Source organism: Streptomyces sp. NPDC032745, from assembly GCF_055579465.1.
On sequence record NZ_JBVING010000018.1, the window covers coordinates 1 to 56,025 of the forward strand.

Below are 56,025 nucleotides of genomic sequence, written 5' to 3' on the forward strand. Positions count from 1 at the left end.
ACCCAAGAATCTCCTTCCGAATTCATCCCGACTGGGTCGGGGATACGACAAGGCGCCTCATGGCGCACTGGAACCGGTCGGCGACCTGCAGAGCATCGGGGGCACCACGCCGGGCACCCTCGGCGTAGGCACCGGCCCGGTCCCGGCAGATGATCTCCACGCCGGGGTGACGGACCAGCCACACGGCCAGCAGACCGGCTTCACGGGTCGGGAGCACATCGACCACTCGATGGTCTTCGACACTGGTCAAAACGGTGGAGTACCTCTGGCCACGACGGATTGCGAAGTCGTCCACGCCCAGCACCCGCGGCGTGCTGAAACGTGGATCAGGCAATGCAATGACCCTGCGCAACAAGGTCATCCGTCCCGCACCGAAGCCCAGCTGGGCAGCCAGCCGAGCGCCAGCCCGCCCGGCCAGCGCGAGCCCCACTCGTTCCAGGGCGTGGTTGAGCCGCGTGGTGAACCGTGCGTGCGGGGCGGCCAGCCGGGAGAACTGCTCAGCGAACGTCCGACGCGGGCAGTCCGCCGCCCCGCAGATGAAGCGCCGGACCGTCAGCCGGATCACAAAGCCCTGCTCAGCGAGCGGTAGATCCTTCAGCCTGCGCTGGTAACGGTCGTGGACTCGGTCCGAGAACCGGCCGCAGTCCGGACACGCGGCCCCGGCCGCGCGGCCTCTCGCCACCACCTCGACTGCACCGAAAGCGGCCGTAACCGCCTCGACATCCACATCGTCGATCCCGTCGAACACCAGTAAGTCCCAGAACGGTGCATCGGTCTGCATGACCAGCACCATCACCGTCCACGACCGATCTCAGCAGCGGCCGGCCAGCACTTGAGGGAGCGTCAGTTCTGATCGTCGGACGACAATGCGTACGCGGGCTCACGTGATCCCGTCTCCTCGCAATCGAACATCGAGGTAACGCTCGGCGACGACTCCCCAAGATCTGTGCCAGAACCGAGAAGTGACAGCGGCCGTCAGGCGGCTGGCCCAGCAGTCGCCTCCACCGGTCGAGGACTGAGCCACGATCACGGCCTGGTGGCCAACCAGACGGTCACAGCCGCTGTGGCGGTGAGTCCGACATTGAGTGTGATCCGGCGGTCTTCGCCGGTCAGGTGAACGGCGATCGCACCGGTCTGCAGGAGTACGAAGCCGACGGCTGCGGCCGGCGCCAGCCAGGGAGCGGTGCCGGTCAGCGGTGGCAGGATCAGACCGGCCGCGCCGAGTATTTCGACCGCCCCCAGCGCCCTGAGGGCAGGCAAGGTGATGCGGTCGACCCAAGCCATCATCGGTCGGAGTTGATCGCGGCTGCGGATCACCTTCAGCGTGCCTGCGTAGAAGTAGAAGAGCGCGAGCAGTCCCGCGACGATCCAATAGGCGATGTTCATGGTTCCCGTTCATGGGGCCCCGGTTCGCGGGGGCCTGTCGATTGCGTCGAGTGTCAGGGAAGCCCCCTGGAGAAGGCCGGTCCGTCGTCCGAGGGGTTCGGATGCGAAAGGCGGGAGCGCCACGCCCCATAGCTCGAAGGAGGACGGCCGAGCCGTTTCGTCCCGTCGGCCTCAGGCGAGGTCAGTGGCGGGTTGTGTCGCGTAGCGGCTCATCGCGTCGATGTTGGCCTGTGGCGTCAGCGGCCGGCCGCCGGCGAGCACCTCCTGAAGGTCTCGGAAGTACTGCACGTACAGGTCGGGTGTGAATGTGCTGAGCATGACGGCGGGTTGGTCGGTCAGGTTGGCGAAGGTGTGCGGGGTGCCCGGCGGAACCATGACGAGCGTCCCCGCGGTGGCGTCGTAGTCCTCGACCCCGACGGTGAACCGCACGTTGCCGGAGAGGACGTAGAAGCCCTCGTCGTGTTGGCCATGGCGGTGCTGCGGCGGACCCTGCGTGTGCGGGGCGAGGACGGACTCGGTGATCGCGAGGCGGTGCCCGGTGTGGCTGCCGTCCTCGAGAACGCGCATGCGCGTGGTGCCCAGAACGATCGTCTCGCCGTCGCGGGGACCCACCACCGATACGGCGGGGTCGGCCTGCGGCTCGCTGGTCTTGGGTTCTTCGGTCATGTTCACGAGTGCACCGCCTGGACCTCGCCGGTGTCCAAGACCTATTCAGCAGCGCCGATACCTCGTTGGTATCGTTGCAGCGTGGAGCTACGGACCTTGCGCTACTTCGTGGCGGTCGCCGAGGAACTCCACTTCGGCCGGGCCGCCACCCGACTGCATATGAGTCAGCCGCCGCTGAGCCGGGCGATCAAGCAGTTGGAAGCCGAGGTCGGGGCGCTGCTCTTCGCCCGCTCGAGCACCGGCGTCACGCTCACTCCGGTGGGCACGGTGCTGCTCGACGAGGCGCGAGCCCTACTCGACCACGCCGACCGCGTCCGGGTACGCGTGAGCGCAGCAGCCGGCGTCGCGACCATCACCGTCGGCATCTTGGGCGACGGCACCGACCCGGGAGTGGCCAGGCTGGCCGCCGCCTACCGCCGAAACCACCCCGGCATCGACATCCATATCCGCGACACCGATCTGACCGACCCGACGTGCGGACTGCGCGCTGGACTGGTCGACGTCGCCCTCACACGGGCGCCGTTCGACGAGACTGCCCTGACGGTGCGTGTGCTGCGGACCGATCCGGTCGGCGTGGTCCTGCGCGCCGACGACCCGCTGGCCCGTAGCGGCCGGCTGCGGCTGGCCGAGCTCCGCGACCGCCGCTGGTTCCAGTTTCCGCAGGGCACTGACCCCATCTGGCAGTCGTACTGGAACGGTGGCAGGCCGCGCGAGGGACCAGTGGTGCGCGCCGTCCAGGAATGCCTGCAGGCTGTGCTGTGGAACGGCACGGTCGGCCTGGCGCCGCTCGGACACGACCTGCCCGCGGAGTTCACCGTGGTACCGCTGATCGACATGGCGCCGAGCCCAGTGGTGGCGGTGTGTAACGAAGGAGACACCAACCCGTTGATCCGATCATTCATCGAGATCGCGGCAGCCGCGTACCGCCACTGAGCATCGGCGACGGCGCTGCCGCAGCTCATGAACAATTCGAACGCTGCAGCCCTCGTGACCGCCTCCGGAAATGGTGATATCTGCCGGCGTTTCTCGGTTCTGGCACACGACGCTGGCCCTCTACAGCAAGACCATCTGCCCCGCCATCCGAGGCCAGTCCTCACCCGCCATCAGGTCGGCCAGCACCCCGCGGTCGAGCAGCGGGCGGCGCAGCGCCTCGGCAACCCAGCCCGGGGCGAGCTTCTCCTCCCCCTCCGAGTTCGTCCTCCTTGCCCTGGCGCCTCTTCTGGGCGGCGCGGCGCACGGCGTCGGAGATCGTCAGCATCAGCCGGAAGGCCGCCGCAGCGGTCTGGGCGGCCTCGGCCATCGACTTAGTTTCGTGAGGGCCGTCAGTTGCTGACGGCCCTCTTCGGCTCCTGTCGCGGTGGATCACCGAGCATGGCTTCCCCTGCGACATCACGACCTCCTCCCGCGCCGGCCACGGTTACCCGTCGAACTTCTGCTCGTAGGCCACACGCGCGCGCAGCGCGGCCGGGCCGGCCCACCGGCTCCGCAACCTGCGCAGCCTGCGCAGCCTGCGCAGCCTGCGCAGCCTGCGCCAGCATCGGCTCCCACCGGCGGACGCAACACCATCCCGGGCAGGGTCGCCCCCTCGTCCAGAGTCGGCCAGGCCAGACAGAGTCGGCCCGGCAGGAACGGCCGAAAGGTGCCGTAGCCGCTCCTGAGCGCGTCAGTGCCTGTTTCTGAACCCTGTCTACGCAGGCCAGGGTTCAGACAGGTACTCAGACTGGCCTCATCTCAGCCCGAAAGGTGCCGTCGTTCGGCAGCATGAGCACCACTTGTCCTGACTGCCAGTCGCGGGGGACTAGGTAGAAGTGGGTCGGCGTTTTTGCAAGGGTGACAAAGCCGGTGTAGCGGAAGCGGTAGGGCCCGCTTCCGCTGCCCTTGTCCGTGTAAGTGATCCCCGGAACCTCATGGGCGATCTTGACCCGCGAGTAAATCACAACACCTGGGTAGCCCCTGAACCCTTTGCCCGCGTCGATGGCGGCATCACTCCAGCCCGCGGTCGTCGCGTAGCGGGCCACGTACACAAACAGGGCTGCCGCCACAGTCCCAGCGAGCACCACCTCAGCGACGAGCCACACCCTCCTGCCCGTCGGTGCCCGTTTGTTCGGGGAACCCCAATCTCCGGGACTCAGTCGGAGACCGAACAGGTACAGCGCGGCTGCCAGCGCTACGACGAGTGGTGGCCACAACTCACGCGCTTCTCCCACCGAGGCCGGGCCCCGTGCTCGCACCATGAGCCACTCTGAGAACACCCAGGGGATCAGCAGCAGGATGACCACGCTGGGGTACATGAACCACCGGGCCACCACACGGCGCCGGGCAACGTTCCGGGGACCTGCCAGCACATGTTCGATCGTGAACAGCAGCATCAGCAGGACCACGCCAACGCTAAACAGGAACCACACCGGGATGAAAATCGCCTGCGGGCTGTTGACCAAGTAACCCTGTACGGAGAACTGGAGGTCGCCCGGCGGCACCCCGAAGAAGGAGTAGTACGTATCCGTGTAAGTGCTGCCGTAGAAGTAGAGCAAGCCGATGACGACGGTCCCTGGCGCGATGATGTACGCAGCCTTTTCGAGGAAGGACATCCACCGTGGAGGCCCCGGCCGCGACTGCTGGTCCACCCGGGGTACACGCACGCGCGGCCCCCGGCGCCCCGGCGGGCGCCGCCGTCCGCCGCCGTCGGAATCGGGCATGATCACACTGTGACCAGCCACACCCCCAGCCGCACGCCGAGCCGCACCATCCGGCTGACGGCGCCGGCAGGGCCGCCTGCCTGAACCCCGGCCAGCAGACTCTCGCTACCCTCGATCTAGGGTCGCTCTCGGAGCGATTCGCGGCCGTCAACCGGGCCCCTGGGTCGCGGTGACTGCGGTAAATGCTGCACCTGCCACAGGCGCACCAGGACTTCCGTTCGCTCTTCCGTCACGGTGACTGTTCTGCGAACGGGAGCGGTTCACCGGACTTCCGGCTCAAAGCCGCTGGTCTGCGTAGACAGGGTTCAGAAACAGGCACTCAGCTTGAGCTTTAACCTCCGGCCGTGCCGTGACGGCTGAGGTTGATCTCCAGCTCAGACCCGGTGCGAGGCCTTGTTGACGGTCGGCGCATGATGGCCGTCATGGAGAACGTGGTCGAGAAGGTCAAGGTCTGGTTCCGGTTCATCCCTCGCGAGGGATGGTTCCCCCAGGACACCGAGGGCCTGTGGGCGACGCCGCTCGGCGATGACACGGCGTGTGTGCAGAACATCCCGTTTCTCCAGAACGGGGTCGCCGAGGGCGATGTAGTGCGATACCAGACCGATGCCGACGGGCTCCACTGGGCTGTCGGGCGGGTTAGTTCGTCCGGCAACTGCACGATCCGTGTGGTGCCTGTGCCCAACGGTCCCCTGGGACGCAGTCCGCAGGCGGTGCATCAGCGCCTTTCAGTGTTCGAGCTCGGAGGCGAGGTCTTCAGCGAGGACTTTCCCATGGTGGCCTTCACCGCACCGGCAGGCGCGGACTTCGCCGGGATCAAGACTCTCCTGGCACAGGGGCAGACAGAGGGATGGTGGCACTACGAGGTCGGATGTGGCACCGACGAGTGGTGGAACGCCTGAGCCTGCCGGCTCTCCGATTCGTCGAGGTTTGGTGCCGACCTTGTGATGTGCGGGTCGGGCGTATGACTCGCCTGTGGCGAGGACGCGTCCGACGTCGTATCGGGTGGCGGGTCTCCGGTTCTTCGAGCCGGGTGGGCGGCCGGGGCCCGATCGAGTGGGTTTCGGTGCACGGGCTGGAGTGCCCGTCTTCGCGCGGAGGTTCCTGAACCCCCGGCGGACTCGGGCGGGGGTGAGTCTGTTCGGTTCCGCTGGCCGTTCCCACGGCCGGCGGAGGTCGCGCGCGAGTGGCCGGGCGAGCCGGAGTTGGGCGTGGGCGGCCAGGACGAGCCAGGTCCAGCGGTCGGCCGCGGCGGAGTCCCGGAGCTTGGGTCGGGTCCAGCCGAGCGTCTGCTTGAGCAGGCGGAAGGTGTGCTCCACGTCGAACCTTCGCAGGAAGGCCTGCCAGCATCGGTCAACGTCGTCCGTGGTGGCGCCGGTACCCGACCACCAGAGCCAGACGGGCTTGTTGACCCCGCCGCTGGGCGGTTTCTCGACCGTCAACCTGATCACGGTGCCCTCGATGATGGGCAAGGGGCCGTCGTGATCACCCCATGCCGCCCGGCGGGTCAGCCGGGGGTGTAGCCGGTCCCAGGCCTGCGCGGTCGCTGTCCCGTACCGCTCGGTGTCGGTCACGGTCACTACCGCCACCTCTCCCCAGGTCTCGGGGCTGCCGAAGACGAACTCACCTCCGTGCTTGGGCGGGCGCCCGCCCTGCGGCGGGCAGATCCACGGCACCGGGACCGGCTTGCGCATCACGCGGTCGGACCGGAGCCGGCTCAGCACCTCGATCGGCAGGTCAGCCAGGAGGTGGGCGATACGAGGCGCGTCGTATCCGGCGTCCAGCACGACCAGGACGTCTCGGTCATCGTCCCGCCACTGGCCGGCCTCGATGAGGCGTTCGATGACCTCGCGGACCTGGCCGGCGGTGACGGCGGCCAGGTCCGTGCCGGGCTCCAGCCGAATCGCGTCGAGCAACGCGGTCCACGAGGTCCGGCCCGTCTCCAGCGCGGCGACGATCGAGTACGGCCAGCCGGGCACCATCTGGTGCTTGCCCAAACCGCGGCCGAAGGTGTGACAGAACGAGCGGTCCGAAGACGTGTCGGCGTCCGGGCGCAGCCACGGGGAGACGTCCACCGCCAACACAAGGCGTCCATCGGCAGCCCGGGGCAGCGGCACACCGGCCAGGGCCCGCCTCAGCCGAGCTACGTCGATCCGGCCCCGGTTCAGCCCGGAGTACAGGGCACCGTGGCCGCGTCGGTGCTCGGGAACGAGAGCCAGGTCCACGAGGGTGCGGACGGGACCGTCAATGCACAGCAAGGCGTCGCACAGCTCGAACAGCGCGTCGCTCCGGGAGACCAGGCACGAGTACAACTCGGTACGGAATTCGGTCACCGCCGCCAGCGCGCCTCGTTGAACCTCGTGTCCGACCAGTTCCGCGATCCCGGCCTCCGTGCCGCAGCGACCCTGGTCACAGGATCAAGCCCCGGCCCCTGGCGCGTCCGGTGAACTGGAGAAAGCCGAAGCAAGTTCGATCCGCGTTCGACAGCGGACGATAAACGACAAGCTCAGCTCCGTCAGCGTTGATGGGTCGCGCTCGGCGAGTGCCGGGCCGCGTCGACACCGGGGGGCGTACCACTCCAGGGAGCGGACGGAGGCGTGGCGGGAGCGGGCCAGCAGCATCGGGGTGGAAGTGAGGGCCGCACCCGCCTGACCGGGCGCGGGCGGGTCGGGGGCGGTGGTGGCGCGGGAACGGGCGGCGGTGCCCACGATGCCGTCGCTGACCACATGGGAGAGCACCCGGCCGAGGCCGAGGCCGGGTCGCACACACACGAGGCGACCGTACGACCTTCACCAGAGATGAGAGTTGCGTCGGCCGCGGAGGTGACGCGAGAGGTCACGGCTCGTTGTGCAGTCATGATCAAAAATATGCTCGGAGCGGCTGTCCTGGTAAGCGCGGCCGTGGTGAGCGGCACCCAGGCTGTTCAGGCTCAGCCGGCTGAGGTCCACAGCGTGCAGCACACCAAGCGGTGGGAGCAGCCAGGACAGTGGGATTGGGTAGTCCCGCAGGGAGTCGAAGAGATCACTGTGTATGCCTGGGGCGCCGGGGGCGGTGGTGGCGGCGGCGGTGGGACCGGCGGGGGCGGCGGGGGCGGCGGTGGCGGTAACGGAGGAGGGTCCAACGCCGTGGGGACAGCCGGCGGTGGTGGCGGTGGCGGCGGAGGCAGTGCGGGAGGCGGCGGAGGCGCGGGCGCGAGCAGCGGCTCCTTCGTTCAGTGCCGGCTTTCTGTGTCGCCGGGGTGGAAGCTGCGGATCACCGTCGGGGGCGGCGCGTCGGGCGGCGCGGGCGGCCCCGGCGGTTCGCAGGGGGCTCGGGGGAAGGGCGGTGGCAGCACATTCGGTGGTGGAACCGACGGGACTGGCGGTGCGGCCGGCGGCGACGGACACGCCGGCGGCCGCGCCTCGGGCTCGGGCATCGACATCCGGAACGCAAGCAACAAGTTCCTGGAGTCGGTCGCGGGCGCGCCGGGGGGAATCGGCGGTGAGGCGGGGCGGTCCGGCAGTGCCGGCTCGGGAGGTGGGGGCGGCTACAACGGCACCATCGCCGGTGGGGCCGGTGGCAGCGGCGGAGCCAGCGGCACGGACGGTGGCGCGGGCGGAACCGGCGTCGGGGGCAACTCCCCCGCAGTAGAGCCCTGCGGCAGGCATGGTAAGAGCGTCGCAGTGGTGGAGGGCCAGCCCGGTCAGCCCGGAGGCGCCGGCCTGCCCGGCACCAACGGAGCCGACGGCACCCACAACGAACAGGGAGGCGTCAGCCGGCCCGGAAAGGGCGGGCACGCGGGTAGCCCCGGCGCCTTCGGCCCCGGCGGCACACCGGCCGGAGCAGGCGGCATGTCCTACGGCGCCGGCGGAAACGGCGGACCAGGAGCGCACGGCAACGGCGGCGGCGACGGCGGCCAGGGAGGCGAATGGGACCCCAACGTCGGCAACGCCAAGGGCGAGAAGTGGATCGGCCTGGACGGATGGGCCGGACTCTCCAACCACCACGGAGCCCGAGGCGCCAACGGCGGTGACGGGGCAGTGGTCATCACCTGGTGACACCCCCCCCCCGTGCCCGGGCTGGTCATCACCAGCCCGGGCACGGCCACCGCACTCACAAAGACGGCGCACGGAGAGCGCACCGCAGGAAATCCGAGCCGAAGCCGGAGAACAGTGCGCCGTCCTCGCCCGAGGCCTCCGCCGGAAGATCACGGCTGTCGGCCAACTCATGGATCTGCCCGAGCACCCCACGCGGCCCTTCACCAGCAGCGACCGCGTACGACAGCAGGCCCCATACCGCGACCAGCACCCGGTTGATCCGCCGCTCACCCCGCACCGGCTCCGACCCGCACCCCGACCGCGTATCGGCGGGCGCTCACCGTTGGCCCGACCGCGCGCAGCGCTTCATGAGCGCCTGGGCCACTGGGCCCCTTGGGTGCGGGGCGGTAGCGGCATGCGCCGCTGGCCCTTGCCCCTGTTCCTCGCCGCGCTGCTCGCGGCCCGCGGGGGCGTCACCGTCCACCCCGTTCCCGCCCCGCACCGGCACCGGCACCGGCACCGGCACCGGCACCGGCACCAAGCCACCGACCGCGCCCCGGCCGGGAAGGCCTGCACCGGGCGAGGGCGGCACCGGCCTGGGGCGGGGGGTGAGGATGCCGTGCTCGGTGACCAGAGCCCGCAGTGTGCGGGCGCCCTCGCGTTCGGCGGCGGTGCGGACGCGGACTGCGGGCAGGGGACGGCCCAGGCCGTCCAGGCGTTCGGGATCGGTCGGTGGCGCAGGGGTGCGCCTGGTCAGTCGCAGGGCCCGGCCGTCCGTCAGCGCCCAGGCTCCGGCGGGCAGTGCCGTACCGTCCGGAGCCCCGTCGACCAGGACCAGACTGCAGCCCTCGCCGAGATCGACCGCGGCCACCGTTCCGGTCACCCACTCGCCCTCGCCGGTGAACGCCACGTCCACCGGCGCCGAGGACGCGGTGATCGTGGCCTGTCCACCGACCGAGAGGGCCTGCAGATCACACACCGCGCCGTCGATCCGCACGGTGCCGCCCGGGAAGACGAGTGCCGCGGCGTCAGGGTCGGCGAACACGGACACCGGGATCTCGACCACCCCCCCGAGGTCCGCTTGGTTGAGAAGCTTTCGCGGGCATCGTCCGCCGCTTCGGCGCGGCGGCCAGGATCTATCCGAGCCAGTCCAGGACCACCGCCTTCTCATCGTCCTTTATGCCGGCAGTCTGCCCGACTCGACGTGGCCGCGCGGCCACCGTCCCCCACGGGACGGGTCACTGCAGCGGACCCCACTGCCGGGGTGCCATTCCAACACCGGCCTCACTGTGTCGCCGTGCTCGGCGCACCATGGACCAGCCGGGCACGAACTGGCCCGAGAACCGGCCGTTGCGACCGCGGCCGGTTGGTTCAGCCAGGCGCAGGTACGCCGCGTCGTTTCAAAGGAGATGCAAGGAGCAGACGACTTGAGCCCTGCGCCGCTATAGCCGGATTCATCCTTTCGGGGCCTGCCGGTGCGGGAGCGGGCCGGGGCCTGTGGTGATCAGTAGCGTGCGGAATGCCGTCACTCGCACGGCATGTCCGCGTCGCCCGGCGCGTCCCCCTGCTCTGGAGATGTCCCCATGAATATTGATGGTCAGCTGCCCCCGATCGGGGTGGAGATCCCGTGCTCCGGCTACGCCGTGGACGTGCCGCTGAAGATCGACGCGATCGGCATGGTCCAGCTCGACTTCAAGGGCGGCATCAGGGTCCGCGTCGAGGCGCCCATCACCGGCGGTCTCGGCGGAAGACGGCTGAAGATCATCGGTGAGGAGTACAGCGCCGCCCACCCCGAGCTCGGCAGGGTCACGCTCTCGCAGGCCGACATCGACGTCACACCGCTCAGCCTGCTGGAAGTCATCTCGAACACGCCGCCGAGGTACAAGAACACCCTGTTCCACGACTTCACCCTCACCATCGACAAGTTCCCCGGCTCCAACGGGCCGATGACGCTGTCCAACACCAGGACGCTGGCCACCTTGAACTCCAGCCTCACGGTGTTCCCCCCGCAGGGCGATGTCTACCAGCTGGAGCAGCCGATCGAATTCGCCCGCGTCGGTGACCCTGGCAAGGTCGTCGCGCAGCTCACGGCCCTTCCGATGACCATGTCCCACAACCCCTGATGCCCAGGCGTGAGCCGTCGCCGCGAGGCTGACGAGGCATCGTCATCCCTGGACGTGGTTGACGGCGACCAGGCGGTTGCCCCTGAACAGCCAGAGCTGGTCAGGACCGATCGTCATCGCGTCGTCGATGTCCTCGGCGGCGTCCGGCGGGAACTGAACGTGAGTGCCGTGCCCGTGGGGAGGGCCGGCGCTCGATGCCCGCGGTCGGGTCACCGATGAGCCGGCCACGGGCGAGCCACCAGCCGACCGCCGTGCGGACGATGGACAGCTCGCGGCTGACGGTGTCGGCGTTCAGCGCTTCGGCCCGCGCGGCGGGGAGCTCAGCGAGCGGGACGGCAGCCCCCGGGCGCCGCACGCCTCCAGGGAGAGCGGGGGCCGGGACGGCGTCACGGCGGGCCGGTCCGACCAGCGCCGGCTCGCCGGTTGGGAGGACACCGGGGCGCGGCGGACGCGGTCAGCCGCAGCCCCCGCCGCACTGGCACGCGCCGCCGTTCTGGCAGCCGCAGCTGCAGCCGGGACCGCACTGGCAGTCACTCATCTGAGGGTTCTCGACCTGGGCAGGGGACTGGCCGTTCACGGGCCCAGCGTCTCCGTATCCGCTCGGCTCCTTACGAGACGCGATTACCCAGCACTTTCCATGGTGCGGCAGCCCACCCTCCTCCGCGTGATGTGCCCGGTGGACAGGGGCGACCTTGCGGCGGGCCCCGCTGCACCGCTCCCCCGACAGCTCCGGCGCACGCGGCCTCTGCAACGGCGCGCTCCCGGCGCGAGAGGCGGACCTCGGTCGACCGGGGTTCGGCTGTCAACCGGCAGACCGCGTGGCGGGCGGCGGCCGGCCGGCTTCAACCGGGGGCTGTACGCGCTCCGTGGCCGCGCTCCGCCTCTGGCTCCGGTCATGGCCCGCCGGACGACGCCTAGAACAAGTGCGGACCCTCTGCAGTGCCGGCGTCCTCGAGTGTCGGCGGCGCTTGAATCGTGGTTCTGGATCACTTTCAGAGCGGTCTTCCAGCGCATGGTCCAGCGGGCCTGCCCCTTGCCCGTGGGGTCCAGGGACACGATCGCCATGTAGACGCACTTCGGAGCGGCGGTCTCGTTCGGGAAGTGCCCACGGGCCTTGACCGCCCGCCGGATCCTGGCGTTCACGAACTCGATCGCGTTGGTCGTGCAGACGATGCGGCGGATCTCGGTGTCGAACCGCAGGAACGGGGTGAACTCTTCCCAGGCGGTCTCCCAGAGCCTGACCGGACAGCCTTGGGTACCGTCATGCGAAGGCAGTGCGCCGTCTTGATCGAGTCCGGGGACCGCGTCGTCGGTGTCAACTTCGCCTGGCCTCGCTCTGGATCGCGACGAACAGTCCGCGCAGGCGGACATCTCCTCGACCGAGGCCACCATCTGAAGTCCAGCAAACACCGGTCGGCGACTGCACTTCGGCTGCAGGGGCCGGTACTCAGGAGACGCTTTCATGATCCAGCCGCGATACCGCTGATGCCTGAAGGCACTACGCCGCCAGCCCGCCGTTTGCCCGCCCTCCCCCGCCCCGAACGAGGCCTATGCAGCGATCCGTACGGCGTGCCGGCGTCGTAGCGGCGCCGCTCCGTTTGTGGTGGCCACCGCATCGACCCGGGCACAGCCACGATCCCGTGCGGAAGCCCGTCGCCGCAAAGGAGGACCACCATGCTCGAAGGCCGCCCAGAAGACCCGCGGTGCGAGAACGGGCTGCGCGCTCCTGATTCCGGCCGGTGCGGGTTGGCTGGGGATTCAGGTGCCGGGGCCGGCTCCCAGGGTTCGCCGTCCCCGCGATGGCTCGGCGACTGTGCGCGAGGGCGGCCGGGGCGGATTCTGGGCAGCCTGATCGGCGATGGTGCGGCCGCGTACGGCACGCTCCCCCATGCCGTCGGCGGTTGGGGCGGGTCCCTGCCCGAGCGGGCGGCGCGGAATGCTCACCCCCGCAGTCTCGCAGCCACCCCACCGGCCCACGTCCGGGGGTCCCTCCCGCAGCCCGTTCATCACATCGATGACTCCGACGGAGGCACCTCGTTGAAGGCGGCAAGCGATCAAGGAGGCTTCTGACCGCCCCAGCCGCCTCTCGTGACGGACCACCATCCACGCCATCTCCAGGTCGCGTGCGCGAGCCCTCGCTCCCGCCGATCAAGCGCGGCAGCAAGCCCGAAGGCCGTCGCCAGCCCTCGTGGGCCCACAACCAGGCCCAGGGCCGTGAGTTGACCCTGCACCGGGACATCGAGGCAGTCACCGGCTTCCGGATCTACGTCTGCCCCCCGCACTGACCCTGGCCGCGCGGGACGAACGAGAACACGAACGGGCCGCCGCGGAGGTACTTCCCCAAGGGCAGCGGTCTGTCCGTCCACTCCGCCCGTGACCTCCGTGACGTCGCCGCCCAACTGAACCGCAGGCCCCGTCTCGTCCTCGGCGAACAAAACACCCGCAGTGTCTGCACTTCAGGTTGCGGGCCAGGGTGAGTTCCCCGACAGCGTGGACGAGCTGGTGGTCGCGGCCACTGGCAAGTGCACAGCAAAATCGCACCGCTTCCGGGCCGCGAAACAGCGATGGCATCCGAACGGAGCGGGGGAAGGCGGCAAATCGGGGCCGCATAACTCCGACGATCCGACCGTGACCCCGCAGACCTCGCAGACCCCGAAGGATGTGACGTATGCATTCAAGGACGGCGGCGATAGGTTGGGGTCGTGATCGACTTCCTCCTCGACGCCCCGGTCCCCGGCAGCTTGGACGCCGTGTGGCACGCGGGCTGGCCGTCCCCCAAGCACGATCCCGCCCCCGAGATCCAGGTCCACGCTTACACCCAGAACACGGTGATCCTGCGCCAGAACAAGTCGGTGCACTACGAGGCGCCGTTCCTCTTCCTCCTCTTCGGGAACGAGCGGGCGCTCCTGATCGACACGGGTGCCACCGCCGACCCCGGCTACTTCCCCCTGCGCGCGACCGTCGACGCCCTGATCGAGGACTGGCTGATGCGCAATCCCCGCGCACGGTACGGGCTGACGGTCGCTCACACCCATGGGCACGGCGACCACATCGCGGGCGATGGACAGTTCGCCGACAGACCGGAAACCACGATCGTCGGCCCGGGGCTGGACGAGGTCACGGCCCACTTCGGACTCGACGACTGGCCGCACCGCACCACCGAGCTCGACCTGGGCGGACGTGTCCTCGACCTCGTCCCCGGGCCCGGCCACCAGGCCGCCGCTCTGGTCTTCCACGACCGGCACACGGGTCTGCTGCTGACCGGCGACTCGCTCTACCCCGGGCGGCTCTACGTGGAGGACCGGGCGGCCTACGCTGACACGGTAGACCGGCTCGTGGACTTCTGCGCGACCCGCCCGATCACCCACCTCCTCGGCTGCCACATCGAGATGACCACGCAACCAAACACCGACTACCCGCGGGGTACCACCCACCAGCCGGACGAGCCTCCGCTCCAACTCGCAACCACCCACCTGCACGCCCTGCGCCGCGCCCTCGCGGAGACGGCGGGACAGTCGGGCACCCATCCCCGCGGCGCCTTCATCGTCGTGTACCGGGACTGACCTGCGGGCCGGCCGCACCGTCCTACCGCGCGCCCGGACGGCCGGACGGACGGCCCGGCTTACCGTGCGCGAGCCGTGCGTGCAGGGCGGGGCCGCCGGCCGTGACCACGGCCTTCCTCCTTCCTCGGGTGCGGCCGCCGGCTCACCGTCGGGGACGGGGAACGGATTGGTGTCGTCAGTCGGGTGGAAGGTCGTCCGGGCGAACGGCCTGTCCGGTCCTGGCCGTAACTCCCCTGCAAGGTCAATGAGTCGCGCAGAAGGACAGCTGCCGGAGGTCGGCCACGGGCCTGCCTCAGGCGCCGGTCCGCAGGCGTTGTCAGGGCATGGACGGGACCCTGACCTGCTGAACGTGCTCCTCGCCCACCCCGAGCATGCGGTGCACGACGCCAGGGTCCGGTTGGCGGCGCCAAGTCGATCCCACGACCACGTGGTCCGGCCGGGCCGGAGGGGTTCGCAGGCGCGCTGCCCTGGACAGGATCGACGCATGTACTCCGTGAAGACCGTCCTGACGGCCACCGCCGCAATGCTCCTCGCCCTCGCCGCTCCGGCCGCCGCAATCCCCGCGGCTCCCACCACCCCGGCCCGCCCCGCCGTGTCCGCCGCGCCACGTCCCTGCGACGGCGCCGCGACCTGCTACGTCAACGTGACGGTCGCTCAGGTCTGGGTGAGCCCCGGACAGGTCCGGCCCGTGGACGCTCCGGCGACCACCAATCCCGCAGACATCCGCGGCTGGTTGACGACCATGTCCCTGGACGAGCGGCGTGAGGTCGCCGGGGAGACGCAGGCTCTCCACGGCGTTCCGGTGACCGTCGACCACACCGAGTGGCACGGCGGTCTGCTCTGGGACCACGTATGGGTGCACGGCCAGCCCACCCCCAGGGACCAGGCAGGACGGGGCGCCTACCCCGGCTGGATTCCCGACCGGCAACTGACCTCGGAGCACCGGCGCCCGCCCGGCGGTACGCACGAGGAACGCGTTGCCCGCCCAACGGCCCGGGGCTTCGCCACCGCCCAGGCCGCGCTTGACCGCCGCCAATCCGGGCAGGCGGGCGAGTACTCGTACAACACCTCCTTCCCGGTGAAGGCCGGTCCGCTGCCCGGAGTCGTCACCGCCTACTCCACCGGCGGTGGCCGGCTGTTCTTCCGAGCTGACGACCTGGCGAGGGTGCCGGCCTCAGCGAGCGGCGCGGACGTGGTCGCCGCCGCACGCGCCTTCCTGGGTCTGCCCTACCTGTGGTCGGGCACCTCCGGATTCGGCTACGACTGCTCCGGTCTCACCGGCCAGGTCTACTCCGCCCTCGGCGTGACGATCCCCCGGGACGCCCAACCGCAGTTCGAGGCGGGCGGCGGGCAGGTACCCGCCGGCTCGGCCGCGGGGGTGCGGATCACCGGTACGGAGGACCTCAGGCCCGGCGACATCGTCGCCTTCCGCCCCGCCACCGGCACCGAGGTCACCCACGTCGGCATCTATTCGGGGACGCGGAACGGCGAACCCATGATGATCAACTCGCCTCGGACCGGTGACCCGGTCAAGGAGGAGCCCATCGGTTCCACCGGCCGCGTCTACGTGGGCGCCACCCGCTTCCTGACCCGCTGACGCGCGTACGGCCTGCCGTACGGCGAACCCTGGTTCGTCGTGCCACTCCACGATCTGCGGCCAGTCGGTCTCCCCGGCGGTGGGGGCGTCGGCGTGCAGGGCGGCGACGGCGGCCTGGGCCTGGTACTTGCCGTGCCGGTCACGGGCCGGCGCGCCCCGCAGGATCCCGATGCCCCGGCGATGGCGGCCGTGTCCCAGCGGCTCCGGTCTCCGGTCGGCGAGCGGAATCAGGAGGCCGCTGAACTCCTGGAGGTCGTCCCGGCCGCCGTCGCCGCGCTAGGTGAACGCGTGGAGCGGGCACCCGCGGAGACCAAGGCGACCGGACGGTCAGACCTCCGGGACCGTCGGGTCGATGCCGAGCGTGGGGGCGATGGTCCGCCAGATCGTCGACCGGGCCGTTACCAGGTCCACGCGCGGGTCGTCGAGCATCAGGCGGATGCCGAGGCCGTCGCACAGGGCCAAGACCAGGGTGCTGAGCGCGGTGACGTCGCAGTCGGCGAACTCCCCGCTCGCGACGCCCCGTTCCACGGCCCCGCCGACCCACGCGTGCAGCTGGTCGTACAGGTCGACGGCCAGATTCCGGGCCGTCGCATCGCGCTGGGCGCGCACCCACAGCTCCTGCCACAGCTTCCAGTCCTGGCGCAGCTCCGCGTCCGTCGGCAGCATGCTGCGCAGGATGCGGGCGAGGACGACGGCGGAGGGGACCGAGTCGGCCTCGGCTTCGGTGTCCTTGCCGGTCTGGGCGAAGGAATGCGTCATCGCCTCGGCGAAGAGGTTCTCCCGCGTGTCGAAGTGGTAGTGCAGCAGGGCCTTCGACACACCGGCGTGTTCGGCGACCTTGCGCATGCTGACGTTCTCGAAACCGATGTCGGCGATGACTTCGCACGCTGCCGTCAGGATGCGCTCACGCGTCTCGAGCGCGCGATCGGCCTTGGTCACGTTGGCTGCTCCCCGTGTCGGCGCCCGTGGACCGGGCGGGCGGGCCCGGTTGCCGTGGCCGCCACCCCGCCATTCTCCCGCATGGGGCCGCCGGGACCGGCGTAGGTGTGGAAGCCCCTGCCCGTCTTGCGGCCGAGCAGACCCGCGTCGACCATCCGGGCCAGCAGCGGCGGCGGGGCGTAAAGGGGCTCCCGGTACTCCGTGTACATCGACCGCGCGATGGCCTGCACCGTGTCCAGGCCGATGAGGTCGGCCAGGGCCAGCGGTCCCAGCGGGTGGGCGCAGCCCAGGGTCATGCCGCGGTCGATGTCCCCGGGTGACGCGGTGCCGCACTCGGCCATGCGTACCGCGGCCAGCAGGTACGGCACGAGGAGGGCGTTGACGACGAACCCGGCCCGGTCCTGGGCGCGGATGACCTGCTTGCCCAGAACTTCGGAGGCGAACCCGTGCACCCGTCGGACGGTCTCGTCGCCGGTGAGCAGGGACGGCACCAGCTCGACCAGGGGAAGTACCGGTACGGGGTTGAAGAAGTGGAGGCCGATGACCTGCTGCGGCCGCGAGGTGGCGGCGGCCAGCCGGATCACGGGGAGGGAGGAGGTGTTCGTCGCAAGCACGGCGTCGCGCCGCCGCACCGTCCGGTCGAGCACGGCGAAGACTGCCAGCTTGGTCCGCTCGTCCTCGGCCACCGCCTCGACGACGAGGTCCCGGTCCCCCATCCGGTCCATGTCCGTGATCACCGCGATCCGGCCGACGGCCATGTCCCGTTCGTCGGCGGTCAGCTTTCCGGACGCCGCTGCCCGTGCGAGGGAGCGGGTGATCCGCTCCCAGCCAGCGGCCGCGGCCGTGCGGGACGTCTCCACCACCACGACGTCCCGTCCGGCGCGAGCGCAGACCTCGGCGATCCCTGCGCCCATCAGCCCGCAGCCCACGATCCCGACCCGTTCCACATCGGTCATCGGCTCGCCCTTCCTTCCTCGGATGTGCGTACGGGGACGGCGGTGGTCCGGGCGGCTCCGCCCGGACCACCGGGCGGGGTCAGCCCGCGGACGGCATCCGCAGGACGCCCGTGCCGCGCTTGACCAATTCGCCCGCGATGATCAGGCGCTGGATCTCGGAGGTGCCCTCCCAGATCCGGTCGACGCGCAGCTCGCGGTAGAGCCGCTCGACCGGGTACGAGCGGTCGTAGCCGCGACCGCCGAAGATCTGCACGCACCGGTCGATGACCCGGCCCGCGGCCTCGCTCGCGGACAGCTTGGCGATGGCCGCCTTGGCGTGCAGCGTCTTGCGATCGACCAGGCCCTCGTCGACCTCCCAGGCGACCTGGTGCGTGTAGGCGCGGTTGACGGCGATGTCCACGACGCAGTCGGCGAGCATGCCCTGGATGAGCTGGAAGTCGGCGATGCGCGAGCCGAACTGACGGCGTTCGACGGCCCAGTCCCGGGCGAGCTCCAAGGCCCGCTCCGCCGCGCCGATCGTCCGGGCGGCGATCATCAGGCGCTCCTCGGTGAACCAGGAGCGGGTGATGTCGTAGCCCTGGCCCACCTCGCCGAGCACCGCGTCGTCGGGGACGTACACCTCGGTGAAGGTGAACTCGGGGTGCTCGTAGACGAAGGTGTGCATCCAGCGGGGCACGCGGGTCATCTCGATGCCCGGCGTGTCCTTGTCGACGAGGAACAGGGTCGGCGCGCGCTCCTCCCCGGCGGCGGCCAGCACGATCATGAAGTCGGCGTGGTCTCCGACGGTGACGAACCACTTCTCGCCGTTCAGCACCCAGCCGTCGGCGGTCCGGGTCGCCGTGGTCTTCAGGCTCTGCGGGTCCGATCCGGCCCCGGGCTCGGTCACCGCGTAGCAGTCCCGGCGCTGTCCCCGGATCACCGGGACGAGGTAGCGCTCGCGCTGCGCGGGGGTGCAGAAGGACAGGGCGTTGGCGGGACGCCACACCATGTCCCACAGCGCTCCGGTGAGCCGCCCGAGCTCGGCCTGGACCGTGACCTGCTCCAGGACGGTGAGGCCGGCGCCGCCCCACTCCGCCGGCATGTTGACGGCCTGCAGCCCGCTGTCCAGGACGGCGTCGCGGATCTCGGCGTGGGCCTGCGGGAGCAGGCCGTTGTTCTCCTCGCAGTCGAGCTCGTACTTCGTGATGAACTCGGTGAGTGCGCGCGCCGCGCTCCGGAGCTCTTCCTGACGGGCGGTGAGACGGAAGTCCATGTGGGTCTGTCCTCTGTCCTCTGGTCGTGGTGGGGAGCGGTGGGAGCGGTGTCAGGAGGTGGGCAGGGCGAGAGCCCGGGTGCCGCGCTTGATCAGCTCGTTGGCGATGATCAGGCGCTGGATCTCGGAGGTGCCCTCCCAGATCCGGTCGACGCGCAGCTCGCGGTACATGCGCTCGACCGGGTACGAGCGGTCGTAGCCGCGGCCGCCGAAGACCTGCACGCACCGGTCGATGACCCGCCCGGCGGCCTCGCTCGCCGCGAGCTTCGCCGTCGACGCCTTCGCGTGCAGCGTCTTGCGGTCGGTCTCCGGCCGGTCGGCCTCCCAGGCGACCTGGTGGGTGTAGGCGCGGTTGACGGCGATGTCCACGGCGCAGTCGGCGAGCATGCCCTGGATGAGCTGGAAGTCGGCGATGGGAGAGCCGAACTGACGGCGTTCGACGGCCCAGTCCCGGGCGAGCTCCAAGGCCCGCTCCGCCGCGCCGACCGTACGGGCGGCGATCATCAGCCGTTCGTCGGTGAACCATTCCTTGGTCAGCTCGTAGCCGTTGCCGACGCCGCCGAGCACGTCCTCGTCGGGGACGAAGACATCGGTGAAGGTGAACTCGGGGTGCCCGTTGACCGCGGAGTGCATGAACCGCGGGACCCGGGTCATCTCGACGCCCGGGGCCTGCTTGTCCACGAAGAACAGCGTCGCCGCCCGCTCGGGCCCGGCGTCGGCCTGTACCAGCAGGAAGTCCGCGATGTCCCCGCAGGTCACGAACCACTTCTCGCCGTTGAGCAGCCAGCCGCCGGCCGTGCGGGTCGCCGTACTGGTGCCCGAGCCGGGGTCGGAGCCCGCACCGGGCTCGGTCACGGCGAACGCGTCGAACCGCTCGCCCCGGATGACCGGCAGCAGGTACTTCTCGCGCTGCGCCGCGGTGCCGTGGGCGAGGACGTTCGCGGGCCGCCAGGGGATGTCCCAGAGGCAGTTGGTGACCTTGCCGAACTCCTCCTCGACGATGACCTGGTCCAGCAGGGACAGGCCCGCCCCGCCCCACTCGGTGGGCATGTTGATCGCGTAGACGCCGGCGTCCATGGCGGCGCGGGTCAGTTCGCGGACCGTGTCGGCGGGCAGTGGGCCGCCCGCCTCCTCGGACTGGTCCTCGTACCTCATCAGGAGCCGCGCGTAGGCGCCGGCACGGGCCTTGAGGTCGGCCTGCTCGCGTGTGTAGCGGAAGTCCATGTGTCCTCCGGGGCACAGATGGTGCGGACGGTTCGGGGTGGGCAGGGCGTTCAGGCCAGGACGGCGCGTGCATCCAGGGCGAGGGCGCCGTCCGGGCGGACCAGCAGCGGGTTGACCTCCAGCTCGGCGATCTCCGGGTGCGCGGCGGCGACGGCTGTGATGCGCTCGACGGCGGCGGCCGCGGCGGTCACGTCGACGGGCGGGCGGCCGCGTACGCCGTCCAGCAGCGCGGCGCTGCGCAGGCCGCGCAGCAGGGTCTCGGCCCGCCGGGCGGGTACGGGCGCGAGCGAGAAGGCGACGTCGCGGAGGGTTTCGGTGAGGATGCCGCCGAGTCCGACCATGGCCACCGGCCCGAACCGCGGGTCGCGGTGCACGCCCACGATCAGCTCGATGCCGTCCGTGAGGTCGGCCATCGCCTCGACCGAGTAGGCGGGAGCGCCGAGCCGGGCGCGCATCTCCCGGTACGCGGCGAGCAGCGCGGCCCGGTCGGCCAGGCGCAGCGCCACGCCACCGGCGTCGGACTTGTGCAGGACGTGCAGGGCCTTGAGCACGTACGGGCCGTCGAACCCGGCGGCCGCTGCGAGGAGCCCGGCCTCGTCGGTGATCTCCCTCGCCGCCGGGAACGGTACGCCGGCGGCGCCGAGCAGCGCCCGGACCCCGTGGTACCCCGGGTCCCGCAGCGGTGCGGCGGCGGGCGGCAGCGGCGGGACGGCGCCGCCGTGCGCCGCTGCCCGGCCCGTCATCGCCGCCAGTGCCCGGGCGGCGTCCTCGGTGGCGGCGAACACCGGGACCCCGGCTTCGGCGAGCACCCGGCAGCTCGGGGAGTGCGGGTACATCGACTGCACGACCAGCGGCTTCGGTACGGCTGCGAGGTGCGCGACGATCTCCTTGGCGGCCCGGGTCTCGCCTTCCGCAAGGACGGAGCCGCCTGCCGTGCCGCCGCCCAGGCCGCCTCCGGCGGCCGCGTAACCGCCGAAGTACCCGGTCATCAGGACGGAGTCGATCCCCTCGCCGGCCAGGAGTTCCCTGACCGTGTCGGCGTAGGAGAGGGGGCGCTGCTCCCCCATGCCCGCCAGGTCGACGGGGTTGCCGACCGAGGACTGCTCCCACAGTGCGCTCCGCAGTCTGTCCTGTAGCGGCGCTCCGAGTTCCGGTACCTCGAGCCCGGCGTCCTCGGCCGCGTCCGCCGCGACCGCGCCGTGGCCGCCGCCGTCGGTGAACACCGCGGTACGCCGGCCGGCCGTACGGGGCCCCGCGCTCAGGGCGGCCAGTACGACGGTCATCTCCCGCGGCGTGCGGACGAGTTCGACGCCCGCGTCGCGGCAGGCGGCGGCGACCACGTCGGCCGAGGTGGTGAGGGCGCCGGTGTGCGACTGGGCGCTGCGCGCGGAGGCGGTGCCCCGGCCGGCGGTGAGCAGCACCACCGGTTTGCCCGCCGCGGCGGCAGCCGTGGCGAAGGCCCGGCCGTCGCCGAAGTCCTCGGCATACACGGCGATGGCCGAGGTGGCTTCGTGGCGGGCGCAGTCCTCGACGAGGTCGACGAGGGTGACGTCGGCCTGGTTGCCGAGGGAGACGAAGCGGGAGAAGCCCATGCCGTGCGGCTCGAAGCGGAGCTGGAGTTCGAGGGCGAGGTTGCCGCTCTGGCTGAGCAGGGCGACATGGCCGGGGGCGAAGCGGTCCGAGGCGAGGTACAGCTCGGTGGTGTTGTCCGCGATGCCCAGGCAGTTGGGTCCTACGAGGACCGCTCCGGCGGCCCGTACCCGTTCGGCGACGGCCCGCTGCCGGGCCAGTCCTGCGGGGCCGGCCTCCGCGAAGCCCGCGGTGATGCCCACGATCGCCTTCGCGCCGCAGGCCAGGGCGTCGTCGACGGCGGCTTCGAAGCCGGCGCCGGGCACGGAGACCACCACCAGGTCGACGGATTCGCCGATCTCGGAGAGGGAGGTGGCGGCCGTCCGGCCGAGGACGGTGCCGCCGCGCCGGTTGACCAGGTGTACGGGCCGCCGGTCGGGGGCGCGCAATGCCTGGGAGGCCACCGCGTGGCCGTACTTCGCCGGGTCGTCGCTGGCGCCGACGACGGCGACGGAGCGGGGGTCGAAGAGGGCGCTCAGATCGCGGCGCATGTCAGCCCTCCAGCCGGAGGGCCGAGTTGGGGCAGCTGTCTGCGCAGGCTCGGGCGGTGTCCTCGGCGCCCTCGGGGACGTCGAGGGCGATGGGCTTCGCGTAGCCCCATTCGTCGAGTTCGACCAGGTCGGGTGCGTGTTCCTGGCACAGGCCGTAGCCCTGGCAGCGGGTGGAGTCCAGCAGGAGTTTCACGGCGTTCCTTTCAGCACGGGCTGCGCGAGTCGCGCGGGGGAAGTGGGCGTGGCCGCTGCCTGCGTGGGCACCCCGGTCCGGCCGGGAGGTCCGGCGACCTCCGGCACGGCCACCGTGAGTCGGCGGCGGCCGTCGGCGGGGGCGGCGGCCGAGCACAGGGGGCACGGCGCGGCGAGATGGGAACGGACCAGCCGGGGGAAGGAGCGGAGCAGGCTGCCCGCGATGGTTGCGGCGGCGTCGAGCAGTCCGCAGGCCCCGCGCCCGGGCAGGCCCTGTGACCAGCGGTGCAGGCTGTCGGCGGTGTCCGGGCCGGCGGTTCCGCCGGCGAGGGAGTGGAGGGCGTTGCCGACGGCTGCGGTGCCGGAGACGCAGACCCCGCACTGGCGTGCGCTCTCGGCCGCGAGGTGACCTGCCGCGTCGGCGGCGGTGGTCACCGGGCAGCAGCCGGCGGCGAGGAAGCGGATCGCCCCGCAGCCCAGCGAGGTGCCCGCGGCGGTGAGCGCGTCGGGTTCGAGGGGCAGGTCCAGGGCCGGGGCGTCGACGAGGCCGCCGAACAGCCCGCCCATCAAGGCTCCGGCCGCGTCGGGGGTACCGTGGCGCGCTGCCAGGGCGCGCAGCGGGATGCCGTACGGCACTTCCGTGAGCACTGGCGCGGCCGGGCCGCCGGACAGCGTCACCAGCGTGCGGCGGGCGATACCGCGCCGCAGGTCGGGCCGGGCGGCGGTGAGCGCGATCCGGGCCAGGGTCTCGACGTTGGAGACCAGGGTGGGGGCGCCGCCGACCCCCCGTTCGTACGGGCGGGGCGGCTTGGCGGTGGGCAGTGCCGGTCCGCCGTCGATCCTGCGGACCACCGCCGTCTCCTCGCCGGCGACGTAGGTGTGGCCGGTCTCGACGACCTCGACGGGCAGCGGCGGCGGGTGTTCGGCGAGCGCCCGGCGTACGCTCTCGCCCGCGGCCGGATCCGAGAGGTAGACGAAGCCGCGTACGGCGCCGGTGACCGCGGCGGCGCGGGCGAGGCCGTCGAGGACGAGGTGGGGGCGGGCCCGCAGCAGCCAGCGGTCCTTGGCCGAGCCGGGTTCGCCCTCCTCGCCGTTGGCGACGACGACGGGGGCGCCGCCGCGGTCGCGTACGGAGCGGAGTTTGACGGCGGCCGGGAATCCGGCCCCGCCGCGGCCGCGCAGCCCCGAGGCGGCGAGGTGGGCCAGCAGTTCGTCCGGGCCGGTTCTCCCGTCGTAGCCGCCGGTGGCACGGTAGGCGTCGGCGCTCTCCGAGGTGTCGGGCGCCGCCCCGAGGACGGTGCCGGGCTGCGCTGCCGGGAGTCGGATCGCGGTCATCGGCTGCCTCCTTTGCGGGTGGGGGTGCGCAGGGCGCGCAAGGTGTGTACGGCGCTTTCCAGCGCGGTGCGGTCGCCTGCGGTGTGGCTGTATCCCGGTCCCGGGAGGCCGATGAGCATGCGGTGGTGGTCGAGGACGACCTCGGCTGCGAGGAGCGCGGCGTCCGGGTCGCCCGGCCGGGTTCCGGCGGCGACGCCGGTCACCAGTTCGGTGACTTCGGAGAGGTAGCGGAGCCAGCTGTGCCGGCTGCCGCGCAGGATCAGGTACTCCACGCGGCGCTGCTCGGCGGCTGCCAGATCCTGTGGTCGGCCCGTGGTTCTGCCGTGCGAGGAGGCGCGCAGGGCGGCGACGGCAGCGGGGAGCTCCCGCTCGGGCTCGGGGGTGAGTCCGAGCCAGTCCAGACCGAGCCAGTCCAGACCGAGCCAGTACGGACGCCGACGACCGCTCATGCGTGCCTCCGGGAGGTGGGATGCCGCCGTTCTTCCCAGCGCCCGGCGGGAGCCGTGGGCGCGACGGGTGGTCCTGCGGCTCGCTGCGGCGGTCGCCGGGCGGCGGGGACGGGGAGTGCGGGCCCGACGGGGCGGGCGGGACCGCCCGGGCTGCGGCCGCGTCGTGAGCAGGACGGAAGCGGGAGCAGTGCCGGGACGGAGACAGGAAGCACGTTTGCTGACCGGTCGGTCAGGCAAGAATCACGCTAGCTGACCGATCGGTCAGTGAACAAGTCTTGACCCGGTGGAAATCAGCCAGCAATCTGACTGTCCAATCGGTCAGCCTGGTTCCGGCTTCCCGCCCCGCCCGCCTGTCCACCCCTGGGTCGCCTCGTCACCGAAGTCATCGAACGCCGACACCGATCGCCGCACGAGCGGCACGGAGGAGTCACCGATGCAGTCCAGAGCTCCCGAAACACCGGTCGGCCGTACGGGCCGATCCGACCCATCCGACCTCTCCGACCAGTCCGGCGGATCCGACCTCTCCGGCGGGTCCAGCCGGTCCGACCCCTCCGAGCGTTCCGGCCCGCCGGGCCGCACCGCCGGCCCGGAACGGTCGGCCCGCGATGCCGCCCGCGCGCAGACCGCCGACGCCCCGGGGCCCGCCCTCCCCGCGCGCTACTACACCGATCCCGCCACCGCCGCCGCCGAGACCCGGCACGTCTTCGCCAGGTCGTGGCAGCTCGTCTGCCACGAGTCCGACCTGCCGGGCCCGGGCGCCCGGCTCGCCGCCACCGTCGCGGACCGCGAGGTCCTGGTGGTCCGCACCGAGGACGGCGGCCTCGCCGCCCACCTCAACGTCTGCCGCCACCGCGGCACACGCCTGGTCACCACCCCCGAACCGGCCGGGAAGGCGATCCGCTGCCCCTACCACGGCTGGACGTACCGCCTGGACGGAACCCTTGTCGGCGCCCCCGAGGCGCGGCAGATCCCCTGCCTCGACAAGCCGAAGCTCGGGCTGTTCCCGGCCCGCGTCGAGTCCTTCCTCGGCTTCGTCTTCGTCAACCTCGACCTGGACGCCGTACCGCTGGCGAAGAGCTGCGCGGGCCTCACGGCGGCGGTCGGCCACTACGCCGACGCCGACCTGGTGCCCGTCGGCCGCGCCCGCATCCACGACCTGGCCGGCGCCGAAGTACAGGAAGCCAACTGGAAGGTGGCGGTCGACAACTACCTGGAGGGCTACCACGTCCCGGTGGCCCACCCCGGCCTGATGCGGCTGCTCGACTACCAGGGCTACACCTGCGACATCCAGGATTCCTACGCGCTGTTCGCCTCGCCGCTGCGCGAGAAGCCGTCCTCGAACTGGACCGAACGCCTCTACCAACGCATCGCCGCGCCCATGCCCGGGCTCGCCGAAGCGGACCGCCGGGTCTGGCGGTACGCGGTCGTCTACCCGAACACCCTCATCGACTTCTACCCCGATCACGTGCTGGCCTGGACCGCCATCCCGACGGCGGTCGACCGCGTGGCGGTGCCGGGCGCGTTCTACACCCGCCGCGGCACCGGGCTGCGCACCCGCCTGGCCCGGCGCCTGAACATCCACATCGGCTGGATCACCAACGACGAGGACGCCGAGCTGGTCGCCCGCGTGCAGAAGGGGCTCTCCACCCCTGGGTTCGAGCCCGGACCGCTGTCCCGCCGGGAGTCGGCGGTCGGCTGGTTCGCCGGCCGCATCCGGGCCGACATCGACGGCGCCGAAGCCGAAGCGTAGGCCGCTGCCGGCCGTACGCCACCGCACGAAGCCGTCCGCGCACGCGGCCGACCGTACGCCCCGCCACCCGCGCCCCCACGTCCACGCACGACCGGGCCCCGACGCACCGCTCGTTCCCGCCGTCCCCCCGCGGCCCTACGGAGAGGACCCCCATGTCCCCCGAGGCACTCCCCCCGACCAGACGCGCGTTCCTCCGCGCCGGAACCACCGCCGCCCTCGCCCTCACCGCCGCAGGCTGCGGATTCGCCTCCGCAGGCGACCCGGGCGGCAAGGCCACCGCCGGAGAACCCATCGACGTCGAGGTCGACGGCGACCTCGTCTACTTCAACTGGGCCGACTTCGTCGACCCCGCCGTCTTCGAAGGCTTCCAGAAGGAGTACGGCGTCAAGGTCGTACAGTCGAACTACGACTCCATGGAGGGCATGGCCGCCAAACTCAACGCCGGTAACCACTACGACATCATCTTCCCCACCGCGAAATGGGCGCAGCGCCTCGCCACCGCCGGCCGGCTGCGCACGATCGACCACTCCCGGCTGCGCAACGCCGATGCCGTGTACGGCGGTTACGACTACTTCAGCGACCCCTGGTACGACCCGCGCTCCGCGCACACCGTGCCCTTCACCATGTACAAGACGGGCATCGGCTGGCGCAGGGACCGGCTCGGCGATCTGACCGGCTCCTGGAACGACCTGTGGAACGACCAGGCCAAGGGCAAGGTCTTCGTCCTCGACGACCGCGACGAGGTCCTCGGCATGGGCGCACTCAAGCTCGGCCTCGGCCTCACGACGGGCGACCGGGGTGACCTCGCCCGCGTCACCGACACCCTGCGCTCGCTCCGCCCCCGGCTGCGCGGCTTCTCCAGCGACAGTTACAACAACCTGCTCAACGGCAATGCAGACATGACCCAGGCGTGGAGCGGTGACATGGCCGCCATGCTCGCCCAGGCCGAGGACCCGTCCGTCTTCGGCTTCGAAGTCGCCCGCGAGGGCGCGCCCGTCAACTCCGACTGCTACGCCATACCCGCCAACGCCCAGCACCCCGGCACCGCGATGCTCTTCATCGACTACATGCTCCGCCCGGAGAACGTGAAGAAGAACATCGAGTACATCGGCTATCCGATGCCGGTGCGCGGTTCCGAGGACACGTACGCCGCCCTCGTCGAGCCGTTCCCACAGTGCCTTGTGACCGCCGACGATCTCAAGGCCGACCTCTTCTTCCGCAACGGCGACGCGCGGGGCGAACAGGCCCGCGACGCCGCCTGGACCGACGTGAAGGCGGGCTGACGTGGCACAGGACAGCCCGCCCCGGGCCCCGCACCGAACTCCGCGCCGCACCCCGCCCCAGAACCCGGCCCCGGCCCGGCCCCACAGGCAGCCGCGGCTGTGGACCTGGCTCCTGCTCCCCGGCACCCTCTGGATGAGCGGCTTCCTCGTGGCCTCGCTCCTGCTGGTGGCCACCCTCGCGCTCGGCACCACCGATCCGCTCGGCAACCCGCGCTTCGGATTCAACTTCGACAACCTCGCCGCCCTGGCCGACTCGGCCTACAGCACGGTCCTGCTGCGCTCCCTCGGCTACGCGCTGATCACGTGCCTCGTCTGCCTGGCCGTCGCGTACCCGGTCGCCTACGTCATCGCACTGCACGGCGGACGCTTCAAGAACCTGCTGATCGCCGCGATCGTCGTCCCGTTCTTCGCCAACTACCTGGTGCGCATGTACGGCTGGTCCGTCGTCCTCTCCGACGACGGACCGCTGCTCAAGGCCCTGCGGGCGATCGGGATCGCCGACGGCGACACCAAGATCCTCCAGACCGGCGCCGGCGTCATCGCCGGACTCGTCTACGGCTTCGTCGTCTTCATGATCATCCCGTTGTACGCGGCGATGGAGCGCATGGACACCTCGCTCATCGAGGCCGGCCGCGACCTCTACGGCAGCCCACTTCGCACCTTCCTCTTCGTCACCGTCCCCGCCACCCGGCAGGGAGCGGCCGCCGGCTGCGTCCTGGTCTTCCTGCCCGCCATGGGCGACTTCGTCAGCGCCCAGCTCATGGGAGGACCCGACCAGATCATGATCGGCAACCTGATCCAGGACAAGTTCTTCCAGGGCCAGAACTGGCCGCTCGGATCGGCTCTGACCATGCTGCTGATGGCGGTCCTGTTCGTCGGGATGCTCGGCTACCTGCGGCGCACCCGCAAGGACGAGGCGGAGGCCGCCCGATGAGCACCGTGCAGCGCCGCCGGCGCGGCGCCGAGCGCAAGCCCCGCTTCGCCATCGCGGTCACCGCCGTCTTCTTCGCCCTCCTCTACCTCCCCGTCGGCGTCGTCGTCCTGTTCTCCTTCAACTCGCAGAAGTCCCTCACCGTCTTCCACGACTTCAGCCTCCGCTGGTACACGGAGTTCTTCCACGACCACGTGCTCCTCGACTCGCTCGGCATGAGCCTGCGGGTCTCCCTGGTCGCCATGGCCGGCTCGCTCGTCCTCGGCGTGGCCCTGGCCCTCGGCCTCGTACGGAGCCGCAGCCGCCTCGGCTCCTTCGCCGGCCTGATCATGCTCGTCCCGCTGATCACGCCGGAGATCGTCACGGGCGTCGCCGCGATGCTCCTCTTCAAGGGCCTCGGCATCACCCTGTCCACCACCACCGTGATGCTCGCCGAGATCACCTTCTCCATCTCCTACGTGACGGTCATCCTCCGCTCCCGGATCGCCGCCCTCAACTCCGAGGTCGAAGAGGCCGCGATGGACCTCGGCGCCACCCGCCGGCAGGCGCTGCGGCTGGTCACCCTGCCCGCGCTGCTCCCCAGCATCCTCGCCTCGGCGGTGCTGATCTTCGCCCTCGTCTTCGACGACTTCGTCCTCGCCTACTTCACCACCGGCGTCGACCCGCAGCCGCTGTCCGTACGCATCTACTCGGCGATCAGGTTCGGCGTGCAGCCCACCATCAACGCCGTCGGCACCCTGATGCTGGCCGGATCCATCGGCCTCATCGTCCTCGCACTCGCCATCCCCCGCCTGTTCGGGCGGCGCGGCGGCCTCGACCTGCTCTCCGGGAAGTGACAGTCATGCACCCCACCCCCGTGTTCCCGAGCCCCGCCGTCCGGCTCGACCACGTCACCAAGCAGTACCCCGCCACCGACACGTACGCCGTACACGACGTCGTACTCGACATCGCCCAGGGCGAGTTCTTCTCCCTCCTCGGCCCTTCCGGCTGCGGCAAGACCACCCTGCTGCGCATGATCGGCGGCTTCGCCGACCCCAGCGCGGGCAGCGTCCTGCTCGACGGCCAGGACGTGACCGGCCTGCCGCCCCACAAGCGCAACGTCAACACCGTCTTCCAGAGCTACGCCCTCTTCGATCACCTCTCGCTCGCGGACAACGTGGCCTTCGGCCTCAAACGCAAGGGCGTCGGCCGCGCCGAGATCCGCACACGGGTCACCGACATGCTCGACCTCGTACAGCTCGGACACCTGGCGGCGCGCAAGCCGGCCACGCTCTCCGGCGGCCAGAAACAACGCGTCGCGCTCGCCCGAGCCCTGGTCAACCGGCCCCAAGTGCTGCTGCTGGACGAGCCGCTGGCCGCACTCGACCTCAAACTCCGCCGCCGCATGCAGGTCGAGCTCAAGCAGATCCAGCGCGAGGTCGACATCACCTTCGTCTTCGTCACGCACGACCAGGACGAGGCGCTGACCATGTCGGACCGCCTCGCCGTCATGAACGACGGCCGCGTCGAGCAGTGCGGAACGCCGGAGGACGTCTACGAGCGCCCCACGAGCCGCTTCACCGCCTCCTTCATGGGCACCTCCAACCTCGTCCCCGGCACCTACCGCTCCGGCCGGGTCGTCCTCGACGACGGGCCCGAACTGCCCGTCGGCCTCCGGCCGGGCGTGGCGGAGGGCAGCAGGGTCAACGTGTCGATCCGCCCCGAGAAGATCTGGCTGTCCGACCTGGAACCGGACATGGCCCGCGTCAGCGGGGTCGTCCGGGAGACCGTCTACTGCGGCCCCACCACCACCTACCTCATCGAGCTGGCCCCCGGCGTCACGGTGTCCGTACTCGAACAGAACACCGTCCGCTCCCGCATGGAGGACCGCTGGAGCGGCGGCGAGAGCGTCGAGGTCGGCTGGAAGCCCGAACACTGCCTGGTCCTGGACTGACGGAGCTCCGACCGAAGGAACACCCCATGAACCACGATGTCATCGTGCTCGGCGCCGGCCTGGCCGGCCTCGCCGCAGCACGCGACCTCGCCGCCGGCGGAGCCGACGTCCTCGTCGTCGAGGCCCGGGACCGGGTCGGCGGCCGCGTCGAACAGACCCGGCTCCCCGACGGCCGCCTCGTCCAGCTCGGCGGAGAGGTCGTCGGCCGCGCCCACACCGCCTACACCGCGCTCGTCGCGGAGCTCGGCCTCACCCTCACCCCCAGCTACGTCGCCGAGCCGGGCGCCCTCACCCGCGCCACCCCGGAAGGGGTCCACGCCGGCGACCCGCCCCACTGGTTCGGCTCCGGCGACGACGCCTGCCACCAGAAGGTCACCGCCGCCTTCTGCGCACTCGCCGGGTCCGTCGACCCGCGCGACCCCTGGGCCCACCCCGACGCCACGGCCCTCGACCGGCTCTCCGTCGGCGACTGGCTGCGCGCCCAGGGGGCGACCCCGCCCGTCGTACGCCTGTGGGAGATCGGCCAACTCGCCCTCGCCGACGGCTCCTGGGAACGTACCTCCCTGCTCGCCGCACTGCGCAAACACGCCGCCGTACCCGGCTCCGGCCAGTACGACTACGAGGCGTGGGAGGGCCTGCGGGTGGCCGAGGGCTCCGCGACGGTGGCCCTGCGCATGGCCGCCGGCCTCGGCGGCCGCATACGTACCGGCGCGCCGGTGGAGGCCGTCGCGGTACGCCGGCCCGGCCGCTGCACCGTACTGCTCGCCGGGGGCGAGACCCTCACGGCCGGCGCCGTCGTCAGCGCCCTGCCCGTCGGCCCGCTCCGCTCGGTCGCCGTCACCGGTGTCTCCGAGGAGCGGCTCGCCTCCCTGCACCGCCAGCGCCAGGCGCTCGCCGCGAAGTTCGTCGCCGCCTACGACCGGCCGTTCTGGCGGGACCGCGGCCGCAGCGGGCTCTCCGAATGCGAGGGGCTCCTCGGCAGCACCTGGCCGCAGAGCGACGGCATCCTCTCCGCCCTCGTACCGCCCGAGAGGCTCGCCGTCCTGCTCGGCGCCCCCGCCCAGCTGCGGACCCGTGAACTGCTGGACGACATCGCCCGCCTCTACGGCGACGAGGCGTACCTGCCGATCGCCTCCTACGTGCGGATGTGGGGCACCGACCCGTGGACCCAGGGGTACGTCACCCAGTGGACCCCCGGCGACGTCACGGCCGTCGGCCCCCTCCACGGCACCCACGAACCGCCCTTCTACGTCTGCGGCTCCGACCAGTGGGTCGCCGGCTACATGGAGGGCGCCGTACGCACCGGGCGCGACGCGGCCGAGGAGGCGCTGCGCCGTGGCTGACACCGACACCGTGCTCAACCACATCGCGGGCGCGGACCGGCCCGCCGCCTCGGGCGAGACGATGGAGCTGGTCGACCCGGCCACCGGGCGGGTCCACCGCCACGCCCCGCGCTCCGGCCGGGCCGACACGGACGCCGCCTGCGAGGCCGCCGCCGCGGCGTACGGGCACTGGTCCACGACCACTCCGGCCGCCCGGCAGCGCGCCCTGCTCGCCGTCGCCGACGCCATCGAGGAGCACGCGGAGGCCCTGGTGGCGGCCGAGACCGGCGACACCGGCAAACCGGCCCGCCTGTTCAGGGACGACGAACTGCCCGCGATCGTCGACTCCGTACGCTTCTTCGCCGGCGCCGCGCGTAACCTGCCGGGCTCGGCTGCCGCCGAGTACACCGAAGGCCGCACCTCCCTGCTGCGCCGTGAACCGGTCGGAGTCTGCGCCCAGATCACCCCGTGGAACTACCCGCTGATGATGGCCGTGTGGAAGATCGCCCCGGCGATCGCCGCAGGCAACACGACCGTGCTCAAGCCCGCCGACACCACCCCCTCCTCGGCCGCGCTCCTGGCCCGGATCGCGGCGGTGCACCTGCCGCCCGGCGTGCTCAACGTGGTCTGCGGCGACCGCGACACCGGCCGCGCGCTCACCGCCCAACGCGACGTCGCCCTCGTCGCGGTCACCGGCAGCGTGCGGGCCGGCCGGGAGATCGCGGCCGCCGCGGCCGCCGGCCTCAAACGCGTTCACCTGGAACTCGGCGGCAACGCCCCGGTCCTCGTGCACGACGACGTGGACGTAGAGGAGACCGCCGCCGCCCTCGCCGCGGTCGCCTTTTACAACGCGGGCCAGGACTGCACCGCCCCCACCCGGCTCCTGGTCCACCACCGGGTCCACGACGCGTTCCTCAGCGCCTTCGCGGCCGAGGCGGGCAGGCTGCGCACCGGCGGCCCGGAGACGCCGGACGCCGACTTCGGACCCCTCAACAACGCCGCCCAGCTCGCGTCGGTGCAGGGCCTGCTCGGCAGGCTGCCGGACCGCGCCCGGATCGTCGCCGGTGGCCGCCGATTGCCACGGGCCGGCTTCTTCCACGAGCCGACCGTCGTCGCGGGGGTGCGACAGGACGACGAGATGGTGCAGGAGGAGATCTTCGGGCCCGTCGTGACCGTGCAGTCCTTCGCGGACGAGGCGGAGGCGCTGCACCTGGCGAACGACGTCCGCTACGGTCTCGCCGCCAGTGTGTGGACCGCGGACCACGACCGCGCGATGCGCGCGACCCGCGCCCTGCACACAGGCATCGTCTGGGTGAACACGCACGGCACGACGGTCTCCGAGATGCCCCACGGCGGCGTCAAGCACTCGGGCTACGGCAGCGACCTCTCACTGGCGGGCCTCTTGGACTACACCCAGGTCAAACACGTCATGCTGTGACCCGTTGGCCGCCGTCCCCGGCCGTCCACCGCGTGCGCGAGCGGTACCACGCCGGTTCAGGCCCCGGCGAACAGCGGGGTGGGCAAACCTCGCGGATGAAGTCGAGGACCCCTTGGTCAGCACGGTGCCCGCCTCGGAGGGTCGCTGCAGGCGCCGCAGGTCGGTCTCCACCCCAGCGTTGCCGTCGTCGAAGGAAGAGGGGTTGACCTGCTCGTTCACGCCCATGATGTGGCCGATGACCCGCCAGATGTGAAAGAAGGCGTCCCGGTCCTTGGCAGGGATTTCAACGCCGATCTTCGCCAGCCCGTGGGGATGATGACGGAGAAGCTCATCAAGGTCGCGGCCAGGTCTTCCTGGTTGACGGGGACTCCCATGAGGTCCCACTCCTCTTTGCGGGCAAGTTGGTAGCGCACCGTGGCGCGCAAGAGCCGGATCTTCTGCGCGGAGCGCACCCCGCGCGCTCCCGGCCTCAGGCTGGCGGGCCCAGGACGTCAACCACGAACTGCGCGGTCTCCATCAGCAGGCGGAAGACGCCCTGGGCCAGGCGAGTGGAGCGGTGAACAGGAGGCCCTCCAGTACACCGACGCCTGAGGCCACGCTCGCAATTGCCCGACGCCTGCTCCTCCACCCGCGCAACGCTGCCGGGCAGGCGGCGTCTGCCCATGGGAGGCGCAGCCTCTGGCCGGGGGTTGGTCAGTCGCGGCTGCCCAGGTCCAGGCGGTCTGCGAGGCCGGCTGCGGTGAAGGCCGCGATCAGCTGGTCACGGCCTTCGGTGAAGTGGGCCCAGCTGTCGTAGTGGACGGGGACGACCCGCCGGACGCCCAGGATCTCGGCGGCTTCGGCGGCCTGGGCGCTGTCCAGGACGACCGGTTCGCCGTTGAAGAGGACGGGGAAGCGGGGAGCGCCGGCGAAGAGGATGGCGGTGTCTATGGGGGCGAAGCGTGCGGCGATCTCCTTGACCAGCTCGAGGGAGGCGTTGTCGCCGCTGACGTAGACGGTGGGCAGTCCTTCGCCGGTCAGGACGAAGCCGACGACCTGCCCGGCGATCGGCTCGATCTCCTCGCGCGGTCCGGGGCCGTGGATGGCGGGCACGCCGGTGACGGTGACGGTGCCGCCACCGGGGCGGTCCAGCTCGATGGACTCCCAGTCGGCCAGGCCCCTTGCGTTGGCTCCCAGGCGCTGTCCGCCGCCGGGGGTGGTGAGGGTGAGGGGGACGTCGGCGAGCAGGGCCCGGCCGGAGGTGTCGAGGTTGTCGGCGTGCTCGTCGTGGGAGAGCAGGACCGCGTCGATGCGGCCCAGGTCATCGGGGGTGCCGGCGGAGGGTGCGGTCTTGACCAGGAGCGGGGCTCCCGGCCTCCGGTAGTCACCGGGAGCGTCGAAGGTCGGGTCGGTCAGGAACCGCAGACCGCCGTACTCGAAGAGGGCGGTAGGGCCTCCGAAGACTCGGACGGAGAACTGTTCGGGCGTGGCGCTGGTGGCAGTCACGAAACATGCACCTCACGGATAGATGATGGATTATCCGTGAGCCACCGTAGGCGGTTCTCACGGATGAATGCAAGCCTTAACGTGAGCATCATGGAAAAGGCGGGGTTGTACCATGAGGTCATGGACGAGATCGCGACCGCCGAACCGCCCCCCGCGCCGGGAGCCGAGCAGTACCCCGCCCTCGACCTCGCCAACAGCGCCGTCACCCTGCCCGGCGGGCACTGCATCGATTTCCTCGCCACCCCCGGCGCCGCCGAACAGTGGCTCGTCGACCGGGGCCTCGCCCCCGCCGACACCGGCCTGATCGAGACGTGCGCCAGCCGGCTGCGCTCCCTGCGCGAACAGATCCGCGCCCTGCTTGCCGCCCATGCCACCGGGCTGCCCGCCCCTGCCGCCGCGCTGACCGCCGTCAACGACGCGCTCACCCGAGCCCCCGCTGCCTCCCTGCTCCACTGGGACCCGGACCGCGGCCTGTACCGCGAGGCAGCCCACCCGGTCACCCAGATCGTCGAGCACGCCCTCGCCGTCCTCGCGGCCAACGCGGCCGACCTGCTCACCGGACCCGACGCCGAGCGCCTCACCGCGTGCCGCTCCACCCCCTGCAGCCGCTACCTCCTGCGCCACGGCCGCCGCCACTGGTGCTCCACCCGCTGCGGCGACCGCGCCCGCGCGGCCCGCGCCTACGCCCGCCGCACCCAGACCACAACGGACTGAGCCGCGCCCGCGACCACACCCGCGGCATCTGGGCCGTTGTAGTGGTGTGAGCGATCTGGTGGGGGCCGCGCGGCGTCTGTCGCCGTTGGCGCAGGAAGCGTTGCGGCTGCGGGCGGTGGCCGCGCTGGTGGAGGGCCGGGACCGGCAGGAGGTCGCGGCGGTGTTCAAGGCCTCGCCGAAGGCGGTGGCCGGCTGGTGGGCGAAGTGGCAGGCCGGGGGACGTGAGGCAGCCCTGACCGCTCGCCCGCGGGGCAAACGGGTGGGTGATCACGCACACCATGGGTGGCGAGGTGTTCGTGGAAGGCAGTCCGACTGCGCGCCGGTGGCGACGCTGGCAGGATCCGGGGTACTCCGGGCGGCGGTGGCCCGGTCCATGGCAGCGGCGAAGCCTGCATCCCGGCAGCGGCGCTGATAGACCTTCACGGAAGTGATGCCGACCTCCGCCGCGGCCTTCGCTCGAGGAACGCACGGCGGCGCTCTGGTGTGAAGCGGGAGGGGCGGCGCTCCGCGTGCCGGGCGGTCACGGCGGCCACCGCGGCGTACGCCGACTGCTCGCTGCGCCAGGTGTTGGCCTGTCCGGAGCCGTCGAAGAGCATCTGGGAGGCCAGGCTGGGCGAGGCGCCCAGGGCCAGCAGTCGCACGTAGTCCGCGCGGCCGACGATGCCCACCGCCTCGGCCTCGCCTGCCGCCACGGCTACCCGTACCGCCACTCGGGTGGTGCGGCATCCTGGGGGCTGTGGCCGGGATGCGAGGTGGGCCACCTCCGGTGGATGGTGGAGTCATGAACCGTCACCACCACCAGTCCCACCGGAAGATCGAGATCGACACCCGGCTCATCACGACGGGTGCCGTGCTCACCGCGACCGGTGCCGCAGTGGCGTGCACCGGCATGGCCCTCGCGGCCTTCGCCGTGTTCGCGGCAGGCCGTCGCATGATCCGCGAGATGGACGTGCCACCCGCCCATCAGGCGGCCATGAAATGGCGGCAGGCCAAGGAGGCGTCCAGAGCGGGTATGCAGGCGTGGCAGTCGGCCTCCGACGCCCAGAACGGTTCGCTCGCCCGCCAGTAGCCGAGGACAAGGACTTCCAATCGTTGCTGGGCTGGGTGCGTGAGACCGACGGCTTCTGGATCTTCGATGAGTCCCCGGTCCTCGTCCAGCACTTCGCCGGGAACGGGACGATCAACACAAGCCGCGCTAACCGCTTCCACGCGGTCAGGGCTGCGCCCTTCGGCCCGGGCCGAGCCCAACAGGCTGCGATGCGGTACCGCCGACGGAGCGAACCCGGTCGGTGAGGTCCGGCGGACTCACCGCTCGGACACGGATCACGTCCAAATCCTGGCCCTCCACCTCTGACCGGATCCCGGCCAGCCGGCCAGCCGGCTGCAGGCCTCCGATAGATCGCCCATACGGACCGTTCAACCACGGCACCGCCGCGCGCCGGGTGCCCGCCATTCGGCGAGCACCCCCCGGAGACCCGGGCGGTGGGTCGGCCGTGCCCGCCTCGACGGGCTTTTCCGGTAGTGCTGACCGATAGTCAACCCAAAGGAAGCGGGGGGCGACTCGACCGCGAGACGGCGCTCCGACCGCATCGGATCAGGCTCAGTACCCGGGACAGGAACGCAGAGCTGTTGCCGTCCACGTGGTCTCGCGCGCCCGCATCACGCAGGGCGCCAAGTGGCTCCGACCCGGGCCCCGGTGGCTCTCACGCCGCACAGCCTTCTCCCCGACGTCGAAGGTCCGTCGAGTTCTGACGCTTCGGCAGGCATCCGCGTGCGGAGCGTGTCGGTCATGCCGCCGCATTCACATCGGTCTACGGTGGGATCCAAGATCCCAGCCTCGCGTCCGAGCGAGCAGGGAACGGCCGTCGAGGCAGCCGCCGCCACACGCCTTCACCTTCCAGGAGCCGCATATGAGCGCGACATCACGGGCGACCGTCGCCACCCGCCGTGCCGTTGCCGCGGCCCCGGAGCGTCTCCCGCTGCACGGCACCCGGGACTCCACCGGCGCGGACCGAGCACTCGTCGCCCGCAGCCCCCGGCGTCGGGTGACCGCGGCGGACAGCGCGAACTGACCCCCCACCGAGCCCGGGCAGCAGTCGGTCGTGACAAGACACAACCACTCCGATACGAACCGTACGAGCAATCCGCACGAGCCGGAGCCAGAGCCGCAACCCGCGGTGCACGCCGAGACCCGCTGGCCCATGGCCGGAGCCGTCATCGCTTCCGCGGTGCTGACCCTGCTCCTGCCCGACGACTTGCGCCTGGGGCCCCGATGGGCGCTTCCCCTTGCCGAAGGACTGCTCCTGGTGGCGCTGATCTCGGGCGACCCCCTTCGGATCAGCCGCCGCTCGACTGCCTTGCGCGCCGTGTCGATCGCCCTGGTCACCGTGCTGGCATGCGGCGCCATCTGGTCAACCGTCCGGCTGATCGACGATCTCGTCCACGGCGGGACGGAGACCAACTCCGCCAGTGCCCTCCTGCTGGCCGGCGGTAGCGTCTGGGCCTCCACCGTTCTCGCGTTCTCCCTGCTGTACTTCGAACTCGACAGCGGCGGGCCGGCCGCCCGGGCCCACCACATGCCCCCCACTCCCGCACTCGCCTTTCCCCAACATCTCAGCCCCGAACTGAACGCCGCGCACTGGCGTCCCCGCTACATCGACTACCTCTACCTCGGATTCACCAATTCCACCGCATTGAGCCCTACCGACGTCATGCCGCTCGCCCCCTGGGCCAAGAGCATCATGACCCTCCAGTCCATCGTCTCCCTGGTCATCCTGGGACTCGTCATCGCCCGCGCCGTCAACGTCCTCGCCTGACAAACCGCCGAACCACTGCACCCGTGCCCCCCACCCGACCACTACGCCCACCCGCACGGGCGGAGCCGTATCCGGGAACTTCCCGGCCACACCGAAGCGGTCATGGGCGTGGCCTTCAGCCCCGACACGCTGGCCAGTACGCGCCTGGACCGCAAAGCGGCGGCGGACAGGCTGGCTCCTACGGCGCGGGCACGGCCCGCCGGCTCCGGCTGGTCGCGGTGCTTCGTCTATCGCGTGGAGGAGGCCGGGGTGCCCGGCGTGCGGGCGAGGATGGAGGAGTGGCGGCTGGCCCCCTCGCCGTACGACGGCACGATGCTGTACTGGACCACCGCGCTGGATGTGTCGCAGCCGGTACGGCCGGTGCGGAGGGCCGCCAACCCGTTGCTGGTCCGGGCCTTCCGGTGGGCGACCCGCCGAGTGAACGTGTGGACCGCCCCGCGGCGGCAAACGGCTGAGCCACCGGACCCGGCCGAGGGGGACGTGCGAACCTGCTTCGGAATGAGCCACGAGTACGAGTACGAGTACGCCGACGGCCGGATCGTACGGACCGACCGGATGCTCGACGGACTCGACTTGGGCGCCGGTAGGCCCGAGCACATCTACGCCCAGACCGGACGCCTCCCGCTGTTCGCCAGCGGCAACGCCGATGTGGACATCGAAATGCTCACCGCCGCCTCGTCGACGGGGAACGCCTGGATCACGGTGTTCTAGCCGTGGGAGGCGGTCAGCCGACGCCCGGCGCTGGTGTTCGAGGCAGGGCTCGGGCGTCCTCCAGACCGCGGACGGCCGCGCCTCGTTCGAGAGACACCCCGCAGCCGTGCCACGAACGTGATCTCCGGCTCGCGCCGGGCCCGCATCCAACCGGGCCAGCCATGCAGCAGGACCCCCGCAGTGCAGGTTCGCCCCGCATGCGGACGGCGTCAGCGCCACCGTCCTCTGCGACACCCACTCGCCCGGCCGCCGCGCACGCAGCCACCCCAGACCATCGGGAGAGCGCGGACCACCCCTCACGGGGACACCGGGTCCGGCGCGGGCGCGGGCGCGGGGACAGGGGTGAGCCGGAGCGAGAGGACGTACGAGACCACGACCGCGACGATCACGAGCGGCATCACGGTGATCCCCTGCGTTCCCAGCAGCAGGGTGGCCAGCAGCACCGCGGTCATCGGCAGTTTCAGCATCGCCACACACATCGCTCCGACGCCCATCGCGAAGCCGGACGTCACGTCCAGCCCGGGGAGATGGGCGAGGGCCAGCCCGCCCGCGGCTCCGACGAACATCGACGGAAAGACCGGGCCGCCGCGGAAGCTGCTGAGTGAAAGGCTGTAGGCGACGGCCTTGCAGAGCACAAGCACAGCCAGGGTGCCCGCCGTGTATCCGGCCTGACCGGCCAGCAGTGGGCCGAGCGCGCTCTGCCCCGAGTACAGAACGTCGGACGCCTCCCTGCCCGTCCACTCGGCGTACACCAGGGCGGCCACTCCCACGAGCCCACCGGTCAGTACGGTGAGAAGCAGCCGCCGGCGCTCGACCCGGGCCTGCAGGAGAAGGGCCGTCCGACGGACCGCCGCCCCGAGGAGGGCCGCGGCCACGCCGATGGCGAGTGCCCAGCCGAAGCCGGCGAGGTCGGGGCGGGCGGCGGGCGGCACCTGGCCGATGACCAGCGAGAACGTTCCCAGGCCGGTCCATGACCCCAGGCCGGTGAACATCAGTGCGCCGATGCCGGCCGCGAGTAGGCCCGGCACCAGGACGATCCCCATCATCGCGCCGCCGAGGCCGGCCGCCTCCATCAGGAGGAACGCCCCGAGCAACGGCGAACCGAGCAGCGTGCTGACCGCCGCGAAACTCCCTGCGGCCCCCACCACGGCGCTCGCCTCCGGCTGGAGGTCACGCTTCACGGCACGGACGGCGAACACCGCAAGGCCGCCACCGAGCGCGATGAGTGGCGCCTCGGGTCCCAGCACCACGCCTGCGCCCAGCGACGCGACCGCCGCGAGCGCGATGCCGGGCAGCTCCGCCGCCGACGGCGCCCCCTTGGTGACCAGGCCCTCGGCCGGCTTGTGCCCGCCCTCTCCCGGCAGGTGGCGGATGCTCAGCGCCACCAGCAGTCCGGTCACGACGAGGAGCGGAATCGGCCACCACGAGGGCGTTCCGTCGAAGCCCAGGGCCCTGGGCAGGTCGGTGTAGGTCAGCGACTGGAGCTTGGCCACGAGCGCGAGGAACCCGAAGGCCACCGCGGAGACCGGGATGCCGAGAAGCGCCGTTATGACCAGCAGCGCCGTGTACCCGCGGGTGCGGACCAGCGCGAACGCGTCCAGCGGTGTCGTGGCGGGTCCCCCGACGGGTTCGGCCGACATGCTCATCGTCTCCTCAGATCAGGAATCCATCCGGACACGTCGGTCGACAAGCCTCGAAGTGGTCGTATCACGGCACCGCGGCATGCCGAGCGCGCCCGGCCCGCGACTTTCCGGCGATTCGCCGAACGTCATTCCGACGGCGCAATACGTGACCTTGGAGCGCCCCCGACTGTCGGGCTGCGCGTGCGCGCCGTGCACCGGCCCCGCGCCGGATCTCCCGCTGACAGCGGAGCGTGAGCCACGGGCCTCGCTCCGGCTGGCGAAGGCGGCGGAGACCGCGATGTAGATCGCCTTGTGGCCGCGCGTGGAGGTGATGGGGATCGTGAACGACCCGTGCTCGTCACGTCCGGAGTCAGTGCCATGCAGCATCTGGCCGGCGATCCGCAGATGCGCGGCCGCATCATGAGTCGGTACGTCCTCGTCCTGAGCGGCAGCAAAGCGATCGGAGGCCCGTTGCTCTGTGCCCGGCCAACCGGTTCGTCTGCGGGGTCGCCGCAAGCGACTTCGGGCCCAGTCGTGGAACTCCGGTCAGAGCCACGGCCGTCGTCAGCGGGCGCAGCGCCGCCTCCGCCCCGGGCACGAAGGCGTACACGGTGCCGGCCGGCGGACAGCATCACCGCGTCCTCGCCGACGTCCAGCACCGCGCGGGCGGCGGTCAGCCGGACCCGCAGAGCACCGTCGGCGAGGACGCGGTCGATCTGCTCGTCCTCCTCGATCTGTTCACCGGAGGATCTGGCTGCCGCCGCTCACACGCGATCAGGTTCGTGAGTGGTCACGATTTGTCACGGGGCGTAGATCTTCTCGATACTCACGTTGGATATGGCCTGCGGAGCCCAGTAGTCCCAGTTCCTCTGTACGTTCTTCGGGCATGCCCACGAGCTGTCGTCGGGCCGGCTCCCGTTCTGGTAGTGCGCTCGCAGGAAGACGCAGTAGCCGTCCGCCTTCGTGTCCTTGAACCAGCCCATGACGTGGCGATCGTCGCAGACCTGCCCGCCGTACGTGCCGAAACTGGTCGTGTTTCCGAAGGTCCAGCATCCCGCAGCTGCGCTGGAGCTGGCTTCGGCCGGGATGATGCTCAGACCCGCGGTGGCTGCGATAGCTGCGCCAACCATCAGGAGCTTCTTGGCAAGTGTCATGATCTATTCCTCTCTGGTCCGAGTGTGAGCTGCCGAGATTCCTCCGCTTTCGGCAACCCCTGTTCCCTTTCGGATGGCGCTGACGCCCCCGCGTTCCTCCCCCTGTGCCCTCACATCGTGGCGCGGGCCGTGGGCCGGGAGTTGGCGATGCCTGCGGAGTTACTCGTCACTCAGCGCAGCCCGTCGCGTATCCGACGGACTGCGCGGCACGGAGACGTGGTGGTGTGCCGCGATGCTTACCGGTCCGAGGTCCGGATCACCGTGGTTGTGGTCGATGAAGGCGTTGACACGGGCCAGCATGGCCTGCCGGCGGGTCTCGGCCGGAAGGTCGTCGTAGGCTCCGCGGTGCGTTGCCAGGCAGGCGCCCGCCAAGTCAAGGGGCGTCGCCCCCGATCGACTCAGATCGCCGCGTCACAGTCGGGGGCCGTAGACGTCCAGTGTGGGCATGAACCGGGCGGGAATCGCTCCCGTGCCGGTGCGGGCAGACAACGGCTGGGCGAGGAGCCGGTGGATCTCGTCCGAAGGCAGCGGCAGCTCCTCGCGCGGCAACTGCATGATGACCATCTGGGTGTGGTGGCCTCTGTCGGGTACGGCGCCCTCGAACGGGTGCGGTACGTCGAAAAGCACCGTGTCGTCGAGCACCAGCCGGGAACCCTGGGGGCTCTGGCTGATCCACAAGGGGCTGCCGGAGACGAAGGTCAGCTGGTACGCGCCCGGGTCGGCCCGCCGGATGTCCGCCCAGGTGCGCCTCAGGTGCGCCGGCGGGCTGTGGAACACGGCCATCCGTACGGAGTCGAGGTTCAGCACGGACGCCCACGCGCGGAAGCCCGCCGCGGCGTTCGGGCCGCTGAGGGCCAGCGGTGCCAGCTCCCGGGAGACCGGATCGGCCCAGTAGGGCAGCTGTTCCTGCGCGGGCAGTTCCTCGTTCGACACCTCGCGCTACATCCGCACACCCCCGGAGTCGCCACTACGGCGACCCCGTCGTGGCCCTGAGCCAAGGAGAAAGGTCGCGGAAAATCCCCGGAACGCGTTCACGTCGAGGGCATTCCGTAAGCCGGAAAATATCCCGGCCGCGCTTTTCTCTTTAGGTAGCGGAACGCCCGCCGAGGACCGATCAGCCGTCGTACCACCCGTACTTCGTAATCGTTCCGTGACCGCTACAGCTACCGCCGAAGTCCCAGAATCCCGGCCCCTGCAGCGGGCCGTGGATGTCCGTGCCATCGCTGCAGTGGGTCCACGCTCCGGTACGGCCGTAGTCGACGGTGACGGTCGCGCGCCACGAAACGCCGTTGAAGGAGTACGTGTTGAAACCGTGGTTCGGGACGTGCATCGGGGTGATCTTCCCAGGTACGGGAGCCTCCCAGACGACATGCTCCGTCACTTGGGTACCGGTCGGCTCGAGCGTCGCGGCCTGAGCCGTGCCGCCGATCACGACGGTGGCGGCCAAGGCTGCGGCGCCACCGAGCACGAGGGCGATCGTCTTCTTGCTGCGCATGGACAGGTTCCCCCCTGGTTGGGTCTGTTGTCGGAACGCTATTTCAGGTTCTCCAGTAGGGTCAATGGCGCCTGACGGACCTGAATTAGCCAAAAAGAACAGCCACGCAAATGGAATCCGTTCCACCAATGCCCGCAGATCAGCATTTCCCTGATGGGTGATGCGCCACGGCTATCGGGACCCTCGGATCGGAACCCGGCGCCCTGGTCGCCGTGATGACGGCGTGCCTCCCGGCGTCTTGTCCGGGACACTGTCCGGGCTCGCGGGGCACGACATGCCGGCCCACGCGCGCCTCGTGGGCACCGACCTGCCCGTGCACCGCTCGCTGCCCGACGACAGCGAGCTCGCCCCGCGCCATCGCCGCCCGCGTCGGCAGGACGCGATCTGCCCAGCCTCCGTCGGCCGTAAAGGGGCGGTCCGGCGGCCAGCCTGCCTGACGACGGGACCGGCGTCCCGGCGCGCGTGACCGGGTCGGCCGGCTGCGCCGGGACAGGTCCGCCGGCGGAACGGGATGGGGAATCCGGCGGTGGTAGGTCGCACAGGAGCCGGCGCGTACCGAGTCGTCGGGATCCGTCAGCAGGAGCCGGCGCACAGGTTCCGGGGCCTGCGTCCACCATTGGGCAAGCGCCGCCCGGACCTTCGGGTCCGGGTCGGCCGCCAGCAGGGCCCGCAGATCTGGCGGTACGTGATCGCTCTCCGCCGGCTGTTCGCGTACCTGCGGGTCGGCATCATCGAGCAGCCGCTCGAACAGCTCGCGCGGTGCGTCGTCCGCGGCAATCGCCACAGCCGCTCGTATCGCGGGATCCGGGTGCTCTGCGAGCCTCATCCGGCAGGCGTGCGGAAGCTGCGGTTGAGGGCGAGAGAGTGGGTGAGCCTGTGATCATCGGCGGCAAATGATCCCGGCGACCATGTCGTCGCTCAAGTCCGGCCGCTTGGCCACCCTGCCAAGGCTCTTGCGATAGGCGAAGAGGCGGCGCACGAGCTCGGACGGCAGGGCGGGGTTCCCCGCGAGCGCACCAAGGCCACCGGCGTGCGCTGATGCGCGATGATGTTGACTACCATCGTGGGTAGTTGACGTGCGGACCGGCCTGGGGGGCCTCCTGTGAATGATGCGGTCGAGTTGGCGGACATGATTGCGCAGCTGCGCCGGGAGCTGAGCCGCGCGATGTCCGCCGGCGAGGAATCCGACCTGAAGTTCAAGGCGGAGCGCGTGGAGTTGGAACTGACCGTGGGTGTGGAGCGGACCAGCGAACCGGGCGTGAAGGTGCGGTTCTGGGTCTTCGACGCCGGCGCCTCGGCGAAGCGCTCGGCCACCGTCACCCAGAAGCTGACCCTCACGCTCCAGCCCGTACGGGCGGACGCGCCCGAGCAGATGGCCCTGATCTCCGGGGACGAGCTGGTCGGTGAGCGCTGAGGCGGCCGCCGGGCGCGGCGGACTCGACCCGCATCGCATCGCCGAGGTCATCGTCGCCACCGCCGCCGGAGGCGGGCGGCGGGGCTCGGGGTACCGGGTCGGCGAAACGGCGGTACTGACCGCCTTCCACGTGGTGGCGGGGGCGGCAGAGGTGCTGGTGCGCTTCGACGCCGACCGGCCGGGTCAGTGGGCCGCGACGGCGGAGCTCGCCTGGTCGGATCCCGGGACAGACGTCGCGGTGCTGACCTTCACGGCCCCGCCGGGCGCGGCGCCTGTCCCGTCCGCGCTGTTCGGCCGTATCGGCGACGACCGCCACGCCGTCATCGACGTCCACGCGGCGGGCTTCCCCCTGTGGAAGCGCCGGCGCGGCGCCGACGGCAGGCAGTTCCGGGAACTGCACCAGGCCGACGGAACCGTGGCCGCCCTGTCCAACCTGCGCACCGGAACCCTGGAGATCACGGTCCCGGCGGCGGCCGCCGACCCCGACCCCGCGGTATCACCCTGGTCGGGGATGTCCGGGGCGGCCGTGTGGGCCGGGCCGTACCTCGTCGGGGTCGTCGCCGAACACCACCGCGGAGAAGGCCTCGGCCGGCTCACGGCGGTCCGCATCGACCACACCCTGCAGCGGGTCGCCGACGGCCCCCGGGCCGAGCTGGCCGCGCTGCTGACCCTCCCCGATCACGCGGCGCTGCCGGACGTCGGCGCCGAGGCGGACGGCCCGAACGCCCCGGGCCCGCCGGTCTCTTCGAAGGTCATCGGGCTGCCGGTCGCGCACGGCCTCGAGCTGTTCAAGGACCGGGCCGAGGCCCGGGACCTGATCGGCCGTCACCTCGCGGACCCGGGCATCCGGATGGTCACGGTCACCGGACGACGGGGCATCGGCAAGAGCGCGGTCGCCGCCAAGGTCATGGAGCTGCTGGAACGCGGCGAGTGGCCGGGCCACGCCCAGGCGCCGCTCCCGGCGGGGCTGGTCAACTTGAGCACCCGCACCTCCGGGGTCTCCCTCGAACGCCTCTACTTCGACTGCGCCCGCGCCCTGGGTCCCGCGCACGAAGCACGGCTGCTGGAGGTCTGGGCTGCCGACCGCCCCGTGCCGGACAAGATCGATGAACTGTTCGCCGCGATGGGGGACGGACTCTTCGTCATCCTGGTCGACAACCTGGAGGACCGGCTCTCGGACGACGGCCGGCTCGACGACGAGGAACTCGACACCTTCTTCGACTGCCTCTTCCGGGCCCGGGGCACACCGAGGCTGCTGGTCACCTCGCAGCTGCCGCTGCGCCTGCCGCCCGAGCTGCGCCGGTTCGCCGCCGAGGTCGAGCTGTCCGACGGTCTGCCGCCCGCCGAATCCGTCGCGCTGCTGCGCGAACTCGACCAGGACGGCACCCTCGGTGTGGCGCAGCTGTCGGACGAGGAGCTGCTCCGGGCGGCGGTCCGCGTCCACGGGGTGCCGCGCGCACTGGAACTGCTGGTGGGCGCCCTGGCCGACGACACTCTGATGCTGCCGACGCTGGAGGACGTTCTCGAGGACTTCACCCTGCGCGGTGACGTGGTCGCCGGTCTGGCCCAGGAGCGCTACCACCGCCTGGGTGCGGACAGCCGCAGCGTGCTCAACGTCCTGGCGGTGCTGCGCACCCCCGCGCCGCGTGAGGCGGTCGAGTGGATCGTCGGCGGCCTCGATCACGCCCTCGATGTCACTGCTGCCCTGTCCGGCCTGCTGCGGATGCGCATGCTGTCGGTGGACCGGGGAACCCGCACCTATGCCCTGCACCCGATGGACGCCGACCTCGCGTACGGGGCCCTGCCGGCCGAAGGCCTCCTGGGGCGGCCTGCGTTGGAGCGGCGGGCGGCCGAGTGGTACGCGCGGATCGCCCCGCCCCGCCGGGACTGGCGCACGCTGGACGACGTACAGGCCCACCGGCGCGCATTCGACCACCGGGTGCGGGCCGGGGACATGGACGAGGCGGCGCTGATCCTGGGCTCCATCGGGCAATGGATGGTGTGGCACGGATCCGTGCTCTCCGCGATCTCGATGCACTTGACACTGGAGGAACGAGTGAACGACGACCGGGCACGACTCGCCCACCTCATCGGCTTCGGGCACGCCCGGTTGAGCGGCGGCCCGCTGCCGCACGCGCTCGAACTCTTCACCGAGGCCGCGGAGGTGGCTGAGCGCATCGAGGACCGTCGCGCGCTCCAAGAGGCGATGTTCGGCCTCGGCGACGCGTACCGGCAGCTGGGCCGCCTGGAGGACGCGACGGGGCCGCTGGCCCGGGCCGGCGCGCTGGCCCGGGACAACGGCGATGCCGAAGCGGAGGCCCACGCCGCCCTCAGTCTCAGCCTCGCCCACAGCACTCTGGGTGACGGGGAGGCCGCCCTGGCGGGCGCCGACCGGCTGGGCGAACTCGCCGCGGCCTCAAGGGACCAGCTCACCGAAGCCCGCTCCTGGAACGCCCGCTTCACGGCCCTGCTGACCCTGGGCCGCTGGGAGGAGACCATCGCGGCGGGCGACCGGGCCGTACGCGCCTACGCGGCCGCGGGCGTCCAGGAGGCGACGGACTACGCGCTGAACGCCAAGGGCGTGGCCCTGCTCGCCCTGGACCGCCCCGAGGAGGCCCTGGCCTGCCTGGAGGAGGCGCTGCGCGCGGCGTCGGCCATGGAGAATCCGCGGACCGAGGGCGTCTGCCTCTACAACACCGCCTGGGCGCAGTGGACCCTGGGCCGGTACGGGCAGGCAGTCGAGGCGGCCGAGCGCTCGACCGCCTCCCTGCACCGCGCCGGGGCAGCCGAGGCGGCGGCGGCGCAGGCACTCGGCGAAGCGGCCCGCGCCAGGATGGTGCCCGCTGCGCGTACGGCGGCCGATGCCCTGGACCGGGCGGCGCAGGGCGCCGGCAGCAACGTGGAGATGGTCCGCCCGGCCTGGCTGACCGCTCAGGCCGAGTACTTGCGCGACCACGCCTGACGGCGCTCCGCCGAACCGCCCTGTGCGGCCTGACCGTCCTTCACGTCGCGTGCCCGGATCGTCGTGAGCGGCCGCGGCGGGTATGCGCGGACACGGACGGGTGCGCCGCTGCCCACCCGTCCGCCGGGGGCTGGGGGCCGGTGCGTGACACGGCCTGGCCGGGGTGATGTCCCTGACCTGGCCAGCCTTCGCCGTACTCTTCGAACCGCACCGGCCCGGGCCGTTACGTCGTCGACGAGGCGGGCGAGGAGCCGGGCGAACTCGCCCCGGTCCTGCGGTGGCCAGTCGGTGCAGGCCAACCACCTCCGGCGCCGGAGCGGCGGCCGGGGCAGGTCGCCGGGGTGGCCGGGGCAGGTCGCCGGGGTGGCCGGGGCAGGTCGCCGGGGTGGGGCACGGCCCACGGATCGGGGGATTCAGCGGTCCGGGAGGGCAGGAGAGTGGCTGAGGGCGCTGCTGCGCTGGCTGCACCGTCCGGTGGCTTCCGGGTCACGAGTGCGGCCGGCCGCAGGCTCAACGTCCGTGCCCGAAGGACCCGGCGAAGGGTCACCACTGCCCCGCGGCCAGTTCGGTGATGCTCGCGTCGCGTTCTGCCGCGCGGGCGCAGGTTACTCGCGTCCGGCGGACGACACTGGACCCATGAGCGAACACCGCTTCACCCTCGACAACACCAGCGCCACCATCGCCCCGGCCGCTGTCCGCCCACCCCACTACCTGCACAACCTCCGCTACAAGAAGCCGACGGAGGCGACCCGGACCAGCCCCGAGGGGCACACCCTGCGCGCTCTGTCCGACCTCACGGTGGTGACCTGTGCCTGCGGCCTCACGACCCCGGCGCTCCCGAACGACGACGCGCGACTCATTTACGAGGAGCACCGCAACGAGATCCGTGACGAAATGGCCTGAGCACCGGCTCAGCGGCCGATCGCGTCACGGACCCGGCCCTGCGGGGCATCACGCGGCGCAGCAGGTCGGCCCACCGGCCGCTGCCGCCGCCTTCGGCCTTCGGCCTTCGTACGGGCGATGTCGTCGGCGACCGCCTGATGGAGGCAGCGGTCATCCAGCCCATCTACAGCAGGGTCGCAGTCTCCCGACGGTCGGCCAGGGCGCCGCTCACCGCGGTACCGACTCCGACGCAGCGGCGTAGTTCGCGGCGGGCGAGCTGGACCTGCCCTCGGGCTCCTACGTCGGCGGCCGCATCGTCATCCCACCCGTTGGCGTAGTGGCAGGCGGGACTGCCACCACGAAGGGACTGGCATCTTCTCGCGCTTACCGTGTGGGTCGTTCCGGTCGGCGAAGTCCGAGGGAGACCCCCTCAGCGCGCCCCCGTCCGCGGGGCAGCGCTGGCGCGGATGGCAGAGATGACCGTGCGCGCCCAGTCGGCGGGGTCCGGGGTGTCCAGCAGGGCCGCCAGACGGGCGATATGGGTAGCGCGTTCGTCCACCGGCATGGCCAGCGCGGCTCGCAGGGTGTCCACCAGGTCATGCGGAAGCAGTGGGTCGGTCAGTAGGGCCGCGGTGCCCAGGTGCCGGGCGACTCCCGCGTGGCGGGAGAGGATCAGGACGCCTGGGCGGTGGGCGGCGTGGTGTGCGGTGATGTACTCCTGGGCGGTGAGGTTCATTCCGTCGGCAAGGGAGGTCACCCAGAAGACGTCGGCCTCGAGGTAGTGGTCGACGACTTCGGTGAAGTCGAGGGTGTGGGGGATGTACTCGACGGGCTGCCAGCTGGCAGTGCTCCACCGCTGGTTGATGCAGGTGATGGCGTTCTCGAGTGCGGTGCGGGTCGTGTCGTACGCGTGGATGCCGGGCTCGGGTGGTGGGCAGATCAGGCGGTAGCGGACCTGTTGCCGGAGTGTGGGCTCGTCGGCGAGGAGGGTGTCCAGTGCGCGGATCTTGTGGACGGGGGCTTTGGCGTAGTCGAGGCGCTCCACCGACAGCACCAGCTGGATGCCGTCGTTCTTGTGGTGAGGTCGGGACCCGGCTCGGGAGCGGGTGAGGTGGGTGACTGCGGGGCGGTCGATGCCGAGCGGGTGCACGCCGATGTGCGGGGCGGGCACCGCGGTGCCGGCGAGGAGCCGATGGAAGTTGTCGGCGCAGTCGGGGGTGTGGAAGCCGGCCCAGTCCAGGCGGGCGAGTGAGTCGCGCAGCTGGTCGGCTGCCGGGATGCGCCGGAAGACGTCGGGGTGGGGGAAGGGGGTGTGGTGGAACAGGCCGATGGTCAGGTCGGGGCGGTCGGCCTTGAGAGCGGCGGGTACCAGCCAGAGGTTGTAGTCGTGGAGCCAGACGGTCGCGCCCTGTTCGGCGAGGGAGGCGATGTGCCGGGCGAAGGCGGTGTTGACGGCTTCGTAGTCGGCCCAGTCCGCGCGCCGGTGCCGGATGAGCTCGGGCTGGGACATCAGGGCCGGCCAGAGGGTCTCCTTGCACGTGCGGTGGAAGTAGCCGGCCCACCGGTCGGGTGGCAGCGGCAGGAGAGAGAGCGTCGGGACGCCTTCAGCCTGGGGCGGTGCAGGCGCAGGTGCTTCGCCGACGTGGGCAGCGGCCCATACGGCGTCCAGGTGCTCTTCGGCCAGAGCGGCCTGCAGGGTCGGCAGGATGCCGTTGGGGCTGGGGGGCGGCCGCCATGCTCCGTCGAGCCAGCACACGGGCGGGCGGTGGTAGCCGACCACCACCGAGCGCTTCGGCGGCCGGCCCAGGCGTTCGATCCCCTGCAGCACGGCGGCCGCTCCGTCAAGGGCCGAGTGGTGGACGCGGTCACTGGCGGGGACCCGTGCGGTCAGCGCGGGTTCCGCGTTGGCGACCACAACGGCGGGCGTTCCCAGGCGGAACAGCGAGAGGTCGTTGAGGGAGTCCCCGGCCACCAGCATCGCCCGCCGGGGCCACCCGAGCATCTGGGCGAGGAGCTCCAGCGCGCGTCCCTTGCCGGCTCTGGGCGGCAGGACGTCGAAGTACCGGCCCGAAGCGTACGACCAGGCGCATCCCAGCGCCTCCACCGCACGGATCAGCTCGTCGGACTGGGCCTCGGGGGCAAGGTAGAAGGAGCAGCGGCCCTCCTGGGGTACCTGCTCCTGGTACACCAGGTGCGGGAACGCCTCCAGCGCCTCCCGGACCCGTCCGGCGCCCGGCCATCCGGCGCGCAGCCGTGCCTCCAGGGGGCGGACGTGCGCCATCCGGGTGGCGTCGACGACGGTGGACCCGACGTCGGCGATGATCCAGTGCGGGGGCGGCAGCAGGGGGTCGTCGCGCAGGAGGGCACGGACCGACGGCAGGCCGCGGCCGGTCGCGAAGACGACCGTGATGTCCGGGTCCCCGTTCAGGGCGTCGAAGAGCCGTCGCCGGTCGCGTGGGCTCCCGCCCAGCAGGGTGCCGTCCAGGTCGGCGGCCAGCACGGTGGCGGGGCCCGACGTTGCCCTGCGGGCACTCACCACGCGGGGTCGTGGGTCACCGGGTCGACCACACGCGTCCCGTCGCAGGCATCAGCATCCGGCTGCTCCGGCGGGGCGTCCTGCAGGTCCCGGATCGCCTGACCGAGCCGCGTCGTACGAACATCCGTGCTGCCCAGGAGCCGGGTCACCAATTCCCCGGGCGCCTCGAGTGCGGAAGCCACCAACTCATCGATGACAGAACCGGTCTGGGACACAGCACCTCCTACGGAACGGGGCAGCAGGGTGGGTCTCTCGGGCGTCGGACACAGGAGACACCCATCACCTGCCCTGCAGATCCCTTTCCTGACCATACATACAGTTTCTGCTCACCGGGGCGCGTCCGGCCGCGCCAGGAGGAGCTGGACGGCCTGGTTGGCCGAGAGGGGCCCGTTCTGCGCGCGGACACCTGGCCCTTCTCGGATGGACGCCCCGGAGTGCACCGGCGATGCCGACGGCTTAGCTTCGCAATGCGATGCCGCGTGCCGTCCGGCCGCGACGCGTCCAGGCAGTCGAGAGGACACTCCATGGCAGTCGTGATGACCTTTTCCTGGCCCGAGATCACACCCGACGTGTACGACGCGGTGCGCCAGAAGGTGCGCTGGGAAGAGGACGCACCGGACGGGTGCGTGCTGCACTCCGCCTGGTTCGTCCAAGGCGGCCTCAACGTCATGGACATCTGGGAGTCGGAGGGCCACTTCACTCGGTTCATCGAGGCCAGGATCGCCCCCGTCCTCAAGGGCGAACTGGGCGTGCAGAGCGACCCCGAGCCGAAGTTCTACCCCCTGCACCGGCGCTTCGTCGCCCCTGGCGTCAGCGGCGGCGGCTCCTGACGTACGCCTTCCGCGCCAGGGGTCCGCGTCAGCTCCGCGCAGAGACGCGGACGTCGCCCGAGCCAGTCTTCGCCGAGCGGCGGGAGGGAGCCGAGGGGCCGCGGCGCCGGAGGCGGCGGTGGCCGCGAGCCGATCTCGGCCTCGAGGGCGACCAGGTATTCATGCTGGCGCATCACGAGCGCGGCGATACCTGCCTTGCTGGTCTTGGCAGTCTCGGCGAGGACCTGCCCAAGAAGACTGAACCCCGATCCACGCGGACCTGCTTCTCGCCCTGCAGTAAGGACTTGCACGCTGCCGCGCGCTACCCCGTGGCGACACCATGAACGCTCGAACGACACGCACAAGCGAGGCTCGTTGCTGGGCGGCAACACTCACCGTGCGCCTGGCTTGCTCCTTCTCGCCATCGACCTGACAGTCCTGAACGTTGTAGCCCCCGAGCTCCACACCGATCTCCAGCCCTCGATATCGCAGATCCAATGGATCACCGACGCCTATGCCCTCGTCCTGGGCGGCAACGTGCTAGCCAGCGGCTCACCGCGCCCCTGAAGCCGACTCACGCGCCGGTGTCCGAGTAGATGCCCCAGCATTCGCAAACCGCCACGGAGCAGTGCCGATCCGTCCCCACAAGGCACTGCTCGTAAGCTGTGCGGAGGCGCGCCGTCCCTCCTTCACCCCGGCGGAGTGTCCTGAGCTGAGCCAGCCTTCGCGCAGGAGGGCTTGCCCCGGCTCCCCTGAGTACCGTCCGTCCGGCGAGGCCGCGGCCTACTTGTTGATCTTAAGGAGGTGGAGAGTAGTAGGTGTTCCCGCCGACGTTGGCGAAGGTGATGTCCTAGCCCGTGCCGTAGAGGTAGTAGCCGTCCACGGGCTGGCCCGGCGCCAGCTGGTGCTCCTGGAAACGGCCCGTGACCAACAAGCCACCCTCTCAGTGAACAGGGTGGCGCCGGGTCGCGCGAGCGCCGACCACTTCCGTATGGCCAGAAGACCGGTACGTTCCGGCCCGCGCCTCATACGACACACGTCAGTGACCGGGACTGAAGAACTCGCGGTCCAAGACCGGAGGCCCTGTTTCCCCAGCGTGGCGATACACCTCATCCACTATCTCCACAAACCGGAGGCGACGCGGGTCCTCCAGCGCAGCCATATGGTCACGCCACATGGGACCACTGTTCTCCCAATGCGCTCGTGCCACCTCCCCTCGGAAATGAGCACCCAGCACCACCCGCAGCGCGCTGTCATTTAGACGTCCCAGGTGATGGTCACTGGCCCACATACTCACGATCAAGTTCGTTACGATGAGCTGCTTCCACCTTGCCTCCGTCATCGGATTCCTTGGCGGTTCCCAACAGCGCAGCAATGCCGAGTCACCCAAGGTCAGCATCGTCAACTCCCGATGGGCCGCACGAAACGTCTGCTCGCCTTCCAGCCGAGCCTGCTTCGCCTGGAACGCGATGGACATGACGACCCCGAGAAGGGCTGCTGCGGAGATCACGAGCGACACAGCACCGTAAGACTGACTTATGTCACTCAGGCGATCCCAGTCCAAGGCCTTGGGCGCAACGAGGTTGAGAACGAACGGTGTCGCCGCGACACTGCATATGAATGCGAGGAGTACACCGCTCCATGCGAGAGCACGGCGAATCCTGCGTAACCTGGGATTGTCTGCCATCCATTGTCCCCTCTCCAAACAGGGCTCACAGGGCTGGCTTCACGCTTCCCCCCGCCGGCCTCCGAACTGAGCTCATCCCAACGCTCCTCGAGCGCACGTGGCTTGGCAAGAGGAATCGGCAAACGGGAAACCGGCGCGAGCAATGCTCAAGACCTGTGGTCGGCTCTGAATAGAGCGTGGACGGTGCACGTTCCCGAGTGATCCCGTGATGGTGATCGAGTAGGCCGACCTTGCAGCGACGGCCAGGAAGGCACGCCCGTGCTCACTGCAGTCAACGCCGACGGCTCAATCCTGGACGAGATCGTGCACGAGGGCGCCAGGCGGATGCTGGCCGCGTACTGGACGCCGAAGTCAACTCCTGCATGGCGAAGTTGGCTCACGAGCGGGACGAAAGCGGGCGGCGTCCGTTGGGCCACAAGGACTATCACCAGACGCGGAACATCACCACCGCCGCCGGTGCGAACGAGGTCAAGGCCCCGCGCGTGAGCGACAAGCGCGTCGATGAGGCCACCGGCGAGCGCAGACGCTTCTCCTCGGCGATCCTGCCGCCGTGGTGTCGTAGGTCCCCGGAGATCGCCGAGGTGCTGCAGCTGCTCCACCTGCACGGCCCGTCCCCGGCGACTTCGTGCCCACGCTGGAGCAGTTCCTCGGCTCGGCGGCTGGGCTGTCGCCGGCCAGGGTCACCGGCTGACCGCCCAGTGGCAGGCCGACCACGCCGCGTTCCAGGACCGCGACCTGTCCGGCACCGACTACGTCTACGTCTACGTCGGGGTCGACGACATCCACCTGCGCATACTCCTGGACCAGGCCGAAGCCGCCGTCCTTGTGATCATCGAAGTGCGCGGATGGCACGCAGGAGCTGGTGGCCATGAGGGACGGCTGCCAGGAGTACGCGCTGTTGCGGGACTACGCGCGGCGGGGAATTGGCGTGCGGATCCTCGCGGTTGGCGACGGCGCCCTCGGGTTCTAGAAGGCCCTGCGCGAGGTCTTCCCCGACACCCGCGAGCAGAGGCGTGGGTTCACAAGACCGCCAACGTCCTTGACGCTATGCCGAAGTCGGCGCGAAGATCACCGATTGCCAGGACGTGCTGTTGGAGTTCTTCGACTACCCGGCCGAGCACTGGCTCAACCTTCGGACGACGCCGCTCGCCTGCGCCGGCTGCTCATCGCTGCGTCCAGCGGGTGAGGCGGGCGCGGCGGGCGGCGGCGAGATCGAGCACATCCTCGAGGGCGGTACGGCGCGGGCTGTCGAGGTTGACGGCGTGGCTGTGCAGCATCGAGACCAGGTGCCGGCCGGCCGACGGGGCTTCGGCGGGGATACCTCGGTCGAGGGCGGCGTCGAGCATGCCGGCGAGCTCGCGGGTGTGTTGGGCGAGAGCGGCGGCGGCATGCTGCGCGGCCTCGGCGGGGCGGTGGCGGCGGGTGAGCTGCTGGGCGAGGGCGGCGAACGCTTCCCCTGGCATGACGGCGAGAAGCTGCTCGGCGTCGAGCTCGTCGGCGAGGCGGCGCAGCATGGCGGCGGCCGTGGCGCGCGGGAGGTTCGAGCGCACGTCGGCGGGGCCCTGGTTCGGAAGAGTGACGATCAGGCGGTGAGTGTCGAGGGAAGCAAGGGTGACGACGTTGGGTCTGCGGGTCACGGGGGCGGGGGCTCCTGTCCAGAGTCGAGGTACTGCTCATGCGTCCGGGAGGGTCCGCGTGGGTGGCGCGGACCGGCCGCGCCCGCTGTTCTGGGGCCCACGAGTCGTGCGCGGGCCGGCGATATCAGGCGCTCTGGGGCTGCCGGCGGCCGGCGGCCGGCGAATCGCTGGCTTTCGCTGCCGACAGTGGGCCACCCGCGGATCGGGTGAGGTGATGGGGCAGCGCCCGGCCGGTCTTAGGGTGAAGATGCCCAGGTAGTTGACCCCGAACTGCGGCTCGAAGCCATCGGCGGTACGGACAAACGGCCCATCGTCACGCCCGCATTGTTGACCGGCCGATCGAGCTGGTCATGGTCCCACCCGTCGGCGAAGGCGCATCTCGGCATGGGCGCCGGGCGCCTGGGCGAGCAGCCGATTCGAGGCGGCCCGCCCCCGTTGAGGACTGCGACAGGCCGGCACGGCATGCGCGCCCCGGCTGGCAAGTGCCGCTGCTGCGACCTGGCCGATGCCGCTGTTGGCTCCGGTGACCACCACCGGCGGCCGGATTCGTCGGAGATCGAGTCGAGGGTCCCAGTACGGGCAGCGCTGGGCATAGCCTTCCTTCTCCATAGGTTGACGGCGTCCGGCGCACAGCTGGACAGGGAGCCACTCGATGCAACTTCGAGTTGCGATACGCTGGAGCCTGACACACAGTCCACCCCTAACGCAACTAGGAGTTGCAATGGAGTTGGGTTCCTCCGGACCCGGCCGCCCGGTCGGGCGCGGCCGCAAGGCACAGGCGGCGGTGCGCGCCGCCACCCTCGCCGAGTTGGTGGACCGGGGATTCGCCGAGCTGACCATCGAGGGCGTGGCTCAGCGGGCCGGGGTGCACAAGACGACGGTCTACCGGCGCTGGAAGGATCGCGCGAGCCTGGTCGTCGACGCGCTTGCCGA

General features: G+C 71.2%; 52 protein-coding genes and 6 pseudogenes (1 of these 58 only partly in view). 29 read left to right on the forward strand and 29 right to left on the reverse strand.

Annotated elements, in window-relative coordinates:
• Positions 1-22: 22 nt before the first annotated feature.
• From ACZ5WG_RS34440 to ACZ5WG_RS34450, 3 genes are all read right to left on the reverse strand, one after another.
• Complete coding sequence (locus ACZ5WG_RS34440) at positions 23-781, reverse strand: ISL3 family transposase (protein WP_468728380.1); 759 nt, start codon at positions 779-781, stop codon at positions 23-25.
• Positions 782-1,026: 245 nt separating this feature from the next.
• Entirely contained in the window at positions 1,027-1,386 is a 360-nt protein-coding gene (locus ACZ5WG_RS34445) for a DoxX family protein (protein ID WP_468728382.1), read from the reverse strand.
• Between the two features lie 171 nt (positions 1,387-1,557).
• A complete protein-coding gene (locus tag ACZ5WG_RS34450; protein ID WP_468728384.1) occupies positions 1,558-2,052 on the reverse strand; it encodes a cupin domain-containing protein in 495 nt (164 codons plus the stop codon).
• Between the two features lie 81 nt (positions 2,053-2,133).
• On the opposite strand from ACZ5WG_RS34450, the gene ACZ5WG_RS34455 reads away from it, so the two are divergent.
• Positions 2,134-2,985, forward strand: coding sequence for a LysR family transcriptional regulator (locus tag ACZ5WG_RS34455; protein WP_468728638.1), 852 nt, complete (start codon positions 2,134-2,136; stop codon positions 2,983-2,985).
• 782 nt (positions 2,986-3,767) lie between these two features.
• Here ACZ5WG_RS34455 and ACZ5WG_RS34460 read toward each other — a convergent pair.
• Positions 3,768-4,640: a hypothetical protein gene (locus ACZ5WG_RS34460; protein WP_468728385.1), complete on the reverse strand. Its 873-nt coding sequence runs from the start codon at positions 4,638-4,640 to the stop codon at positions 3,768-3,770.
• Between the two features lie 518 nt (positions 4,641-5,158).
• Between ACZ5WG_RS34460 and ACZ5WG_RS34465 the strand changes: the two genes are divergently transcribed.
• A complete protein-coding gene (locus ACZ5WG_RS34465) occupies positions 5,159-5,647 on the forward strand; it encodes a DUF4265 domain-containing protein (RefSeq protein ID WP_468728387.1) in 489 nt (162 codons plus the stop codon).
• Positions 5,648-5,659: 12 nt separating this feature from the next.
• On the opposite strand, the pseudogene ACZ5WG_RS34470 reads toward ACZ5WG_RS34465, so the two are convergent.
• Positions 5,660-7,117 (reverse strand): annotated as a pseudogene (locus tag ACZ5WG_RS34470) (NF041680 family putative transposase); the annotation flags it as partial.
• Positions 7,118-7,162: 45 nt separating this feature from the next.
• Positions 7,163-7,516, reverse strand: a complete 354-nt coding sequence (locus ACZ5WG_RS34475; RefSeq protein WP_468728388.1) for a hypothetical protein — start codon at positions 7,514-7,516, stop codon at positions 7,163-7,165.
• 354 nt (positions 7,517-7,870) lie between these two features.
• On the opposite strand from ACZ5WG_RS34475, the gene ACZ5WG_RS34480 reads away from it, so the two are divergent.
• Complete coding sequence (locus ACZ5WG_RS34480) at positions 7,871-8,782, forward strand: hypothetical protein (RefSeq protein ID WP_468728390.1); 912 nt, start codon at positions 7,871-7,873, stop codon at positions 8,780-8,782.
• Between the two features lie 55 nt (positions 8,783-8,837).
• Here the strand turns inward: ACZ5WG_RS34480 and ACZ5WG_RS34485 are convergent, their stop codons facing one another.
• Together ACZ5WG_RS34485 and ACZ5WG_RS34490 are read right to left on the reverse strand one after the other, a co-directional pair.
• Entirely contained in the window at positions 8,838-9,032 is a 195-nt protein-coding gene (locus ACZ5WG_RS34485; RefSeq protein WP_468728391.1) for a hypothetical protein, read from the reverse strand.
• Between the two features lie 66 nt (positions 9,033-9,098).
• Entirely contained in the window at positions 9,099-9,806 is a 708-nt protein-coding gene (locus ACZ5WG_RS34490; RefSeq protein WP_468728393.1) for a hypothetical protein, read from the reverse strand.
• Positions 9,807-10,344: 538 nt separating this feature from the next.
• Here ACZ5WG_RS34490 and ACZ5WG_RS34495 point away from each other — a divergent pair.
• Positions 10,345-10,884 carry a hypothetical protein gene (locus ACZ5WG_RS34495; protein ID WP_468728394.1) on the forward strand — a complete coding sequence of 180 codons (540 nt, stop codon included), beginning with the start codon at positions 10,345-10,347 and terminating at the stop codon, positions 10,882-10,884.
• A 993-nt stretch (positions 10,885-11,877) separates the two neighbouring features.
• Here ACZ5WG_RS34495 and ACZ5WG_RS34500 read toward each other — a convergent pair.
• Positions 11,878-12,126 (reverse strand): annotated as a pseudogene (locus ACZ5WG_RS34500) (transposase); the annotation flags it as partial.
• Between the two features lie 881 nt (positions 12,127-13,007).
• Here ACZ5WG_RS34500 and ACZ5WG_RS34505 point away from each other — a divergent pair.
• From ACZ5WG_RS34505 to ACZ5WG_RS34525, 5 genes and pseudogenes are all read left to right on the forward strand, one after another.
• Positions 13,008-13,169, forward strand: coding sequence for a hypothetical protein (locus tag ACZ5WG_RS34505; RefSeq protein ID WP_468728646.1), 162 nt, complete (start codon positions 13,008-13,010; stop codon positions 13,167-13,169).
• Positions 13,149-13,361: pseudogene (locus ACZ5WG_RS34510) on the forward strand (hypothetical protein); the annotation flags it as partial. The gene ACZ5WG_RS34505 and the pseudogene ACZ5WG_RS34510, both read left to right, overlap by 21 nt.
• On the forward strand, positions 13,330-13,590 hold the full coding sequence (locus ACZ5WG_RS34515) for a hypothetical protein (RefSeq protein ID WP_468728647.1): 261 nt from the start codon (positions 13,330-13,332) through the stop codon (positions 13,588-13,590). The pseudogene ACZ5WG_RS34510 and the gene ACZ5WG_RS34515, both read left to right, overlap by 32 nt.
• Positions 13,587-14,447 carry an MBL fold metallo-hydrolase gene (locus ACZ5WG_RS34520; RefSeq protein WP_468728396.1) on the forward strand — a complete coding sequence of 287 codons (861 nt, stop codon included), beginning with the start codon at positions 13,587-13,589 and terminating at the stop codon, positions 14,445-14,447. The genes ACZ5WG_RS34515 and ACZ5WG_RS34520 overlap by 4 nt, the downstream gene beginning before the upstream one ends.
• Positions 14,448-14,931: 484 nt before the next feature.
• Positions 14,932-16,044 carry a C40 family peptidase gene (locus ACZ5WG_RS34525; protein ID WP_468728398.1) on the forward strand — a complete coding sequence of 371 codons (1,113 nt, stop codon included), beginning with the start codon at positions 14,932-14,934 and terminating at the stop codon, positions 16,042-16,044.
• Between the two features lie 26 nt (positions 16,045-16,070).
• Here ACZ5WG_RS34525 and ACZ5WG_RS34530 read toward each other — a convergent pair.
• The 9 genes and pseudogenes from ACZ5WG_RS34530 to ACZ5WG_RS34570 all read right to left on the reverse strand — a co-directional run.
• Positions 16,071-16,281, reverse strand: a pseudogene (locus ACZ5WG_RS34530) (RNA polymerase subunit sigma-24); the annotation flags it as partial.
• A 90-nt stretch (positions 16,282-16,371) separates the two neighbouring features.
• Positions 16,372-16,983: a TetR/AcrR family transcriptional regulator gene (locus tag ACZ5WG_RS34535; RefSeq protein ID WP_468728399.1), complete on the reverse strand. Its 612-nt coding sequence runs from the start codon at positions 16,981-16,983 to the stop codon at positions 16,372-16,374.
• The gene (locus tag ACZ5WG_RS34540) at positions 16,980-17,939 is read right to left on the reverse strand and encodes a 3-hydroxybutyryl-CoA dehydrogenase (RefSeq protein ID WP_468728401.1); all 960 of its coding nucleotides are present in this window, start codon (positions 17,937-17,939) and stop codon (positions 16,980-16,982) included. Before ACZ5WG_RS34540 ends, ACZ5WG_RS34535 begins: the two co-directional genes overlap by 4 nt.
• A 79-nt stretch (positions 17,940-18,018) precedes the next feature.
• Positions 18,019-19,191, reverse strand: a complete 1,173-nt coding sequence (locus ACZ5WG_RS34545) for an acyl-CoA dehydrogenase family protein (protein ID WP_468728402.1) — start codon at positions 19,189-19,191, stop codon at positions 18,019-18,021.
• 51 nt (positions 19,192-19,242) lie between these two features.
• Positions 19,243-20,415, reverse strand: coding sequence for an acyl-CoA dehydrogenase family protein (locus tag ACZ5WG_RS34550; protein ID WP_468728404.1), 1,173 nt, complete (start codon positions 20,413-20,415; stop codon positions 19,243-19,245).
• A gap of 50 nt (positions 20,416-20,465) precedes the next feature.
• Positions 20,466-22,535 (reverse strand): acetate--CoA ligase family protein, encoded by a 2,070-nt coding sequence (locus ACZ5WG_RS34555; RefSeq protein ID WP_468728405.1) that lies wholly within the window; start codon positions 22,533-22,535, stop codon positions 20,466-20,468.
• 1 nt (position 22,536) lies between these two features.
• Positions 22,537-22,728: a ferredoxin gene (locus ACZ5WG_RS34560; RefSeq protein ID WP_383512423.1), complete on the reverse strand. Its 192-nt coding sequence runs from the start codon at positions 22,726-22,728 to the stop codon at positions 22,537-22,539.
• Positions 22,725-24,062, reverse strand: coding sequence for an NADH-ubiquinone oxidoreductase-F iron-sulfur binding region domain-containing protein (locus ACZ5WG_RS34565; protein WP_468728407.1), 1,338 nt, complete (start codon positions 24,060-24,062; stop codon positions 22,725-22,727). Before ACZ5WG_RS34565 ends, ACZ5WG_RS34560 begins: the two co-directional genes overlap by 4 nt.
• Positions 24,059-24,511, reverse strand: a complete 453-nt coding sequence (locus ACZ5WG_RS34570) for a hypothetical protein (RefSeq protein WP_468728408.1) — start codon at positions 24,509-24,511, stop codon at positions 24,059-24,061. The genes ACZ5WG_RS34565 and ACZ5WG_RS34570 overlap by 4 nt, the downstream gene beginning before the upstream one ends.
• 433 nt (positions 24,512-24,944) lie before the next feature.
• Between ACZ5WG_RS34570 and ACZ5WG_RS34575 the strand changes: the two genes are divergently transcribed.
• The 7 genes from ACZ5WG_RS34575 to ACZ5WG_RS34605 all read left to right on the forward strand — a co-directional run bounded on the left by ACZ5WG_RS34575 (position 24,945) and on the right by ACZ5WG_RS34605 (position 33,168).
• Positions 24,945-26,261 carry an aromatic ring-hydroxylating oxygenase subunit alpha gene (locus tag ACZ5WG_RS34575; RefSeq protein ID WP_468728410.1) on the forward strand — a complete coding sequence of 439 codons (1,317 nt, stop codon included), beginning with the start codon at positions 24,945-24,947 and terminating at the stop codon, positions 26,259-26,261.
• A gap of 152 nt (positions 26,262-26,413) precedes the next feature.
• Positions 26,414-27,544, forward strand: a complete 1,131-nt coding sequence (locus tag ACZ5WG_RS34580; protein WP_468728412.1) for a polyamine ABC transporter substrate-binding protein — start codon at positions 26,414-26,416, stop codon at positions 27,542-27,544.
• 1 nt (position 27,545) lies between these two features.
• A complete protein-coding gene (locus tag ACZ5WG_RS34585) occupies positions 27,546-28,478 on the forward strand; it encodes an ABC transporter permease (protein ID WP_468728414.1) in 933 nt (310 codons plus the stop codon).
• Positions 28,475-29,311, forward strand: coding sequence for an ABC transporter permease (locus ACZ5WG_RS34590; RefSeq protein WP_468728416.1), 837 nt, complete (start codon positions 28,475-28,477; stop codon positions 29,309-29,311). Before ACZ5WG_RS34585 ends, ACZ5WG_RS34590 begins: the two co-directional genes overlap by 4 nt.
• Positions 29,312-29,316: 5 nt before the next feature.
• Positions 29,317-30,408, forward strand: coding sequence for an ABC transporter ATP-binding protein (locus ACZ5WG_RS34595; RefSeq protein WP_468728417.1), 1,092 nt, complete (start codon positions 29,317-29,319; stop codon positions 30,406-30,408).
• A gap of 26 nt (positions 30,409-30,434) precedes the next feature.
• Positions 30,435-31,751: a flavin monoamine oxidase family protein gene (locus ACZ5WG_RS34600; protein WP_468728419.1), complete on the forward strand. Its 1,317-nt coding sequence runs from the start codon at positions 30,435-30,437 to the stop codon at positions 31,749-31,751.
• Positions 31,744-33,168 (forward strand): aminobutyraldehyde dehydrogenase, encoded by a 1,425-nt coding sequence (locus tag ACZ5WG_RS34605; protein ID WP_468728421.1) that lies wholly within the window; start codon positions 31,744-31,746, stop codon positions 33,166-33,168. Before ACZ5WG_RS34600 ends, ACZ5WG_RS34605 begins: the two co-directional genes overlap by 8 nt.
• 693 nt (positions 33,169-33,861) lie before the next feature.
• Here the strand turns inward: ACZ5WG_RS34605 and ACZ5WG_RS34610 are convergent.
• The gene (locus tag ACZ5WG_RS34610) at positions 33,862-34,653 is read right to left on the reverse strand and encodes an MBL fold metallo-hydrolase (protein WP_468728423.1); all 792 of its coding nucleotides are present in this window, start codon (positions 34,651-34,653) and stop codon (positions 33,862-33,864) included.
• A 120-nt stretch (positions 34,654-34,773) separates the two neighbouring features.
• Here ACZ5WG_RS34610 and ACZ5WG_RS34615 point away from each other — a divergent pair, with 120 nt between their 5' ends.
• Together ACZ5WG_RS34615 and ACZ5WG_RS34620 are read left to right on the forward strand one after the other, a co-directional pair.
• Positions 34,774-35,367 (forward strand): CGNR zinc finger domain-containing protein, encoded by a 594-nt coding sequence (locus tag ACZ5WG_RS34615; RefSeq protein WP_468728424.1) that lies wholly within the window; start codon positions 34,774-34,776, stop codon positions 35,365-35,367.
• Positions 35,368-35,413: 46 nt separating this feature from the next.
• Complete coding sequence (locus ACZ5WG_RS34620) at positions 35,414-35,779, forward strand: helix-turn-helix domain-containing protein (RefSeq protein WP_468728426.1); 366 nt, start codon at positions 35,414-35,416, stop codon at positions 35,777-35,779.
• Between the two features lie 7 nt (positions 35,780-35,786).
• On the opposite strand, the gene ACZ5WG_RS34625 is transcribed toward ACZ5WG_RS34620, so the two are convergent.
• A complete protein-coding gene (locus ACZ5WG_RS34625) occupies positions 35,787-36,077 on the reverse strand; it encodes a hypothetical protein (RefSeq protein ID WP_468728428.1) in 291 nt (96 codons plus the stop codon).
• 71 nt (positions 36,078-36,148) lie between these two features.
• Here ACZ5WG_RS34625 and ACZ5WG_RS34630 point away from each other — a divergent pair, with 71 nt between their 5' ends.
• The 4 genes from ACZ5WG_RS34630 (at position 36,149) to ACZ5WG_RS34645 (ending at position 38,894) form a co-directional block, all read left to right on the forward strand.
• Positions 36,149-36,436 carry a hypothetical protein gene (locus ACZ5WG_RS34630; RefSeq protein ID WP_468728429.1) on the forward strand — a complete coding sequence of 96 codons (288 nt, stop codon included), beginning with the start codon at positions 36,149-36,151 and terminating at the stop codon, positions 36,434-36,436.
• 841 nt (positions 36,437-37,277) lie between these two features.
• Positions 37,278-37,439 (forward strand): hypothetical protein, encoded by a 162-nt coding sequence (locus ACZ5WG_RS34635; protein ID WP_468728431.1) that lies wholly within the window; start codon positions 37,278-37,280, stop codon positions 37,437-37,439.
• Between the two features lie 30 nt (positions 37,440-37,469).
• On the forward strand, positions 37,470-38,183 hold the full coding sequence (locus tag ACZ5WG_RS34640; RefSeq protein ID WP_468728433.1) for a hypothetical protein: 714 nt from the start codon (positions 37,470-37,472) through the stop codon (positions 38,181-38,183).
• Positions 38,184-38,285: 102 nt separating this feature from the next.
• Positions 38,286-38,894 (forward strand): hypothetical protein, encoded by a 609-nt coding sequence (locus ACZ5WG_RS34645; RefSeq protein ID WP_468728434.1) that lies wholly within the window; start codon positions 38,286-38,288, stop codon positions 38,892-38,894.
• 296 nt (positions 38,895-39,190) lie between these two features.
• Here the strand turns inward: ACZ5WG_RS34645 and ACZ5WG_RS34650 are convergent, their stop codons facing one another.
• From ACZ5WG_RS34650 to ACZ5WG_RS34665, 4 genes are all read right to left on the reverse strand, one after another.
• Positions 39,191-40,534 (reverse strand): chloride channel protein, encoded by a 1,344-nt coding sequence (locus ACZ5WG_RS34650; RefSeq protein WP_468728436.1) that lies wholly within the window; start codon positions 40,532-40,534, stop codon positions 39,191-39,193.
• A 782-nt stretch (positions 40,535-41,316) separates the two neighbouring features.
• Positions 41,317-41,670 (reverse strand): hypothetical protein, encoded by a 354-nt coding sequence (locus tag ACZ5WG_RS34655; RefSeq protein WP_468728437.1) that lies wholly within the window; start codon positions 41,668-41,670, stop codon positions 41,317-41,319.
• Positions 41,671-42,081: 411 nt separating this feature from the next.
• Positions 42,082-42,603 (reverse strand): AraC-like ligand-binding domain-containing protein, encoded by a 522-nt coding sequence (locus tag ACZ5WG_RS34660; RefSeq protein WP_468728438.1) that lies wholly within the window; start codon positions 42,601-42,603, stop codon positions 42,082-42,084.
• A gap of 181 nt (positions 42,604-42,784) precedes the next feature.
• Positions 42,785-43,165: a hypothetical protein gene (locus ACZ5WG_RS34665; protein ID WP_468728440.1), complete on the reverse strand. Its 381-nt coding sequence runs from the start codon at positions 43,163-43,165 to the stop codon at positions 42,785-42,787.
• A 616-nt stretch (positions 43,166-43,781) separates the two neighbouring features.
• Between ACZ5WG_RS34665 and ACZ5WG_RS34670 the strand changes: the two genes are divergently transcribed.
• From ACZ5WG_RS34670 to ACZ5WG_RS34685, 4 genes are all read left to right on the forward strand, one after another.
• Positions 43,782-44,045, forward strand: coding sequence for a hypothetical protein (locus ACZ5WG_RS34670; RefSeq protein WP_468728441.1), 264 nt, complete (start codon positions 43,782-43,784; stop codon positions 44,043-44,045).
• Positions 44,046-44,285: 240 nt separating this feature from the next.
• Positions 44,286-44,579, forward strand: a complete 294-nt coding sequence (locus tag ACZ5WG_RS34675) for a trypco2 family protein (RefSeq protein WP_389410584.1) — start codon at positions 44,286-44,288, stop codon at positions 44,577-44,579.
• Positions 44,569-47,541, forward strand: a complete 2,973-nt coding sequence (locus ACZ5WG_RS34680) for a tetratricopeptide repeat protein (RefSeq protein ID WP_468728443.1) — start codon at positions 44,569-44,571, stop codon at positions 47,539-47,541. The genes ACZ5WG_RS34675 and ACZ5WG_RS34680 overlap by 11 nt, the downstream gene beginning before the upstream one ends.
• Before the next feature lie 636 nt (positions 47,542-48,177).
• Positions 48,178-48,444 (forward strand): hypothetical protein, encoded by a 267-nt coding sequence (locus ACZ5WG_RS34685; protein ID WP_468728445.1) that lies wholly within the window; start codon positions 48,178-48,180, stop codon positions 48,442-48,444.
• A gap of 409 nt (positions 48,445-48,853) precedes the next feature.
• Here ACZ5WG_RS34685 and ACZ5WG_RS34690 read toward each other — a convergent pair whose 3' ends face one another.
• Positions 48,854-50,959, reverse strand: coding sequence for a trehalose-6-phosphate synthase (locus ACZ5WG_RS34690; RefSeq protein WP_468728446.1), 2,106 nt, complete (start codon positions 50,957-50,959; stop codon positions 48,854-48,856).
• Entirely contained in the window at positions 50,956-51,174 is a 219-nt protein-coding gene (locus ACZ5WG_RS34695) for a hypothetical protein (RefSeq protein ID WP_468728448.1), read from the reverse strand. Before ACZ5WG_RS34695 ends, ACZ5WG_RS34690 begins: the two co-directional genes overlap by 4 nt.
• A 309-nt stretch (positions 51,175-51,483) precedes the next feature.
• Between ACZ5WG_RS34695 and ACZ5WG_RS34700 the strand changes: the two genes are divergently transcribed.
• Positions 51,484-51,789: a hypothetical protein gene (locus ACZ5WG_RS34700; RefSeq protein WP_468728450.1), complete on the forward strand. Its 306-nt coding sequence runs from the start codon at positions 51,484-51,486 to the stop codon at positions 51,787-51,789.
• Between the two features lie 1,018 nt (positions 51,790-52,807).
• Here the strand turns inward: ACZ5WG_RS34700 and ACZ5WG_RS34705 are convergent.
• Positions 52,808-53,455, reverse strand: coding sequence for a DUF6082 family protein (locus ACZ5WG_RS34705; RefSeq protein WP_468728451.1), 648 nt, complete (start codon positions 53,453-53,455; stop codon positions 52,808-52,810).
• Between the two features lie 258 nt (positions 53,456-53,713).
• Here ACZ5WG_RS34705 and ACZ5WG_RS34710 point away from each other — a divergent pair.
• Positions 53,714-54,597, forward strand: a pseudogene (locus tag ACZ5WG_RS34710) (transposase); the annotation flags it as partial.
• A gap of 21 nt (positions 54,598-54,618) precedes the next feature.
• Here the strand turns inward: ACZ5WG_RS34710 and ACZ5WG_RS34715 are convergent.
• Both ACZ5WG_RS34715 and ACZ5WG_RS34720 read right to left on the reverse strand, forming a co-directional pair.
• Positions 54,619-55,092, reverse strand: coding sequence for a hypothetical protein (locus ACZ5WG_RS34715; RefSeq protein WP_468728648.1), 474 nt, complete (start codon positions 55,090-55,092; stop codon positions 54,619-54,621).
• Between the two features lie 237 nt (positions 55,093-55,329).
• Positions 55,330-55,685, reverse strand: a pseudogene (locus ACZ5WG_RS34720) (SDR family NAD(P)-dependent oxidoreductase); the annotation flags it as partial.
• A 128-nt stretch (positions 55,686-55,813) separates the two neighbouring features.
• On the opposite strand from ACZ5WG_RS34720, the gene ACZ5WG_RS34725 reads away from it, so the two are divergent.
• On the forward strand, positions 55,814-56,025 hold the 5' end (the start) of the coding sequence (locus tag ACZ5WG_RS34725; protein ID WP_468728453.1) for a TetR/AcrR family transcriptional regulator. Its footprint extends 442 nt past the window's final position; 212 of the gene's 654 nt are visible here — the first part of the coding sequence; its start codon is at positions 55,814-55,816; the stop codon falls past the right edge of the window.

Excerpts from the sequence above, each read along its gene's own strand:
- ACZ5WG_RS34440 (WP_468728380.1), bottom strand. The coding sequence starts at position 781 with ATGCAGACCGATGCACCGTTCTGGGACTTACTGGTGTTCGACGGGATC.
- ACZ5WG_RS34445 (WP_468728382.1), bottom strand. The coding sequence starts at position 1,386 with ATGAACATCGCCTATTGGATCGTCGCGGGACTGCTCGCGCTCTTCTAC.
- ACZ5WG_RS34450 (WP_468728384.1), bottom strand. The coding sequence starts at position 2,052 with ATGACCGAAGAACCCAAGACCAGCGAGCCGCAGGCCGACCCCGCCGTA.
- ACZ5WG_RS34460 (WP_468728385.1), bottom strand. The coding sequence starts at position 4,640 with ATGTCCTTCCTCGAAAAGGCTGCGTACATCATCGCGCCAGGGACCGTC.
- ACZ5WG_RS34465 (WP_468728387.1), top strand. The coding sequence starts at position 5,159 with ATGATGGCCGTCATGGAGAACGTGGTCGAGAAGGTCAAGGTCTGGTTC.
- ACZ5WG_RS34495 (WP_468728394.1), top strand. The coding sequence starts at position 10,345 with ATGAATATTGATGGTCAGCTGCCCCCGATCGGGGTGGAGATCCCGTGC.
- ACZ5WG_RS34525 (WP_468728398.1), top strand. The coding sequence starts at position 14,932 with ATGTACTCCGTGAAGACCGTCCTGACGGCCACCGCCGCAATGCTCCTC.
- ACZ5WG_RS34540 (WP_468728401.1), bottom strand. The coding sequence starts at position 17,939 with ATGACCGATGTGGAACGGGTCGGGATCGTGGGCTGCGGGCTGATGGGC.
- ACZ5WG_RS34545 (WP_468728402.1), bottom strand. The coding sequence starts at position 19,191 with ATGGACTTCCGTCTCACCGCCCGTCAGGAAGAGCTCCGGAGCGCGGCG.
- ACZ5WG_RS34550 (WP_468728404.1), bottom strand. The coding sequence starts at position 20,415 with ATGGACTTCCGCTACACACGCGAGCAGGCCGACCTCAAGGCCCGTGCC.
- ACZ5WG_RS34555 (WP_468728405.1), bottom strand. The coding sequence starts at position 22,535 with ATGCGCCGCGATCTGAGCGCCCTCTTCGACCCCCGCTCCGTCGCCGTC.
- ACZ5WG_RS34565 (WP_468728407.1), bottom strand. The coding sequence starts at position 24,062 with ATGACCGCGATCCGACTCCCGGCAGCGCAGCCCGGCACCGTCCTCGGG.
- ACZ5WG_RS34570 (WP_468728408.1), bottom strand. The coding sequence starts at position 24,511 with ATGAGCGGTCGTCGGCGTCCGTACTGGCTCGGTCTGGACTGGCTCGGT.
- ACZ5WG_RS34575 (WP_468728410.1), top strand. The coding sequence starts at position 24,945 with ATGCAGTCCAGAGCTCCCGAAACACCGGTCGGCCGTACGGGCCGATCC.
- ACZ5WG_RS34580 (WP_468728412.1), top strand. The coding sequence starts at position 26,414 with ATGTCCCCCGAGGCACTCCCCCCGACCAGACGCGCGTTCCTCCGCGCC.
- ACZ5WG_RS34590 (WP_468728416.1), top strand. The coding sequence starts at position 28,475 with ATGAGCACCGTGCAGCGCCGCCGGCGCGGCGCCGAGCGCAAGCCCCGC.
- ACZ5WG_RS34595 (WP_468728417.1), top strand. The coding sequence starts at position 29,317 with ATGCACCCCACCCCCGTGTTCCCGAGCCCCGCCGTCCGGCTCGACCAC.
- ACZ5WG_RS34600 (WP_468728419.1), top strand. The coding sequence starts at position 30,435 with ATGAACCACGATGTCATCGTGCTCGGCGCCGGCCTGGCCGGCCTCGCC.
- ACZ5WG_RS34615 (WP_468728424.1), top strand. The coding sequence starts at position 34,774 with ATGGACGAGATCGCGACCGCCGAACCGCCCCCCGCGCCGGGAGCCGAG.
- ACZ5WG_RS34630 (WP_468728429.1), top strand. The coding sequence starts at position 36,149 with ATGAACCGTCACCACCACCAGTCCCACCGGAAGATCGAGATCGACACC.
- ACZ5WG_RS34635 (WP_468728431.1), top strand. The coding sequence starts at position 37,278 with ATGAGCGCGACATCACGGGCGACCGTCGCCACCCGCCGTGCCGTTGCC.
- ACZ5WG_RS34645 (WP_468728434.1), top strand. The coding sequence starts at position 38,286 with ATGGGCGTGGCCTTCAGCCCCGACACGCTGGCCAGTACGCGCCTGGAC.
- ACZ5WG_RS34650 (WP_468728436.1), bottom strand. The coding sequence starts at position 40,534 with ATGTCGGCCGAACCCGTCGGGGGACCCGCCACGACACCGCTGGACGCG.
- ACZ5WG_RS34655 (WP_468728437.1), bottom strand. The coding sequence starts at position 41,670 with ATGACACTTGCCAAGAAGCTCCTGATGGTTGGCGCAGCTATCGCAGCC.
- ACZ5WG_RS34665 (WP_468728440.1), bottom strand. The coding sequence starts at position 43,165 with ATGCGCAGCAAGAAGACGATCGCCCTCGTGCTCGGTGGCGCCGCAGCC.
- ACZ5WG_RS34685 (WP_468728445.1), top strand. The coding sequence starts at position 48,178 with ATGAGCGAACACCGCTTCACCCTCGACAACACCAGCGCCACCATCGCC.
- ACZ5WG_RS34700 (WP_468728450.1), top strand. The coding sequence starts at position 51,484 with ATGGCAGTCGTGATGACCTTTTCCTGGCCCGAGATCACACCCGACGTG.
- ACZ5WG_RS34705 (WP_468728451.1), bottom strand. The coding sequence starts at position 53,455 with ATGGCAGACAATCCCAGGTTACGCAGGATTCGCCGTGCTCTCGCATGG.